We start from the raw sequence: 55,658 nt of genomic DNA on the forward strand, positions 1-55,658 counted from the left end.
CCCGCCTTCCTTTGGCAGGTCGGCGGGCGCCAGATTCAACGTGATGCGCCGCTGTGGAAAGTCGAAGCGTGCGCAGAGCAGGGCGGCACGCACGCGCTCGCGGGATTCGCGCACGCTGGTTTCGGCCAGGCCCACGATCTGCGTGACAGGCAGACCGCCAGAGAGATGCACCTCCACCCGCACCAGCGGGGCATCGACCCCGGCGCGGGCACAGCTGTAGACCAGCGCCGGGCTCATGTGTGGTTTCCTGCGGATGGGGGTTTAAGGGTGTGGCAGGTGCTGTGCGCAGGGATATAGGAATTGTTGGTGACGCAGCTAGGAGGATTCCGGCAGGTGCCTGGAGCGTGCCTTGTTCCTATGCGGCGACCAGTCTCTGCAATGTGAGCGCCGGAACTCGCCCGGTATCAAGTGGATCGGCGTTGATCAGCCAGAACGGGTGCCATCAACCCAACCGCGGCCCCTGCCGGCTCTCTTCCTGCTGGTGTTCCTGCGCTTGCGCCAGCTGCTGCGACTGCTCCCGGTCCTGAGCGCCGAGGCTCCGGTTGGCCGCTGCATACTGCTGCTCCGGTGCGACCGCCAGGGCCTCCTGTGTTGGCATCTGCACCCGGTTGGCGGCGGGGTCCGATGACGCGCCCGGTCCTGAGCGCGTCACGAACAGCGTGGCGCCCGCAGCACGGGTTTCGGTGGCTTCACTCAGTGCCATGTCTACCTGGTCGCCGGGCTTGAACCCGGCTTCTGCTGCAAGCCGGTAGGCGCTGGCGAGCAGGCGGTCGCTGCTCTGGTCCCACGGCTTGTTGTTCTTCTCATCCAGCATGGCTACCGACGAGCGCAGCTGTTCCAGCAGCCCGCTGCCATCTGGGCGAAGGGCCGTGCCGTGGTGCCGGTCTACGTCAGCGTCGTGCTGCGTGGCAGGCCTGGAGGTGTGTGGCGGCGATGCACTCGGTGCGGGCTCAGGTGAAGTTGGCGCGCGCGGCAGGGCATCCGCGGGCTGCTGCTCCGCAGTCGAGCGCTGCACGTGTGCCTGGGCAATCTCCTGTGGCGTGGTGACGCAGACGATCTGCATGCGCTCGTCATCTTTCCCGGCCAGTGTGGCCAGCGAGCCATCCTTTTGCACCTGCAGCATGAACGTACCGAAGTCGGGCACGGCGCGTGCGTGATCCTGGGCAACGGCGGCTACGGCGTCATCAATCTCTTCTGCACTGCGCACAATGCCGGCACTACGGTAGGCGTCCACCACCTGGCTGCGCAGGCCGTATTCGGTTGGCGTGGGGTTGGCCCGGGCGATGTCGGCCATGGACGTCAGCTCCTGTACGCCGGCCTGCTGGCTCTGGCGCGTACGATTGAGCTCCTCGACGATGCTGCCTTCAGCCGGGTTGGTGCCATACAGCCAACCCGGCGTTTGCCACTGCCCGTTGGGGTCCTGCGTGTACTTCTCGCCGTTGGAAGCGCGCAGGGGCTGCGTCTGGGTCAGCGCGTTGGTGATCACCTCCGGTACCGGCTCAATGGTGGCGAACTCGTGCCAGTTGTACTGGTTGAACGCCACCTGGTAACGGGCGGCAAGCGCCTCCGGCGTGTTCAAGGCGTTCTGGGCAATGATGCGCTGCGATTCCCGTTCCAGTTGGCCCGACTTTTCCGGGCTGACAGGCACGCTGTAGTCAGAAGGGACGCGTCCATCAATCATCGAGTGGATGGAGAGGTTCCATTCGCCGTTGTGCGGATTGCGCACGTAGTGGCGGTTGGTTTCAAACGGCTCGCGCGGCGGCGTGCTCTTGCCGCCTGCATCAAGCTTGAAGGGGTTCTGCGGCTTGGGCAGGTTGGCCATGCCCAGTGAATATGAGTCGTTGGCGGCTTTGTAGTTCAGCTCGTCCAGCAGCCGGCCACCGGCGACCATCGTGATCTCGCGGTAGCTTCCGTCGGGCTGCGGTGTGCGCACGCTGCGGCTCCAGGTGGCCTTGGCATCTTCCGGATCGCGGCTCCATTCGTTGCCGCTGCGGTCCACCTGGGTGTAAACCGCTTTCTTGTCCTGGTACTGGGCCCAGTACTCACCGCCGAAGCCACCGGCCACGCCGCCCAGCAGCCCGGTAGCCAGCGCACCTGGCCCGGTCCACGATCCGGTGAACAATCCGTACCCCGCGCCCAGCAGGAAGCCGCCACCGAAGCCGCCTGCAGTGCGCCCCACGAAGTGGGTGGCCGCAGATTTTGCGCCGGCGTTGTTGCCCTCGCTGTGCAACTCGGCCACGCGGTGGCCGGTGATGGCGAAGTCCACGGCCAGTGCGGCAATACCCGCGGCCCCGAGTACGCGCGCGCCGGTAATCTGTCCGCGCGCGGTGGCAGCTTCGGCGGCACCTTCCGCAGCGCCAGCGCGCCCAGCAGAGCCTGCCAGTTCCGGAGCCGTGGTTGCCGGGCCAGGGCGCATGATGGTCAGTGGCATCTCCGGGTTGAACGCCGTACGCACGCGGGCCGCGGTGTGCTCGCTCAGCGGCAGGCGGCCGCCCTGGTTGGCCTCCTGGATTGCGGTGCCCAACGATGCGCGGCCCCCCCAGCGCTCGCTCAGGGTGGAGTTGCCGGATTGGTCGATGGCATCCAGGGCCGCCGTCACGTTGGCTTCGGAGTGGGTGACGCCGCGCCAGCGCAACTCGGTCGGGTTGAGGGTCTTCAGTTCCGCAATCTGCGCGGCGTGGGTGCGCTGGTAGCCGTCCAGATCGGCGAAGAAGGTGCGGATCCGGGCGTTGGCTTCGGCCGGGGTCATGTTCTCCGGCGTGTTGGTGACCAGGTCGCCGTTGAGGATGCCGGCGCGAAGCGTGAACTCCAGGTTCTGGATGCGGGTACCCATACGCTCGGCGGCGGCAGCGCGCACATCCGGCGCAGAATCCTTCGCCAGCAGCGCTCGGCCGTCGTAGGTTTCTGCGAGGTCGTCGAGAACGAACTTAAGTTGATCCGAGTACGCACTCAACGGGCCGCCCGAGTGCGGCGATATACCCAACCGGGTTGCCAGCGCGGGGTTCGCGGGCAGGTTGAGGATGTTGTCGGAACCGTGGAGCGTGAAATGACCACTCCTGGCAAGCGACTTCAGCAGCTGGCTTTGTTCGAACGCATTCTGTTCGATCAGATGGTGTCCCTGGAAAACCGGTGTGTCGGCCATGCGCACCACCTCATTCAAGAATCCGTTTGAAGGAGCTCGTCCTAGAGATCGGCTACATCGCGCAGCCGTACGCCGGAGAAGTTGGCGGCATTCAATGCATCAAACATCGCGCGGTCGCAGATGGGCGGTGCGCCCATGCGATCCTGGCGGAAGATATGGGCATCGCCCACAACGTCCTGTTTGAACACCAGGCTGGCGCCGCCGACAAGGCTGTAAAGCTTCTCGTCCTCGCCGGTCTGATAATTGTGGTCGAGCTTGATTCTCATGCGGGACGAGGCTTCATCCAGAGCGTCGAGCCTGCGCAGCACATTGCCCAGGTAGTACTGAGGCCCGGGGCTGCCGTCGGCAAGGCTGAAGTCGCAGGCAACAAAGGCAAACGCCTGGGGGTCCGTCTGCTCAAACAGCTGCTTCAACGGTTCCGACACAATCCAGATGCCAGCGAGCTCTTCCAGATCGCGTGGCATTGCGCCCTTCTCGGGCACATGAACCAGGTGGGGGCGCTCCGGATACTGGCCTGGCGTTCCATCAGGACGCGAGATGACATTCATCCCCGGATCGATCAGCTTGTCTTCGTTGGCGATCTCTATACCGGGTACCCCGCCGTTGCTCAGCAAGCCTGCGTCGATCAGGAAGAATTCGCCCTTGTGAGATGCGGCTTCGGCTGAAACTTCAGTGGCGGTCGATTCGGTCACGGGGGCTTCCATCATGGATGCGTGGGCAGAACGGGAAAAACCGTTGAGCCGATGCTAGCGGGGCTTCTGCGCAGCCACAAGTTGCGCCGAAACGGTGCCGAGGGCACGTGGTTCACGCGGCTCTTTTGGAATTTCGGAGCAATGCCGAGGATGATGCTGCCATTCCTTTCACTGCCTGCAATGGTCTGCTGGATAGGCGGAATGACGAGGGAGATTCCAGCCGAGGGTGGCCTGGGTCCCTGAACACGCAGCGCTGGTCATCAGGCACCGACCTGTCAAGGCGCCCAAGCCGTGCCTCAACCCACGAAGGCCCCGCACTTTCCACCAGCAACCGCCCCTGGCTCTGGTGCAGATCCAGCCAACGCTCGAAGCTGGTGCGCAGACGCTCGATGTCCGGCGCCCGCCACCGTGCATCGGCAGGCATGCGGATCAGCACGTGCGAGGGCGCGTTCTCCACGTCCATCACCAGCACGCCCTTGCACCGGATCTCGAAGGACGTCGCCCCGGCATGGCGCGCGTGCAGTTCAAAGCCCTCGTGGGCCTTCGCGGTCACGAAGCCAAGTGCATCACTGTGCAGCAGGCGGTAATCGGCCGGCCGCAGCTTCTGGTAGGCCCACACCTGATCGCCCGCAGGCTCGGGCCACCCCATCCACACCGCCGCCATGATCGAGGCGCACACCGCCGCAGCGGCAAGGCTGTGGTTCTTCATTTGTCACCCCAGACACAGGCAGAAACGTACGCGCCACAAGCGCTCAGTCCTTGGGCCGTACCCGTTCGTGGATGAACGCAGTAAGCGCCAGATCGGCCATCACCAGCCCCTCCATCACCCGGTCGCCCACGTACTGCTCAGGCTCACCGTTCTGGCGCGTGCGTTCGGCCGCCAGCAGGATCTCCTGCACGATGCGCTGGCCAGTGAGTGCGCAGTCGGCGTCGGACAACGCCATCTGCCGGCTGCGCAGGTGATGCCGCTCGGGCCAGGGCTGGCCGTCGGCCGCAGCACCCGCGCCGATGGCGTGCAGGATGGCGATGAGGCTGTTGGGATCCAGGGCCGGGGCGGCCGAGGGCGCTTCCTGGATCGGGCGCGGGGGAGGGGAGTGCGGCGTGGTCATGGCGGGCTCCGTGCAAGCAGGCAGAAGCCGCCACCGATAAAGGTGGCGGGCAGAGCGTGGCTCGAAAACCGGTTGCTAGACAAAGCCGGCGGGCACGAGGCCCCCACGCCCCGCCCGCCATAGCCGGCAGACGGATTGCCAGCCGGCACCACGTGCGGTGGTGCCGGCTGGCAAGCGCAAACTTACGTCTAGCAATCCGGGTTTTCGAGTCCCGACCACCGATGCACGGTGGCGCAGTAACGATTACCTGCTGTTGTGCGGAATGCCAACGGGTAGGGGTCAATGCCGCCAAAACCCGAGACGCTTTTGGCATTGTCGCATAGCCCCGGATGCGGCGAGAGCCTTGGCGTGCTTGGCGCAGCGGCACTTCTGGAACGGAGTCGTCAGAACCTTCCGTCAGAGATGTAGGGCGCGGCAAATGCGACAGCATTGGTCTGACGGTCGCTGATGGATGCCGCGTAATTCGCCTCCATGCGTGAGTGACTTTCTGCCTATTGACCCCGTGGGGCGTCACGCAGAATCTGACTACCGCTGTAGTCACCAGGAACTGTCCTGCCCGCAGCAGGAAGGTTCTGCGGCGTTTGAACGGACTCCACCCACCGGCGCAGGCCGCTACAAGGATCACTGGACGTGTTACGCCGCAATCGACTTCTTCTGTCTGCGGGTCTGCTCCCGCTTCCGTGGTTCCTGTTCTGGACCAGCGTCGCTGCCCTGTTCGCGCCGGGTTACAACCCGCTTGCCCAGCACGCCAGCGAGCTGCTGCAGGCGCCAACGCTTGCAAGCATCTGCGCCAGGATCGCCGCCATCGGCTCTGGCGTAGGCTTCGTGGCGTTTGCCATCGGGACATGGCAGGAGTCCGGTCGGCGGATTGCCGTAGGCGCAATCTGCTGGGCGATCTTTGGCATCTCCATGCTGACCAACGGGCTCTGGCCCATGGGCCATCCGATGCACGGCTTCTACACCATCGGTATCGCAAACATCATTGCACCGGCGATGTCGCACATCGAGATGAGCGCGTGGTCTGCCAACCGCAGGGCGTACGCCGTGACTGCTATGGTGAGCATCGTGGGCATCGTCTATCTCTGGTTGAACGTGGTGGGAGCGGATCCGGAGGGGTTCAGGGGGCTGACACAGCGCCTGTTCTCGTCGATCAACTCGCTGTGGCCATTCCTGGTTGCGTTGTACCTGCTGCGAAGGGGTTCAAGCGTGCCGTGGACGCAGGCGACGCATTGATGGAGAGGCATGCTGGCACATGGATGGCGATTGGGCGCGTGGAGTTGAGAAGGGGACGGGGATTCTTCGCCGTCAGCTGATCTATGTTCAAGTGCATCAGGACCATTTCGTTGCCTGCGTGGTCGCTGGTGACAAGTCCATTCGCCGTGAGTGCAACGCACTTGGCAATCGTGCCGGGCCGGTCAGGAACTTCTCGATTCTCCAGGGCCATATCGAGGCGATGATCTGGTGGAGATGTTCAAGTAGGGGCCGGCCAACTGTTCATTCGAACTCAAGCAGATTCGCCGCTCGACCGCATTCTTGCAGCGTGAGCGTCGGGTCCCTGCTGAGAGCAGACACGCTGGTGATCGAAGCGAGATTCATGTCCAGCCTCCGTCCCGTGGGGACCTGAAACCCGAACAGCTGGGCACGCTCATCTCAAGCGTGGCTGCTCTCCTCAGCCACGAGTAGTACCCACTCGATAGGTGCACCTGGGATATCCCGCGTCCGTACAGTTCAGGGCTGGACGGCGCTCGATTCAGTGATGCTTGTGGGGCGCGCCATGGTGTCGAAGGCATTCACCCTCCAACTGCTTTTCACCCCATCCTGAAGTGTCGAACGCTCGCGCAGGGGATTGATCCTGGACAGATACCAGCCCCTGCCTGCTGCTGGCATGATGCTGATTCCAGCATACAACGGGAACTGGCCTGGATCGCCGAACTCGTAGCTGGTGGTCTGCACACTGCCGGGGCGTTCGACGCGCAGGGGATACCCTTCCGAATGATCTGCCTTGTTGCTGAAAACGTGTCGCACCGTTGCGCCAGAGGGCTCCACAACCACGACCTGCTTCTCCATTGGCGAATTCGGTTTGCAGGTCATCGGGTCGTTGGCAGCCAGACCACTTACGTAACAACCATTGTCTGGACCATAGTTGTAGGTCCATTCGTAGGGTGCTGGCAGTCCTGGGCCGCTGACCACTTTCTTGGTGAGGGACCAGGCGTAGTAGCGGGCTGGGAAGGTCTCCATTGTCTCCCGTATCAACGCCGTATTGGGCTGGGCGCTGCAACTGTAGTATCCATACGAGCGCCCATGCAGCGTTGGCGTGATCGTGAAGGTGGCAACCGCTCCACTGGGGTGCTGCATTGAAGCGACTGAGCTGTAAGTTGGAACGCCCGGATTGTTGCAGAATGCACGCAACGCCGGCACGTTTCCTGCTGCCTCGAACGACATGGTCAAGCCAGGTGTGAAGGACCAATAAGAGTTGTCAGGCAGGGTTACCGTCGTCAGTACGCCTGCGGGGTAGTCATAGGTCCAGGTTCTCCCAGCAGCACGGACCTGGGAAATGCGCGTGCCGTTGTAGGAGAACTCGACAGATCTTCCGTCGGTGGAGGAAATACGGCGCAGCTGGCCGCTCGGTGCGTCCCACTCATAATTGAGGGCGTTTCCAAAACGGTCGCGGGCGGTCACCGGGAAAAGGCGATGGTCGGCGCGCTGCAGTACGTAGCGCGTTGGCGTCAAGTTGCTGTTTCCGCCAGGCTGTGGGCCGTACGTCACGATTGGAAGCTCGAACCGCTTCACCATGAAGGCAAACTGGTAGGTGATACCTGCCGGGGTTAGTACCTCGAATCCTTCCTCGGCACCGCCCTTGATCGCGATGCAGCGGATGGCCGCGCCCGACTTTGTGGTCAGCGGGTACGTACCGCCGTTGCCTGGGCGAAGCCGGGCGTTCTCCTGGACTTTCAGGATCTCCTCTTCGCCTACACCTGGCAGGTAAAGGAATGTGCCATGCCAGAAATCCTCGGGCATCACCTGGCGCTCGGGTCTCGGCCGCGATGGTGACTCCCCCTGGACGATCTCAACAGCGGGCCAGGCATACTTGGAGCAACGATTGAGGTTGCGGCCGTCAAGTCCGGAGTTCCATCCGCCCTGCTCGCTGAAAACACCGTGTACGGAGGGAATGGCCAGGTCCCAGTCTGAGAAGAAGCGCGTACCGCCCTGCGATCCCACAGTCAGCTTCCGGCTCACTTCGATGTCCAGGCCGGGGCCTCCCGGCAGTACCAGGTCTGTCTGCAGGAACTCCAGTGAGCCCGTATACAGGCCCAGCTTGTCGCCGAAAGCGTCTTCGGCGGAAAGCGATTGCACCGTTGAACTCGCGCGCAGCCGCGCGGGATAGTCATCGGCCACGGAGAGCTGGTTGCCTGCACTGGCCTCCAATGCGAGCCCCAGCGATAAGATCACCGTCAGCCACCTGGCAGTTTCCCTTGTATGTTCCATCCGTTGCTCTCCTGCCACTGTGTACGGGGGTGATTTCAACACGTGACCTGGCGTCAGCGGCTGATTGAGACCGGTTTCCCGAAAACATCCCGGGCAATGGTCGTAATGGTTCCATCCGCCTTGCGTATTTTTACGGGGGCTTCGTAGTTGGGCTCTGCAAACATCTGGTACCACGTGCGGGTCTGAAGACCTCCTGGTTGTGTCACCAGGGTGAACGCTCCAGAAGAATCGGCCCCATAGGCCGTGGTGGTGATCAGCAGGCCCTGCTCGCTGTCCTGGCTGGACGCCGTCAACCGACCAAGCGCGTCGTACTCGCTCCACACGCCCGTACTCGGGTTGGCAGCAGCTGAAGGGTAGGAGGCAAATACTTTACGGCCCTGGCTGTCATAGGCGAAGCGGGTGTACTTCTGGCTTTCGGCCACACGTGCAGCGTCGTACTGCCAAACGGTAAGCGGTCGCCACAGGGCGTCATAGTAGGTCACAGTGACCGCATTGCCGGTGGTTTCAGTCTGCCGCCAATGGCCTGCTGCAATGCCATGCTCTTCGCCGCTAACGGACTCGAAGATCCGGGTCGTCGGAGTCCAGTTGACCGTATCGCCAGCCGGAGGCGTGACCCGGTTGATCCGGCCCATGCTGTCGTAGCCGTAGGTGGTGATGCTGCCGTTCTCGTCGGTAATCTGGGTGATCCAGCCCTGGTCGCTGACTGCGGCGATCTGGGTGGTACCGTCGGGGCGTTTGATCGACTGCGGTATGCCGCGCTTCCAGCTTCCGTAGCGCGTGGTATTGCCGGCACCGTCGACGCTGCTGGCCAGCGTGCCGTCACCGTTGTAGGAAAGCCTGGTCTTGAGGATGCCAAACTCGCTGCGCGTTGCTGGAAGGGCCGTGCCGGTGTCGTAAGTGGTCGACTCGGTGACGACGCCATTGATGGTGCGCGTGGCAACCTGGCCCAGTACCCATGCACTGGTGCTGTCGTAATAGGTGATCTGCTCGGTGCGCGAGTACTGCTGAGCCACTGCCGGCCCGGTGATGCATGCCAGAAGAAGCACGAGCTTCCGGCGACGTGACGATCGATTATGCATTCCCACTTCCTCGTGAGCCCATCTTCCTGCCTGTACACACCAACCTCCGCGGCGCGCGCTGGGCCGGTTGGCATGCCCCCGTTTCTGCAAAGACTGGAGTGCGTCTCGCGACCTGCGCTGCAGGCTGCTCCTCCGTTGGCCGCAGCAGCCTACAGCAGGCAATGGCTGCGCGGAAGATGGCAACGCAATCGGCAGGGCGATGCTCTGCGCTCGTGCAGCGGGCATGACCGATGTGATATACAGCGCGTTGCGATCTTCCGTGTTCGACGACCGATGCCGCGATGTGGCTGCAGATCCTGCCTGGGGAACAAGGTCAGGGTCGACTCCGGTTCCGTCCACGCCGATACGCGTACAAGGGGGCCAACGGCGCAGCGCGCGGGAGGCAGGTGGAACTGCGATTCAAGGAATGCTTCGCATGTTGAAGTACGTTGTCGTTGCCGTGGTACGGGCTCTTCCTGCGCTCGCCCTGCTTCTTGGTGTTGCTGTAGCTTCCTCTGCCAAGGCCGCCCCCTTCTGCGAAGAGCCCCGCATGCTCAGGTCGGCGGCTGCGGCTACTTCATCATCGTTGCGGGCATTCTGCCCGGAGTTCCCGGAGCTTCCCCCCGAACCCGAGTATCACGCGTCGATCTTTGCCGGTCAGAGCGTTCCCACGACGATGGTGGTGGGCCAGCGTTACAACGTCAGCGTATCCATGCGCAACACCGGTACGCTGGTGTGGACGGCGGCGCAGAACGTCAATCTGGGCTCGCAGAACCCGGGCGACAACTGGACATGGGGCTTGCACCGTGTTCCCACCCCGGGCAGCGTCGGCGAAGGGCAGACCGCCACCTACAATTTCACGGTCACCGCACCGCGGAATGCGGGCCGCTACAACTTCCAGTGGCGCATGGTGCAGGACGGGGTGACCTGGTTTGGCCCAAGCTCCAGCAACGTGCAGGTCAACGTCGTCGGATCGACCATCCGCGGCAATATCGATGGCATCACCAACGGGCAGATCACCGGCTGGGCCTGCTCCAGCGGCATCAATGATCCGATCGACGTCCATGTGTACCTGGGCGGCGCTGCGGGTGCCGACGGTGCGGTCATGGTGGGTGGCTACCGCGCCGGCAGCGTGAGCGAACCTGGCGTCGCCACCGCCTGCGGAGCAGCGGGCGGCGCCTATCGTTTCTATATTCCGATCCAGGGGGACTGGACGGTCAGCCATGCCAACAAGCCCATCTACATCCATGGAATCTCACCGGTGGGCGCGCCCAACCTGACCATTGGTGGTTCGGGCAACTTCCGAATTCCCTACAACACGCCTCCGTCGGTCGCGTTCACCGCGCCTGCGGCCGGTGTCGTGGTGGCGGAGGGCGGGTCCACGCTGATCTCGGCCAATGCGTCCGATCCCGATGACGGCGTATCGCAGGTGACATTCCTGGTCGACGGCAATGCCCGGGCAACCAGTGGTGCACCCTATCAATGGACCTACAGCGATATTCCCGAGGGACCGCACACGCTCCAGGTGCAGGCCCGCGATACCCGCGGCGCGGTGACCACCACGCCAGCCCGGACGATCTATGGTTCACGCGTGATTGGAGACACCGGCGTGGCCAACGGTGCCATCTTTGGTTGGGCATGCGCAACGCACTTCAACGGTTCGATTCCGGTTCACCTCTATCTTGGAGGTCCGTATGGAACGGGTGTGGGCTATGGCATCGCCACCGCAAACCTGGGTAGCGAGCCTGCCATCAACAATCAATGCAAGGGTGGTGGTGGCGCGTACCGTTTCAGCATTCCGATCACCGACGCAATGGTGCGCGATCACGGTGGCAAGAAGATCTATCTGCATGGCATATCGCCGGTCGGCGGCGGCAACAATGTGCTGGCAAACGGCGGTACCTTCAGCGTGCCGGTCAACAGCCCACCGACGATATCGCTGGTATCACCTGGCAACGTGCAGGTGGAAAGTCCGGGAGAGATCCGGCTGGTTGCCAACGCCAGCGATCCCGACGATGCCGTGGCGCAGGTCGCTTTCTATCGCGATGGGAATCAGGTCGCAGTGGTTGGCGCCGCACCCTACGAGTTCACGGTTTCCGGCCTGGGTGCAGGGAGCTACAGATTCCATGCGGTGGCCACTGATCGACGCGGCGCAACCGCGATATCGAACACGCATACGGTGTCGGTCGTCCGCGGGCAGTCGCCCCGTGCGGTTACGCGGACCTATGTCTACGATGGCAACCAGCGGCTGTGCAAGACCATCGAGCCGGAAACTGGCGCTACCGTGGTGGACTACGATGCCGCGGGTAACATTGCGTGGACGGCGTCCGGGCTTGATCTGACCGACACCGGTGCCTGCAACCGCGCCGAGGCCTCGGCTTCGGGGCGCCGTGTGGATCGTGCCTACGACGCACTCAATCGTGTTGTGCGGATACGCTTCCCTGATCGCAACGGCGACCAGGACTTGAGCTATCGCAACAGTGGCGAAGTACAGAGCGTCACCACCTGGAACGACCAGGGCAGGCAGACCATCGTCAACTCCTTCCAGTACAACAAGCGCAACCTGTTGGTGGGCGAAAGCGCGGCCAGCACCGGACGCCCAACCTGGTCGATGGGGTACGGTTACGACGCGCAGGGCGCGCTGGCCAGCGTGGTCTATCCGGGCGGTCTGACAGTCAGCTACGCCAACAATGCCCAGGGGCAGCCGCTAAGTGTCTCCGCGGGCGGTGTCAGCTACGCCTCCGGTGTGCGTTACCACCCGACCGGGTCGGTGCAGTCCTTCAGCTATGGCAACGGTATTGTCCATGCGACGCAGTTGAACGCGCGGCAACTTCCGTATCAGCAGACCGACGCGGGCGCCATGTCCTATCGCTACAGCTACGATGCGATCGGCAACGTCACGGGGATTGCAGATCTGCAGCAAGGTGCCGGCTTCGATCGCACGTTGCAGTACGATGCTGGCCAGCGGTTGGTTGCTGCCGGTTCGGCCAGCTTCGGCGGTGATCACTGGCATCGGTACAGTTACGACGCGCGCGACAACCTGCTGTCCGCCTCACTGGGCGGCGTCAAGGACTACCGCTACTGGTACGACGAGCGCAATCGCCTTGCCAACATCCTCAATGCGGATGGCGCGACGATCATCGGGCTGTCCTATGACGCCCAGGGCAATCTGCGAAGCAAGAATGGTCGGGTCCACGAATTCGATCTCGGCAACCGCTTACGCACCATCCAGGGCCTGGAAAGTTACCAGTACGATGCCGCCGGCCGTCGGACGGTGACCTCCGATGGTAGCGGTGATCGGCTGCGCTCGTTCTATGGACAGGGTGGACAGCTGTTGTATGAGCAGCGACGTGACGGCGGGGCGGCGGAGTTCATCATGCTGGGCAGCCGCCTGTTGGCCAAGCGCCAGGGTGGCGTGGTCACTTATCAGCACGTGGATTCGCTCGGAAGCCCGGTGGCAACCAGCAATGCGGCAGGGCAGGTGACCGAGCGGACACAGTACGAGCCCTACGGCCAGTCCATCGGCAAGGCCATCGATGGCGTGGGATACACCGGCCATGTCTCCGATGCCGCGTCCGGGCTCGTATACATGCAGCAGCGCTACTACGATCCGCAGATCGGGCGGTTCCTGTCGGTTGATCCGGTCACGGTCTATAGCAGCCCCGTGGGTGCGTTCAACCGCTATCGGTATGCCGACAACAGCCCCTACAATTTTATCGATCCCGATGGCCGGCAGGCCTTCGGGCATCAACGAAGTGAGGACATTCCCTGGTGGGATGTCACCGGACGCGTCGGTAATTGGTTCGCAGAAACAAGAGATCTCAGTGCGCAGGTTGGATTCATTGGCGACCCCATTGCCCAGGACGCGCTTGTCGACCAGTACAGGGCGGCCGGCGATGCAATTGTGGCAGTGCAGATGGCGGCATTGCCGGAGTTCTCAGGCGCCGCACGAGCTGAAGCAGTGGTCTCCAGGCATGCGGCAGTTGGGGCTGATAAGATCGCCCAGAAATTCTTTGAGCGGGCAACTACCGCCAGGCGTATTGCCCTTCAAACGGACAAGTTCCATTCCTTCCCGTCTGCGGTGGACGCGTATGCTGCCAGATTTGGGCAAGTAAAAACTGTCCAGGACTCTCGTGGCAAAGCAGTTCAAATGCTGACGGTTCGTGGTGAAATGGAAGGAAGCAAGGGCACTGTCAAGGGTACGTTTGAGTACATCAAGAACTCCAATAATGAGATCTACCACAGATTGTTCAGGCCTGATGGAAAATAACGTGAGCGGCACCACGCATCGTGACCTTCTTGCATTCCAAGAGCGACATGGGATATCGGTTGATGAGAACTTTCCCCCTCTCGCGTTGGCAAGAGGAGATGCGCTTGAGTTCATGAGACTGCTGCGCTCTTTGAACCAGCGTCCAGTCGGGATAGAGCTGTGGAGGCACACCGCGCGAGGTTACGACGTGGATGGTCTTGGCGGGTGGTACAGCGTCATTGACGACGAGAAAGAAAATTTCGATGAGGCAGTTGAATATCTCAGTAGGGGCTCGTTTGGAGACATGGATAGATTCTTCGTGCAGTACGAAGACATGAATGGCTGACTATTCTCCGATAGCACGCTCGCGGTGGATGTTGACTTTTCCGGGATGGTATTTGCATGTGACATGAATTCCGGGGGCTGGAAAAAGCATCATTTCACGGTGCATACCGGCGCGCGCGTGACGGTGCCCGTGTCTATTCCAGGCAATCGGAGAGCTCGGTGGAGATCCTTGCGAAGAGCTCGAAGGATAACCAAGAGCAGGTCATCAGGAGGTTGCAGGATGTCTACGGTAAGTAAGCTGGGCGAAGTTGAGGTGACTCTGCTCGGCGCAGTCGACGACGTTCTCGATGACAATGTTGACGTAGTCATCAGGCTTCCCCAGGGCGAGGTAAGAACATCAACGTTCTTCACCATGAAGAATATTGAGGCGATCGTTGCCAGATACAGGGCGAGTGGTGAGTGCTTGTCGGGAAGATTCTTCTGGTCCAAAGACATGGTCATCGTTGAAGATCTTCGAATGGAGACCATTCGTGAGATCGTCCATGAACTAGTCCGTAGTGGGGAGTATCGTCATGCGTTCGGTATTGCCAAGCTTGAGGATTGAGGCCCGTCCATTGAGTGACTGCTTTCGGGAGCGGGTGAGGGCTGAACATAAGTCGGCTGTTGGGCTGGCCATCAATTGATGATCTCCCCACTCCCCGAAGCAACAAACGCCTTCAACTGCTGGACGAACTCCGCGTCATACAGCTCCCACTCCGTAATCTCCCCAAGAACCCGCAACGGCTGCGCACTCCGATACGACCGCGTCGGGTTCCCGGGAAACTTCTTGTTGGTCACATTGGGATCGTCTTCAAACGGCCCGGTCGGCTCCACTACATACACGCGCGGCCGCCCCTCACCCTTGGCCATCTCCGCAGCCAGCCCGGCGCCCTTGGCAATCGTGGTGAAGTAGATGTGGTTCATCACCACACTGTCGCGATAGTTGGAGCGGAAGCCCGCGCTCAGCAGCTCGCCCACCGCCAGATCAGCGCGTGTGCCGTGATAGAACGGCCCGGCGACCTGGTCGCAGGTGCCATGCGAAACGGGTGTCCAATCGGTGTCCTGCGCCATCGCTGCTGCCCCCGCGTGTCCTGCCGGATCGACAGGCCGGCGAGTCTAGGGCGCCCGGTGGGCCTTGCTGCAAGGCCCCATCCGGGAAATAATCTGTAAACGGGAGGCGCGGTGCGCCTCCTTTTTTCATTCTGCGGCGCCGCGCCCTTCCAGCTCGCGCACGGCGGTTTCCAGCGCATCCAGCTTCTGGCGGGTCTTCAGTAGCACGGCGCGCTGCACTTCGAACTCCTCGCGGGTGACCAGGTCCAGCTTGGCCAGGCCGGCCTGCAGCGCGCTCTTGAAGGTGGCCTGCAGTTCCTCGCGCGATTCGCGCAGGCCCGGCGGCACCAGGTCGCTGAGGCGACGGGCGAGGTCATCGATTTGATTCAGGTCGATCATGGGGTGCTCCGTGGGGGTGGGCCCGTGCATCCGGCGCGGGCAGGCCATTCAGGCACAAGGATACTGCTGGCACCCACTGCCCGGACAGGCCGCAGCGGCTTCGCACGGGCCGCGTTCAGGCGCTATCCTCCACGCCGGAAGACAGGAGATAGACGATGAAGATGGTCATGGCGGTGATCAAGCCGTTCAAGCTCGACGACGTGCGCGAAGCGCTGGCCGAGCGTGGGGTCACTGGGATCACGGTGACGGAAGTGAAGGGCTTTGGTCGCCAGAAGGGCCACACCGAGCTGTACCGCGGCGCGGAGTATGTGGTCGACTTCCTGCCGAAGGTGAAGCTGGAAGTGGCGGTGACCGATGACCAGGTGGAGGCCGTGGTTGAGGCCATCGTGAAGGCCGCCGGCACCGGCAAGATTGGTGACGGCAAGGTGTTTGTGTACGACCTGGGCAGTGTGGTGCGTATTCGTACCGGTGAGTTGGACGCGGACGCGTTGTAAGTGCGCCGCGGGCTGCCGGCACACGACAGGGATGCCGGAATGGGACGAGGTAGAGTCGACTGTTAGTCGACTTGCGCGCGCAGCGCGGGGTTTTTCGGCTTCGGAACGAAGAGCAGTCGACTAACAGTCGACTCTACCTGATAGGGCGCACGCAGCCGCCGAGATGTCGTCCCCATCGGCGCACGCACCCCCCGAGGCATCGTCCCCGTCGGGGCACGCAGCCCCCCGGCGCTGTCCCATCTCATCTCGCGATCCATCGCCGCCCGAAAGACGCGGCGCTTACCGCCGCTTGGCCCACTTGTAGAACCGCTTCCAGCCCTGCCGCACGGCAGCGACCCAGCCCGGGTCGGCCACCAGTGCGGCCTGCGCGGCACTTGGCGCCTGGCCGGTCACGCGCTGGCGGATCTTCAGCAGGTTCTTCATGTCGCTGCGGCTCAGTTGCCGGCTCAGCGGGTTGCGGCGCAGCCAGCGCGGGGCGCGCCAGGCCGAGGTGAAGTCCAGCAGCACCGGCACGCCGCCGCTGATCACCACGTTGGTGCCATGCAGGTCGTTGTGGGTGATGCCGGCGGCGTGCAAGCGGCTGAGCGCGTGCTGCAGCTGCTCGAACACCTCATTGCCGACGGCCTGTGCGGTGCTCAGGGTCTGGCCGGGGATGAACTCCATGCCCAGCGCCAGGCCACCGAGGGTGCCGAGCAGCGCGGGGGCGTGCTTCCAGCCGCCGAGGCGCTGCAGCATGCGGGCCTCGCGGCGCACCATCAGTCGCGCGATCAGCGAAACGGGAGTGCCGCGATAGCGGGAATAGTCCTTGATGACTGCCTCGCGCCCGTCCAGGCAGGTGCGATAGACGTCGGGGGCCAGGAAGCGTTCGCCGCGCTTGAGCAGCAGCGGGGTGGCGGCCTCATCGCCGCAGGAGGAGGGGGGCAGAGCAGGAAGATACATGTCGGGGTCTCGGACGACCCGGTGGGTGGCGCAGAGCGTCAAGCGAACCGGTGTTACAGGGAGTTACTAAGTTTTCGTTAATTTTAGTACTCGCCAGTTCGCTATTCCACGATTTGTCGGAGAAATGTCAGGGGCGTGGCTGGAACAGTTCGTCGCGCTCAATCGGACAATTATGTCTCACTTGGTCGGCGGTTCTTTCCGAATCAATAGGTTGGGCGTCGCATCGGTTCGTTCATCCGCGGCCCGCTGAACGTCGCGCACGTCCGGCTTGACCCCGACGCACGGCCTGCCGACCATAAGCTGTTAATTCGCGACATCGGCGGCCGCACCCTTCGGCACGTCCCCGTTCCCTGCCGCGTTCCTTACCGATGCTGGCCACCAGGCCGTGCATCGCCCCGATTCCCGTTCCGGCCGCGGCTGGAGGAAAGTGCTTTGATCATCAAAATCGTCATTGCAGCGCTGTTCGTGGCCTGCGTGCTGTACATCCACTTCCGTGGCAAGGTCCGCGCGCGCTGGTCGCGCCAGCTGCTGGACCATTCCAGTTTCATGGCCCCGATCAACGTGGTCATGTACATGTTCTCGAAGGTGCCGACCACGCCGTTCCTGGATCCGGCCAAGGAGTTCCCGCAGCTGGAGCCGCTGCGCCAGAACTGGCAGATGATCCGCGATGAGGCGCTGGCGCTGCGCGATGCGCAGAAGATCGCCGCGTCCAGCACGTTCAATGATGCCGGTTTCAATTCGTTCTTCCGCCGTGGCTGGAAGCGCTTCTACCTGAAGTGGTACGGCCCGTCGCACCCGTCGGCGAAGGCGATGTGCCCCAAGACCACGGCGTTGCTGGAGTCCCTACCGGACGTGCGTGCGGCGATGTTCGCGCAGCTGCCGTCGGGCAGCGAGCTGCGTCCGCACCGCGACCCGTTCGCTGGTTCGCTGCGCCTGCACCTGGGCCTGGCCACGCCGAACAACGACGGCTGCTACATCGAAGTGGACGGCATCAAGAAGAGCTGGCGCGATGGCGAGTGGATGATGTTCGACGAGACCTACATCCACCACGCGCACAACGAGACGCCCGATGACCGCGTGATCCTGTTCTGCGACATCGCCCGCCCGCTGCGCTTCGGCCTGCCGGGGCTGTTCAACCGCGCGGTGGCGGCCACGTTGCTGGCCGGTGGTGCCTCGCCGAACCTGCCGGGTGACCCGACCGGTGGCGTCAACAAGGCGTTCGGCAGCGTCTACAAGGTGCGCCTGAAGGCCAAGGCACTGCGCGAGCGCAGCGTGGTGGCCTACCAGCTGATCAAGTGGGGCCTGGTGGTGGCGGTGATTGCCGGTATCTGGGCGCTCTGATCGTTGCATGAGGTTGCCGGCCAGCGGCCGGCACTACCGGAACATGAAAAAACCCGCGCTGGCGACAGCGCGGGTTTTTCTTTTGCATGGGTGGGTGCCGACCGTTGGTCGGCACGCCTTACTTCAGTGCCGCCTGCACGAACGGCGGGGTCACCAGCACGCCGGTGTGCAGCGCGGCGGTGTAGTACAGGGTGTTGAAGGTCTTGGCAGCCGAGTCGGCCTGGCGGAAATCGAAGCTGCTGTCGCCCTTGCGCGCCATGGTCACGCTCCACCAGCCGGTGGGGTAGCACGGCTGCGGGAATGGCAGGGTCTTGAACGAACCGAAGCCGGCCTTGCCCATCTCGGTGCGCATTTCGTTGATCAGGTCCACCTGCATCAGCGGCGACTCGGACTGCTGCACCAGGATGCCGTCGTCCTTCAGGGCCTTGAAGCAGCTCTCGTAGAAGGCCTTGTTGAACAGGCCTTCACCCGGGCCGACCGGGTCGGTCGAGTCCACGATCACCACGTCCACGCTGCCGGCCGGGCAGTTGGTCATGTAGGCCACGCCGTCATCGAACAGCAGCTCGGCGCGGGCGTCGTCGTTGGAGTCGCACAGTTCCGGGAAGTGCTTGCGCGCCATCACCGTGACCTGCTCGTCGATATCGCACTGGGTCACGCTCTCCACGCCGGTGTGCTTGAGCACTTCGCGCAGGGTGCCGCAGTCGCCGCCACCGATGATCACCACGCGCTTGGGTGCGGCGTGGGTGAACAGCACCGGGTGGCTGATCATCTCGTGGTAGAAGAAGTTGTCCTTGCTGGTCAGCATGATGGCCCCGTCGATGGTCATCAGGTTGCCCCAGTCGGTGGTCTGGAAGATCTCGATCTTCTGGAACGGCGACTGCACCTCGTCCAGCTTGCCGGTGATGCGGTAGCCGATGGCCGAGCCGGTGCGCTCGAAGTGTTCGATGTACCAGTTGTTGCTGTCAGTCATTGGAAAACAGTCCTGTTCGGAGGGGTGGAGCCGGGCTGGCGGGCGGGGCCGCGTGGCACAGATGCCACATCCGGACGGATCGGCCCGTTCAGGTTGGAACCTGTCACGGGCGCGGGCGCGCATGATAACGAACCTGTGGGCATATAGGCGTTATCATGCCCCCCCTTTTACTGCCAACAAGGCCGACTGAAATGACCGATTGGTCCCTCGACCAAGCCCGCAAGACCTACTCGATCCCGCATTGGGCGGACGGTTACTTCGACGTGGATCAGGCCGGGCACATGGTGGTGAGACCGACCGGGGCGGACGGCCCGGTGGTGTCGCTGCCCAAGGTGGTCGATGCGGCGCGCGCGGCCGGTGCCAAGCTGCCGCTGCTGGTGCGCTTCCCGGACATCCTCGGCCAGCGCCTGGGCAAGCTGCAGGCGGCCTTCGCCCAGGCCCAGCAGGACTGGGAGTACAGCGGTGGCTACACCGCCGTGTACCCGATCAAGGTCAACCAGACCCGCGGCGTGGCCGGCACCCTGGCCAGCCACCACGGCGAGGGCTTCGGCCTGGAAGCGGGCAGCAAGCCCGAGCTGATGGCCGTGCTGGCGCTGTCGCGCCCGGGTGGCCTGATTGTCTGCAACGGCTACAAGGACCGCGAGTACATCCGCCTGGCCCTGATCGGCCGCAAGCTGGGCCTGCAGACCTTCATCGTCATCGAGAAGCCGTCCGAGCTGAAGCTGGTGCTGGAAGAGTCCAAGGCGCTGGACGTGAAGCCGGGCCTGGGCGTGCGCATGCGCCTGGCCTCGCTGGGCGCCGGCAAGTGGCAGAACAGCGGTGGTGACAAGGCCAAGTTCGGCCTGTCGCCGCGCCAGCTGCTGGACCTGTGGAAGTCGCTGCGTGACACCGAGTACGCCGACTGCCTGAACCTGCTGCACTTCCACATGGGCTCGCAGATCTCCAACGTGCGCGACATCGCCAACGGCATGCGCGAAGCCACCCGCTACTTCGTGGAGCTGTCGCGCCTGGGCGCGAAGATCACCCACGTCGACGTGGGCGGTGGCTTGGGCGTGGACTATGAAGGCACCCGTTCGCGCAGCTTCTGCTCGATCAACTACGGCCTGCATTCCTATGCCAGCAACATCGTGCAGCCGCTGGCCAATGCGTGCGAAGAATTCGGCCTGACCCCGCCGCGCATCGTGACCGAGTGCGGCCGCGCGATGACCGCGCACCACGCGGTGCTGATCGCCAACGTCTCGGAAGTGGAAGAGGCGCAGGAAGGCCGCGTGCCGGACCAGCACGACGACGAACCGGCGGCGATTCGGCACCTGCGCGAGATCCACGACGAGCTGGACGTGCGCCCGGCGGTGGAGCTGTTCCAGGAAGCGCAGCATTTCCATGCCGAAGGCCTGGCCAGCTACGCGCTGGGTCAGATCGACCTGCCGCAGCGTGCGCGTATCGACGACCTGTTCTACGCCATCGCCCACGGCGTGCGTGCGCGCCTGAGCTATGACGAGAAGAGCCACCGCCCGGTGCTGGACGAACTGAACGAGCGCCTGGTCGACAAGTACTTCGTCAACTTCAGCGTGTTCGAATCGATCCCCGACGTGTGGGCAATCGACCAGGTGTTCCCGATCGTACCGATCGAGCGCCTGGACGAGACCCCGGACCGTCGCGGCATCATCGCCGACATGACCTGCGACTCGGACGGCATGGTGGAAACCTATGTCGAGAACGAGAGCCTGGACAGCTCGCTGCCGCTGCACAGGATGAAGCCGGGCGAAAGCTACCGCATCGGTTTCTTCATGGTCGGCGCCTACCAGGAGATCCTGGGCGACATTCACAACCTGTTCGGTGATACCGACGCGGTGGAAGTGCTGGCCGATGCCGATGGCTATGCCATTACCCAGCAGCGCCGTGGCGACACCACCGACGTGATGCTGGACTACGTGGGTTACCGCCTGGACGAACTGCGCGCGACCTATGCCCAGCGCGTGGCCGAGGCCCAGTTGTCGCCGGAACGCGCGCAGGAGTTGTCGGAGGCGCTGGAAGCCGGCCTGACCGGTTACACCTACCTGTCCGACGAACCGCTGGTCTGATGGACGGCGCCGGGCCTGCCCGGCGCCACCGTTGCAGATGAGCGTCCGCGCGATCTTCCACCTGTTCCTGCATGCCGCCGTGCCAGCCCTGCTGGCATGGCTGTTCTGGCGCAAGCGCTTTGCTTCGGCGTGGCTGCTGATGCTGCTGGGATGGATCATCGACCTGGACCATCTGCTGGCCGACCCGATCTATGCACCGAACCGCTGCAGCATCGGGTTCCATCCCTTGCACACCGCACCGGCGATTGCCGTGTATGCAGGCCTGTGCGTGCCGAAGAAAACGCGGTTGTTCGGCATCGGTTTGATCATCCACATCGTGCTGGACGCGATTGATTGCTGGTGGATGCATCACCGTTGATGTTTGATGTGTGTCGACCAAGGTCGACACCTACCGGGTGTACGGCGACCGGTCGGATTGGCGCTTGGTAGAGCCGGCCGCTGGCCGGCTTCCCCAAGGCGTTCCCGGCGACCACGTGGTTGCCGGCCAGCGGCCGGCACTACCCACCGTTAGGTTGGCCGCTTCACCCCACCGGCAACCACAACGTTGCGCGCAGGCCGGGCTGCGCATTTTCCAGCGCCAGGCGCCCGCCATAACTGGCGGCGATATCGCCCACGATCGCCAACCCCAATCCACTGCTGCCCTCGCGCTCATCCAGGCGTACACCACGCTGTGTGACCTGGGACAGCGCATCCGCCGCCAGGCCAGGGCCGTCATCACGCACTTCGATGCGCAACTGCCCGTCGTGGGCTTCCGCTTCGACAGTGACCTGCTGTCGCGCCCACCGCCCGGCGTTGTCCAACAGATTACCCAGCATCTCTTCCAGATCCGCACTGGCACCGGCGAACTGCAGCGCCGGATCAATGCCTTCCGCTGTGAACGCAATGCCGCGTTCGCCATGCACGCGTGCCATCAGCCGGCACAGCGCCTGCGCGACAGTCGCCACGTCGGTGCGTTGGCGATGGTTGGCGGCCAACCCAGCGGCCAGGTAGCGGTCGACACTGGCCTGCATGCGGGCGCTCTGCTCACGAACGGTCGCCCGCCAGTCCCTGCCGTCGCCGTCGGCCTCGGTGGCCAATACGCTCAACGGGGTTTTCAGCGCATGCGCCAGATCCTGTGCACTGGTGCGCGCGCGCGCGACCATGCGTTGCTGGTGGTCCAGCAGCGCGTTGAGTTCCTCACCCAGTGGTGCGACTTCCGCTCCCAGTTCCTGCGTGTCGATGCGCTGCGCATCGCCGCGCCGTACCCGTTCCAGCTGCGCACCGAGGCGATGCAGCGGGCGCAGGCCGAAGTGGACCTGGCTGGCGAGCACCGCCAGCCACGCCGTGACCAGCACGCCCAGCGCGATGGCGGTGCGCTTGCGGAACGCGGCTACATCCGCATCCAGCGCGCTGCGGTCGGTGGCAACCACGGCGACGAACGGTGCGCTGGCGCGCGGCAGGCGCACCTGCTGCACGCGTGCACGCAGGGATTGCTGTAGTGGCCCAGCCAGATTGCGGGTGGCCGCACCTGTGGCCATGGCCGGCAGGGTTTCATCCCACAGCGAGCGCGACTGCAGCAGCACACGGCCATCGGCACCGGCAATCTGCCAATAGGCACCGGAGAACACGCGCTGGAAGCGCGCGTCATTCGGTTCCTGGCGCAGGCGCAGCTGTCCTTCGGGGTCCACTTCGGCCTGCGCCAGCAGGGTCAGCATGTCCTGCTGCAGTTCGTGGTCGAGGCGGTCACGCGCGCTGCGCTTGAACAGTTCGCCCAGCAGCGCGCTGGCCAGCAGCGAAACCAGCAGCAGGCCGGCGCCGCCAGCCAGCAGCAGGCGCCGTCGCAGGGAGGGTTGCCGGCTCACGGCGCGGCCAGCCGCCAGCCCTGGCCGCGCACGGTCTGGATCAGGTCGATGCCGAGCTTGCGGCGCACGCGTCCGAGCAGCACGTCCAGCGCATTGGAGTCCGGGTCGTGGCCACCGTCGAACACCTGTTCGCCCAGGCGGTCGCGGCCGATCACCTGGCCGCTGTGGTGGATGAAGTAACTGAGCAGGCGGAACTCCTGCGGGCTGAGCGACAGCGGTTGGCTGTCCAGCTCGAAACGGCCAGCGTTGACGTCCAGCTGCAGTGGTCCGCAGTGCAGGCGCGGGCTGGCGTGGCCATGGCTGCGGCGGATCAGGGCGCGCAGGCGCAGCACCAGTTCGTCGGCCTGGAACGGTTTGGTGAGGTAATCGTCGGCGCCTGCGTCGAAGCCGGCCAGCTTGTCGTGCCAGCGCCCGCGTGCGGTCAGCACCAGCACCGGGAAGCTGCGGCCGTTGCCGCGCCAGCGCTCGATCACGCTCAATCCGTCCAGCCCGGGCAGGCCCAGGTCGACGATGGCCGCCTGCAGGTCTTCGATCTGGCCGATCTCCTCGGCCTGGCGGCCGTCGGCGACCACGTGCACCACGTAGCCGGCCTGTTCCAGCAGGGGCACCAGGCGCTGTGCCAGTGCGGCATCGTCTTCGGCCAACAGGATGCGCATCAGTCGTCCAGCTCCGTCTTCAGCAGCTTTCCGCTGCGCGCATCATAGTCCAGCTCCACCACCACGCCGTCGCTGCGCAGGATCTCCACTTCGTAGACGCCGTCGTCCAGCTCCACTTCCAGCAGTTGGCCCGGAAAGCGCTTGAGCGCATCGCGCACCGCGCTTTCCAATGGCACGTAGCGGCCCTGCTGCACGGCGCGGCGCGCGACCTGCTGCGCCGGGTCCTGTGCGGGCGCGGCGGCGGTCGGGGCGCTGGCCAGGGCCAGCAGCAGGGGCAGGGTGGAGAGCATCGGGGCGCGGGGAGGACTGTAGGACCAGGCGTGAGTGTGGCGGAGGTGACTAACAGCTGGTTAACAGTGCCGGCTAAGGCGCTGTTAACCACGGGCTGCATTGTGGCGTTGCCGGGATGGTCCGGCCACGAACACGAACACGAACACGAACACGAACACGAACACGAACACGAACACGAACACGAACACGAACACGAACACGAACACGAACACGAACACGAACAGGAGAACCCCCATGTTGAAGTCACTCACCCTCGCCACTGTTGCCCTGCTGGCCGTCGCGCCGGCCGTACAGGCTGCGCCGCTGGGCATGGCCCAGGTTGAACAGACCCTGCGCAAGGCCGGCTACACCCAGATCCACGAGATCGAACGCGATGATGGCCTGTGGGAGGCTGACGTGAGCCGCGCCGATGGCCGCTTCAGCGAGGTCTACGTGGACCCGAAGACCGGCGAGATCTTCGATGAGCACAGCAGCCGCGCGCTGTTGACCACCGAGCAGGTGCTGGCACGGGCACAGGCGCATGGCCTGCGCGAGATCCATTCGCTGGAACGCGATGGTGCGACCTGGTCGCTGGAAGCCCGCAATGCCCGCAACCAGAAGGTGGAGGTGCGCCTGAGCGGTTATGACGGCCGCATCCTGCACAGCGAGCGCGATGGCTGGCTGGATTGATTCGCGTGCGGGTAGGTGCCGGCCGCTGGCCGGCACGGAATGCAGAGCGTGTCGACCAAGGTCGACACCCACCGGCACATGCAAGGTCGACACCTACCAAGCGTACGCAGCGATAGTGGCCGACCTTGGTCGGCCCAGGCCCGACGCGGGGCGTTACCAGCCAAACGGCGGCGGGTAATCCCAATAGCCCGGGCCGCGGCCGTAGTAGCCGCCGTACGGGCCGAAGAAGCCCGGGCCCTTGCCTTCGCTCACGTGGATGTTGACGTTGACCCCGTGGGTCTTGCCCTCATCGGTGGTGTAGTTCTTGCTCAGGTTCAGCGTGGCGGCGTTGTAGTGGCTGTTGCCACCGTTCTTGGAATAGCCGATGCCGGTGGTGAAGCTGCCGGATACCTTGACCTTGTCGTCGGTGACGTCGGCGATCTTCGCGTCGTCGTGTACGCGCGGGCCGCTCTTGTCACCGTAGTACGTGCCCGGCGGATCCTGCTGCAGGGCCGGGTCGTTGAGGTAGCGCATCGGCGCCTGCGGCAGCGTCAGGTCCAGGCCGGCAGCCTGCGGCGCGGTGGCGCCGGCGGCGGACTGGGCCAGCACGGTTCCCGGCAGGGCCAGGCACAGCAGCAGGGTCAGGGGGCGGATCATGACGGTGCTCCAGCGGACAGATGGCCGCGCAACACGCGGCGGTACAGGCCGACGCTAGCAGGGGCTGCTTGAATGATGCCTGTCGGCGCCCGCTCGCGGTAGAGCCAGGCCATGCCTGGCTGCAGGCTACAAGCGCCCGAACCCGAACAGCCCCGCCAGCGGATGCGCCCGCCGCTCGATCCCGGCCCGCAGCAGCTGCGCGCCGATCATCGAATAGGTGATGCCGTTGCCGCCGTAGGCCATGGCGAAGTGCACCCGCGGCCCCCACTGATCGTGCGGGCCGAAGAACGGCAGGCCGTCCGCCGTTTCGGCGAAGGTGCCGGCCCAGGAAAACGCCGGCACCGGGTCCAGCCGTGGGAACCAATGCAGCAGCTGCTTCATCAGCTTGTCGGCCTTGCTCTGAACGCGCCGGTCGCGGCGGGCGGGGATGTCGATGGCGTCGTCCAGCCCGCCCACCAGCAGGCGACGGTCGCCTGTGGCGCGCAGGTACAGGTAGGGGCGGGCGCTCTCCCACACCATGGTGGTGCGCAGCCGGCCAAGCACGTCCGCATCGATGGGATCGGTGATGAAGGCGTAGCTGCTGCGGTCGCGTGCAACCCGTTGCTTGAGCCAGCGCTGGTTGGCATAGCCCATGGCCAGCACCACGTGGCGGGCGCGGATGGTGGCACCGTCTTCGGTACGGGCGGTCACCCCGCGCGCAGTGGCATCGAGGCTGTGCAGCACCGTGCGGTCATGCACGTGGCCGCCGCGCCGACGCAGGCGCTGCAGCAGCGCATAGGTCAGCCGATACGGATCGACCCGCGCCGCCTGGCGCGTGAGCAGGGCACCACCGGCGTCCACGTCGAAGCGTTCCTGCAGTGCCTCCGGGCCCAGCCAACGGGCATCCAGGCCGATGCTGCGCCGCGCCTCACCTTCGGCCATCAGGCGCGGAACGTCGCGATGGCGGCTGGCCAGGTACAGGCTGTCCATGCGCTGGAAATCCACGTCCTTCAACCCGCGTGCCACGTCGCCCAGCGCTGGGATTGCTTCCGCACACGCCCGGTAGGCAAGCGCCGCGGCGTCTTGGCCATAGCGCTGGGCCAGTTCCAGCAGGTGGGTGTCGATCTCGTACTGCAGCAGCGCGGTGCTGGCAGCGGTGCTGCCCCAGCCGATGTCACGCTGCTCGATCACCGCCACGTCGTGGCCATGCCCGGACAACTCGTCGGCAATCAGCGAACCGGTGATGCCGCCGCCGACCACCAGCACGTCGCAGCGCAGATCCCGCGCCAGCGGTGGGAAGGCGTGGATCAGGCCGTTGCGCACCGCCCACCACGGGTAGCCACTCTTCAGGTCCATGAGTGGGCGGCTCAGGCTGTGGGGCGACCGGTGTGCGGGGTGTGGATCAGTTCGGACAGATCGAAGCCCTGCAGGCGGGCGGTGGCCAGATAATGATCCTGCACGGTGGCGTCCAGCTGCGGTTCGCGGGCCAGCAGCCACAGGTACTTGCGGTCCGGGCTGCCGACCAGCGCCACGCTGTAGTCCGGAGCGACCTGGATCACCCAGTAGTCGCCCTTGGCGAACGGCAACCAGCGCAGACCCTTGGGCAGGAAGCTCACCTCCAGCCGCGCGCTGTCGTTGTCGATGGCACAGGCCTCGCCGGTGGCTTCCTCGACGTCGCCGTCCATGCGGCAGCGGTTGGTGACGCCGACGTTGCCGTTGTCGAGCAGGGTGTAGTGCGCCGACACGTCGGTGCAGCCTTCCGGCTCGTGGCGCATCGGCAGGCGTGCGATTTCGTACCAGGTGCCCAGGTAGCGGGGCAGCTTGAGGTCGGCGACGGTCTTCAGCGGCGGGTGGTCGGTCATCGGCGGTTGTGGCAGGGGTGGGCCTCCACGATGCCGATGGCCTTGCCATGGGCGGGTGAAGCCGGGGCGATGGCCGTGTCCAGAACGTTCCGTCGCCGCTGCGGCGTGCCCGTTGTCACCGGCGTGGCGGTATGCTGCCGCCAGCGCCGTGTTTTCCTGATCCAACCGAGGTGGAGGTGCCGATGTACCAGGTAATCCTGTTGAAGAGTGAATCCGCGTTCGCACGCGAGCAGTGGCCGCAGGTTGATGACCTGGTCGACTACGAGGGCGTCAGCTACAGCCTGCGTGCCGGCCCGCGCCAGCCGCTGCCCACCGACCACGACTGGCACCCGGTGGCGGTGTATGCGCCCGATGAGATCACCGAGGAAGAGTTCCAGGACTGGTACGCGCTGCAGCAGCCGGTCGTGGAAGAGCTGCGCCTGAAGTACTGACGCCAGGCCGTTATCGCCCCGTCGTGACCACCCCGCGCCATCACCCCGTCGAAGCTCCCATCGCGGTGGGTGTGGTCCTCTGCCCCACCATCCGGCCTTTACCGCCTGTGCCGTATAGTCGCGCGCAGGCGCGGTGGTCCGCGCGAAACGGTGTGGCTGGCGTGTCTTCTTTCCTGCGATCGATCCGTGCACGGGGGCCTTGGCTGGCCCTGCTGCTGTGCACTGCCTTCCTGCTGTCCGCACCGGTGCTGGCCCAGGATGAGGACCCCACGCCGAAGCAGCAACTGGCGGACATCGATTCCAGGCTGAAGGAGGTCGAGCGCAAGCGGGGCGATGCAGAGGCCATCGAGACACTGGCGATGCTGTCCGAGAATGCCTCGCAGGCCCGGCGCGATGCCGAAGCGCTGGAGAAGGCGTTGCAGCCGCAGCTGGATCGGATCAGCGAACAGCTGGCGCAGCTGGGCACGCCTGCGGAAGGCACCACCGAACCGCCGGAACTGGCCGCGCAACGACGCACCATCACCAAACAGCGCGACGGCCTGGCCGCGTCGGTAGCGCAGGCCAAGGCCAGTGCCGTGCGTGCCCAGCAGCTGGCAGCCGACATCGACCAGCAGCGCACTGCGCAACGCGCCGAAGACATGGGGAAGAAGGTCGCCTCGCCGTTGTCTCCGGCGCTGTGGAGCAAGGTGGCCGAGCGCCTGCCGATCGATATCGCACGCGTTGCGCCGTTGGCCGAGCAGGGGCGCGATACGTTTGTTGCTGGTGTCCGGGCCAATGGCTGGGGCACGCCGTTGCTGGGCCTGCTGGCCGCGCTGGTGATGATGTTCCCGCTGCGGCTGTGGCTGCGCAGGCTGGGGCGGCGCTTTGCGGCGTCCGAGCGTGCGCCGGACGGTCGCCTGCGGCGATCCGGCCTGGCCATGTGGCTGCTGCTGGTCGGTACGCTGCTGCCCGGCTATGCCGTGGTGGTGCTGATGGCAGCGCTCGATGCGATCGATGCAATCGCGCCGCGCCTGCAGGTGGTGGCCGACGGCCTGGAGACGGCCACCTTCCGCGCCGCCTTCATTGCGGCGCTCAGCGCGTGCATGCTGGTACCCAAGCGTCCGTCGTGGCGTTTGCTGAATCTGGATGACACCGCCGCACTCAAGCTGCGCAAGTACGCGTGGGGCGCGGCGGCGCTGGCCTGGCTGAGCACGGTGCTGGTCGCCCTCGATCAGGCCACGCGTACCAGCGACGTCACCACGGTGGCGCTGGACGGCCTGATTGCGCTGACCTACCTCGGCCTGATCATGGCCATGCTGGTGACCCTGGCACGCCTGCATCGCCGGCAGACCGCCGAGGCCGAGGCCAAGCTGGAGGCACAGGCCGATGGCGTGGGCGCGGCCACGCCGGTGCGTCGCAGCAGCTGGCTGGTACTGGCCCGGGTAGCGGGCAACATTGCGGTGGTGGCGGCCATCATCGCCACATTGCTGGGCTACCTGAACTTCGCCAAGTTCGTGAACCAACAGCTGATCGGCGGCAGCATCGTAGTGCTCGCCGCGACCCTGCTGTTCAAGTTCGTCGATGACCTGAGCACCTGGATGCTCAACGCCGACAGCAAGGTTGGCCAGACCATCCTGCTCAGCACCGGCCTGAGCGTATCGCGGCTGGAGCAGGCCGGCGTGCTGCTGTCGGCGGCGTTGCGTACCATCGTCGTACTGATCGCGCTGCTGGCCCTGGTGGCACCGTTCGGCAACATCGGCGCGGTGGTGGAGCGCTTCACTTCACTGTTCACGACCGGATTCGATATCGGTGGCACCAAGCTGGCACCGGCGGGGATCGTGTTGGCGGTACTGGCGCTGCTGGCCGGCCTGGCGATCACCCAGCTGGTGCAGCGCTGGTTGACCGACACCTACCTGCCCAAGACCGAACTGGACCTGGGCGCACGCAACTCGGTCAGTACCGTTGCCCGTTACGTGGGCATCATCATCGCGGTGATCTGGGCGCTGTCGGCCATGGGCCTGCAGTTGAGCAAGCTGGCGTTGCTGGTCAGTGCGCTGTCAGTGGGTATCGGTTTCGGCCTGCAGGTGATCACCCAGAACTTCGTCTCCGGCCTGATCCTGCTGGCCGAGCGCCCGGTGAAGATCGGCGACTGGGTGAAGCTGGGCGACCAGGAGGGCGACATCCGCCGCATCAGCCTGCGTTCGACCGAGATCCAGGTGGGCGACAAGTCGACGCTGATCGTGCCCAACTCCGAGCTGGTCACCAAGACCGTGCGCAACATGACGATGGGCAACAACCAGGGCCGCATCCAGATCCAGTTCGCGGTGCCGCCCAGCACCGATGTCGGCAACCTGCGGCAGGCGCTGCTGGATGCGTACACCGCGCATACCAACGTGCTGAAGCAGCCGGCGCCGACGGTCTACATCGACAGCATTGCCGGCGGCCAGATCACCATCAACAGCTTCGCGTACGTGGCCAGCCCGCGGCAGGTCTACGCCACCCGCAGCGATCTGTACTTCAGCCTGCTGCAGATACTGGCGGAGCGGAACATTCCGCTGTCGACCCCGACCGATATCCACATCACCCGCGATCCGCAGGAGTAGGGGTTTTTGCAGGGCTGCGCCCTGCACCCGCTACAAGCCGGAGCTACGGCAACGGCAACGACAAAAGCTGGTTTCCTGTGGGATGGCGGGGTGGGTCCGGTTGCGGGGGCCGCTGCAAGTACCCCTCCGGGGCCCGGCCCAGCCGCTGGCGGCTGCGCGTTCGGGCGGTTGCGAAGCAGTGCTTCGCAAGCGAAGCGCCCTCACCCATGTAAGCTCGGTCGCCGCATCCATGCGGCTCACGCCCCCGCAACCGGACCCACCCCGCCTTCGACAGTTTTCCGCGATCTTTTGGAATTGCTTTTGGGGTCAGATCCGTTTTCCTCCGGAAAACGGATCTGACCCCAGATTGATTTCGATATCTGACAGAAGTGTCGACCAAGGTCGACACCTACCGACAGCCGCAGGACTCTGTCAGAGGTGGGGCGGTGTCGGAGTGCGGGGTGTCAGCCGCATGGATGCGGCTGCCAAGCCTCCAGGGACGGATTTACGGCGTCCCCGCACTCCGACACCGCCCCGCCCAACCACGGAATGCACGCTGTCGCTGTTGCCGTTGCTCCGGTTTGTAGCGGGTGCAGGGCGCAGCCCTGCAAAGAACCCTACCCCCGCGGTCGGCCGCGCGAGGGCACCAGTGCGAACGTATCCACCGCCAGCTTCTCGGCATGATTCAACCACGCGCGGATCTCCAGATCATCCACTTCATGGTCCAGCCCGAACGACACGTTGATCTTGCCGTTGGCATCGGGCTGCACCCACTGCTGGGCCAGCACCACCTTGCGCTGCGAGGACACCGCCTCGATCCAGAAGCCGCGATCCGGGCGCGTGCTCGCCACCAGCTGCAGCATGTACTGGCCGGCGCGGGTGCGGCGACCCTTCTGGGTGATCATGTGCGCCTGGCGCACGCTCGGGCGCGGGCCCTGGAATGCGTCCAGCGGTGCGTCCACGGCAATGCCGCCACGCAGGTCGTTGTCGCGGTACAGCTTGATGCCGTTGTCACGGTTGACCAGCAGGGCGCACCAGTCGCCGTCGGCCGAGCCGTCCTCGAACGCGGTGCAGCGGTCGACATAGGCCAGGGTGTTGTCCGGGTCGGCATCATCGAACTGGCGCGAGGTGTTCTCCAGATACACGGACTTCAGGCCCCAGTCCTTGTCGTACTCCAGCAGCACCGGCGGCTGCACGTGCTGCAGGCCCACCACCACCTGGTCATCGCCGTCGATCTTCAGCTCGCGGGTCGGCTCACCCAGCCACAGCGAGCGGGCGAAGGCGAGGTACTGCCGGTAATCTCGGCCGCCATCACGCTGGGTGGCCACGCTGGCGCTGGGCGCGCGCTGGGTATCGATCAGTGAACGGCCAAAGCCCATCGTCTTCAGGTTCGGGTCCAACAGGCTGAGCAGGGTCGCACCCGAATCCAGGGTGGTGCCGGCGTCGGCGCTGAGCTGCTGCGGCGCAATGCCATCGCCCAGGAACAGCAGCAGGTTCTCGCGCTTCTGCCGGGTCAGGATGTGGGTCAGATCGTTGGGCATCGCCAGGTGGTCGGAGGCGATCACGATCAGCGTGTCCTTGCCGTACGGGCTGGCCTGGATGCGTTCGACCAGCTGCGAGATCAGCCGGTCACTGCACTTGAGCGCGTTGAGCATGTTGATGTTGCCGTACTGGCTCTGGTAGCGCTCGCCCTTGCACGACACCGGCAGATGGCCCGCCGGGTGGTGGGTGTCCATGGTGAGCGTGGTGAGCATGAACGGCGAGCCGGCGCGCGAGAGCTGTTCGAAGCGCTGGTAGGCGGTATCCAGCAGCACGTCGTCGTGCACGCCCCAGGCGGAGTAGTGGATGCGTCCGATCTTTTTCTGCTGCTTGAACCAGGCGAGGTCATGCACTTCGTCAAAACCGTGGCTGGCCAGGAACTGGCCCTTGCCGGCGAACTGGCCGTTGGCCCCGCCCAGGTAATGGTTGGTATAGCCCTGCTGCTTCAGGTAGTCGCCCAGGCACACCGCCTTGGGCAGGAAGCTGCCCATCCGGTCCATGCTGTTCTCATCGCCCTGCGAAGTGGTCAGCGGCACGCCGCACATCGACGACACCAGGCCGGCAATGGTCCAGCCGCTGCCCTCGGCCGAGGCCAGGTTGCGCACGTCCAGCGACTCGGACGCCAGCCGGTTGAGATTGGGCATCAGGCCCGGGAATACGTTTTCGTCCAGGTAGGTGCGCTCCAGGCTCTCGCCGTAGATCCAGACGATGTTGCGCGGGCGCTGCAGCGGCTGCGTCGGTACCTGGTATTCGGGGGCGATGCGGGCGAAGTCGACCGGGCGCAGCTGCTGGTACAGGCGTTGGCCGTCGCGGGCCAGCGGGCTGATCATGATCGTGGCCACCCACACGGCCGCGAAGCCCGCGAACAGCACGCCACCGTGGCCGGGCCGGCGCCAGCGCTTCACCCGCGTGGCGAACAGCGGCAGCAGCGAGACCAGCGCCAGCACGATGAAGCCGGCGATGTAGCCCTTGAAGTCGGAGACTCCGGCGCCTTCCATGTCGGCGCCGAGGTGGTACAGCGTGGCGGCGTTGAGCCCATCACCGGACAGCTTGTCGATCAGCCACCATGCGCTGAGCGTGAGCAGCAGCAGCGAGAACGCACTGGCCTTCCACCACACCCATTTGCCGGACGCGAGGAACAACCAGCACAGCAGCAACAACGACAGCAGCAGTATCCAGAGCATAGGCAGCTTCGGCAGTGACGGGGTGGTGGTGATGGACGTCGTACCGACGCGTGTCCATCCGACCGGCGCTGCCGCAAGCACATGCATGTGACAGGCCGATGACCCGATAGTGCATGCACGAACCTGACTGAAATGTTTGTTGAAATGACGCGCGCGAAATCGCGCTCAGAAGGTAAAACGAGCGTGAAAGGCTTCGTTGGATTGCATTAAAAACCGCATGAATACGGGTGTTTTCGTAGATTCGCTAGCGATGCCCGCGCTCTTCGCGTGCCCGCGCGCGACGATCGAACAGCAATGCACTGGTCACGATGCCAAGGCCGAGCACTACGCCGATGAACAACAGAATCAGGGCGATGAGCGGGTAGCCGAACAGATGCCAGCCGGTGTCGATCTTCATCATCATCGCGGCGGCCATGATCAATGCCGCGCTGATGATGCCGGCCGCCACGCGGTTGGCGATCTTCTGCAGGTTCTCCATCAGCCGCGATTCTTCCAGGCCCGTCACCTTCATCTGCAGACGGTTCTCGGCCAGCAGCGCCATGATGTCCGACAGCTTGCGCGGCCCATCGCGCAGCAGCTGCTGCAGCTCCATCGCCTCGCTGGCGATGTTGGCTGCCGACAGGGACTTCTTCAGGCGCGCACGCATCACGTGCTGCAGCTGGCGTTCGACGATACGGCGGGTATCCAGGTCCGGTGCCAGCAAGCGGCATACGGTTTCCAGGTTGAGCAGCGCCTTGCCGAGCAGGCTCAGTTCCGGCGGGGTGCGCAGGCCGCAGGCGGTGGCGATGCGCACCATGTCCAGCACCACGCGGCCTTCGGAGAAACTGCCGCTGGCGGCGTAGCGCGCGATCAGCTGGCCGGTCTCGCGCAGGTAGCGCTCTTCGTCGAAGGCCTCCAGCCGCGTGCTGATGCTGATCAGATCGTCGGCTACTTCCTCGCCACGGCCATCGACTGCGGCGAACAGGATCTTCAGCAGCCGCTCGCGCAGGCGCGGCGGCATGTGCGCGACCATGCCCAGGTCGAAGATCGCCAGCCGTCCATCGGGCATCACCCGCAGGTTGCCGGGGTGCGGGTCGGCGTGGATCTCGCCGTGCACGAAGATCTGGTCCAGGTAGCCGCGGATCAGCGCCGCCGCCAGCGGGTCCATCGATTGTTCGGTGCGGCGCACATCGGGAATCGCATCCACGCGCACGCCGGTGGCCAGTTCCATGGTCAGCACGCGCTGGCTGCTGTAGTCCCACAGCGGCTGCGGAATCCACAGGCGGCGGAACGGCTTCAGGTGTCGGCCGAAACGGGCCAGGTTCTCGGCCTCGGCGTGGTAGTCCAGCTCCTGCATCAGGGTCTTTGCGAACTCGTTGAGCCAGTCGCGCAGGCGCACGCGGCGGCCTACCTGGGTCAGGTGGTCGGCGGCCAGCGCGAAGCTGCGCAGCGCCTCCAGGTCCGAGCGAAGTTGTGCAGCCACTTCAGGCTTCTGCACTTTCACTGCCACCTGGCGTCCGTCGTGCAGCACCGCGCGATGCACCTGCGCGATCGAGGCACAGCCCAGCGGTTCGGGATCGAATGAGGCGAACAGCTTGTTCACCGGTGCGCCCAGCTCCTGCTCGACGATCGCATGGATGCGCTCGACCGGAATCTCGGCCACCTTTTCCTGCATGCGCTCCAGGGCTGTGGCGAACTCCACCGGCACCATGTCCGGGCGCGTGGATAGCATCTGGCCCAGCTTGACGAAGGTCGGGCCCAGCGCTTCCAGATCGCTGACGAACTGTTCCGGGTTGCCGTCCGCGGGAACGTCGGCTGGATTGCCTGCGGCATCCAGGTTCATGCCCGAGAACACCCCTGAATGGCGATAGCGCATCAGCAGGCGCAGGATCTGGCTGCGCCGGTTCATGCCTTTGACCAGCGGAGGATTGCCATTGGCGGTGGGCGGATTGCTCAAGCGGAACTCCCATGCGACGAAGACAGGTAGCGCCGGCCACGGGCCGGCGATGTCCGGATTCCGCAGTGTCGCCGGGGGGCGGTGGGCACGCGGTGAATCCGACGTCTTCCGCAGTCCACACCGGATCGGTCAGAATCCGCTCATTCCCTCTCTGGACTTCCCATGGCCGGTGCCAGCCTGTTCGCCCTGCTCGACGATATCGCCACCCTCCTCGACGATGTCTCGGTCCTGACCAAGGTCGCGGCGAAGAAAACCGCCGGCGTGCTGGGCGACGACCTGGCGCTGAACGCGCAGCAGGTCACCGGGGTCAACGCCAACCGCGAACTGCCGGTGGTGTGGGCGGTGGCCAAGGGCTCGCTGGTCAACAAGGTGATCCTGGTGCCCGCAGCATTGGCGATCAGTGCGCTGGAGGCCTGGCTGCACAGTCGCGGCTGGAACGTGCCGCTGATCGTGCCGCTGATGATGATCGGCGGCGCGTTCCTGTGCTTTGAGGGCGTTGAGAAGCTGGCGCACCGGTTCCTGCACTCAGCCGAGGACGACGCCGAGCATCAGGCCGAGCGGCGCAAGGCGCTGGCCGACGCGCAGGTGGACATGGTGGCGTGGGAGAAGGACAAGGTGAAAGGCGCGATCCGCACCGACTTCATCCTCTCGGCCGAGATCATCGTACTGACCCTGGGCGTGGTCGCCACGGCATCGTTCACCAACCAGCTGGTCACGCTGGCCGTGGTTGCACTGGCGATGACGGTCTTCGTCTATGGGCTGGTGGCGGGCATCGTGAAGCTTGATGACGTCGGCCTGTACCTGTCGCGCAAGGGTGGGGCCGTGGCCGCCTTCGGTCGCGGCCTGGTGGCCTCGGCGCCGTGGCTGATGAAGTTCCTGTCGGTGGCCGGCACCATTGCCATGTTCCTGGTGGGCGGAGGCATCCTGGTGCACAACGTACCGGCGCTGCACCACGCAGTACAGGCGATGGGCGGCGAGGGGCAGTGGGGCTGGCTGGTCAGCGCGGTGGGTAACATGGTGGTCGGCATCATCGCCGGCGCCATCGTGCTCGCGGCCGTGACCGGGTTCCAGAAGCTGCGCGGCAAGTAATCACCGGCGGGTCGCAAGGTAGAGGCCGACCTTGGTCGGCGCTTCGTTTCCTGCGTGTGCCAACCAAGGTTGGCACCTACCAAAGCGGTTCGCGACGGGCCGGACGGTCAGCCCGCCTGCACGCGGTTCTTGCCCTGTCGCTTGGCCGCATACAACGCGTCATCCGCACGGCGCAGCAAAGCCTCGGTATCGTCGCCCGGCTGCCATTGCGCCAGCCCGGCGCTGAAGTGCACCGGCACGCGCCGGTCCTGCACGGTCAGCACACGGTGCGCCAGTGAGCGTTGCAGGCGCTGCACGGTGGCCATGCTGTCGGCACCCTGGGTTTCCGGCAGCACCAGCACGAACTCGTCGCCACCCAGCCGTGCGATGCCGTCAGTGGCGCGCAGCAGCAGCCTGCAAACGGCCACCAGGTGCTGCAGCAACGCATCGCCGCCGGCGTGGCCGTACGCCTCGTTGGTCAGGTGGAAATCATCCAGGTCGATCACCGCCACGCCCAGCGGTGAGTTGTTGCGCGCAGCACGCGCCAGTTCACGCTGCAGCAGTTCGTCCAGGCCGCGGCGGTTCAGCGCCTGGGTCAGCGGATCGATGCGCGCCAGGTCACCGGCGGCGCGCAGCTCCTGCTCAAGCTCGGCAATGCGTTGCTCTGCACGTTCCACTTCCTGCCGCGCATTGGCCAGGTGATCGCGGGCCTGTGCAGCCTGCTGCTGGACCTTGCCGGTGTCGCGCATCACGTCCTGCAGCAGCTGGTTGAGGTCGGCGATGCTGCGCGCTTCGCGCAGCTGCAGCGCGTAACTGCCGATGCGGTCGTGGTATTCACCGGTGCTGGTGGCCATGCCATCCATGCGCTCGATGAACTCGCCCATCAGCCCGCGCATCGCGGCCTTCGAATCGTCGATGCCCTGGCGCAGCAGGCCCTGCTTGTAGATCACTTCGCGCAGCTCGGCGCGGGTTCGCTCGACGGCCTCGGCCTCCAGCGGCCCGTCCAGCAGCTGGCGTACCGCGGCGATCTGGCCCTGCAGCCAGCTGCGGTCGTCCAGCAGCTCGCTCACGTTCTCCAGCAGCAGCGCGAACAGTTCCAGCAGCAGTGCCTGCTGCTCCTGCCAGCTCTCGGCGCGCACGCCGACCTGGTGGCCGAGCTCGCGCACGCCCTGTTCGATCGGTTCCAGTGCCGTGCCCGGCTGCCACTGGCGCAGGCGCATGGCCAGCGCCTGTGCCTGCTCGCGCAGGTCCGGGTCGTGCTGCAGCAGGGCTACCACCGCCCCACCCAGCAGCAGCCGCAGCTGCTCGGACAGGCGCAGGCTTTCCGGCTGGCCGTCCGGCGAATGCTGCTCGATGGTGCGGATGTACTTGTCGATCAGCTGCCGCATCGCGCGGCCGTAGCGCGGCCAATCGGCGCTGGCCTGCGCCGATTGCAGGCGGTCACCCATGTCACCCAGTTCGCCGGGCAGCGTGGCCATGCCGTTGGCGAACGCCGCCAACAGCGGTTCCGGCGCGTCTGCGCCTGCGAACAGCTGCTGCAGGGCCACGCCACCGCCGCCCTGCAGCACCACGCGGTCACCCAGCCCATCGTCCACCACCGCACGCACGCGTGCCGGCGGCCCAAGGGCAGTACCGGGGGCAGGGCGGTGGTCGGGCTGGTCCGTCATGGAGCGAATCCTGGGGCTGGCAGGGGCAGGTTCCAGCATATCGGCGCGGCTGCCGATGGCTTGAACGGCTACGATGGGCGACAGGATGCCGCAGTGGAGGTGGTGATGCGCGTGATGTTGCTGGGGGCGACCGGCCTGGTCGGCGGGCTGACCCTGTCCCGGCTGCTGGACGACCCGCGCTGCAGCGCTGTGGTTGCCCCGACCCGCCGCCCGCTGGCGTTGACCCACGGGAAGCTGGAGAACCCGGTGCTGGCCTTCGACGCGTTGCCCACTTCGCCCGAATGGGCGCGCGTGGACGCGATCATCTGCGCGCTCGGCAGCACCATTGCCCAGGCCGGCAGCCGCGAGGCTTTCCACCGCATCGACCATGACTACCCGCTGGCGTTCGGACAGCTCGCACAGGCACAGGGCGCCCGGACCTATGTGCTCAATTCCGCGGCCGGCGCCAACCCGCAGTCGTCGATCTTCTACAGCCGGGTGAAGGGCGAGCTGGAACGCGATCTTCGTGCGCTGGGCTTCAGTTCGTTGACCCTGGTCCGCCCAGGGCTGATCGGGGGCGAGCGCAACGAGGTCCGCCGCGGCGAGCGCTTGGCACTGAAGGTACTCGGCGTGCTGGGGCCGGTGTTGCCACGGGCATGGCGGATCAACCCGGCGAGCGAGATCGCCAAGGCACTGGTCGAGTCCGCGCTGGCCCCGCAGCCGGGTGAGCACGTGGTTGCATCGAGCGCACTGGTCGGCTGATGTCACGTGCGCTGCGCCTGACCCAGTTGCTGCAGCTGCTGCGCCGCCATCGGCGGCCGGTGGCCGGGCAGACGCTGGCCGAAGCGCTGGGCATCAGCCTGCGCACGCTGTACCGCGATATCGAGACCCTGCGTGAGCAGGGCGCTGACCTGCGTGGCGAGGCCGGCGTTGGCTACCAGCTGGCGCCGAGCGACACCCTGCCACCGATGACCCTGCCGCCGGCCGAGATCGATGCGCTGGTGCTCGGCCTGCGCTGGGTCGCCGCGCGCACCGAGCCGGCGCTGGCCGAGGCCGCACGTGATGCCCTGGCGCGCATCGCGCATGTGCTGCCAGCAGCGCGCCGGGAAGCCTTGCGTGACAGTGGCCTGCGCGTTGGCCCTTCGCGCGCTGCGGCCAAGGTGCCGGCTGCGCGTCTGCAGGCCGTGCGCGAAGCAGTGGGTTCACAGCAGCGCCTGAAGTTCGGCTACGAGGATGCGCACGGCCAGCGCAGCGAGCGCATCGTCTGGCCGTTCGCGCTGGGCTACTTCGATGAGGTGCCGATGCTGGCGGCGTGGTGCGAGAGCCGCGAGGATTTCCGCCATTTCCGTCTGGACCGCATCCGCCAGGCGCGTGTGCTGGAGGATCACTACCTCGTGCCACGCGCCACCCTGCTGCGACGCTGGCAGAAGGCGCAGGGCATCGCACCGGACTGGCTGGACCGTTCGTAGCGTCGGGCTTGCTCGACCGTCCTTGCACTTCGCTTTCTGCTGCTGGTGCGATGGGTTGGCGGCTTTTGCTCTCTGCTCCTGGTAGGGGTCGAGCTTGCTCGACCGCCTTTGATCTTCGCGAACAGCAGTCGAGCAAGCTCGACCTCTACCAGGGCAGTGGCAACAGCAGTCAAGCACGCTCGCCGCTACTGACAGAATCTGTCAGCAGGGCCATACCACCATGAGCGCTCCCAACAACGGAGCTTCCCCATGTTCACGCCCAGCACCCTGCTGCAGTACGTGCGCGACGTCGCCGCCAGCGCCACCTTCTACAGCGGCATCCTCGGCAAGCCGCCGGTCGAGCAGTCGCCCGGCTTTGCCCTGTTCCTGCTCGGCGATGGCGCCGCACTGGGCCTGTGGCAGCGCGACGACGTGCAGCCTCCGGTGTCCGCGCAGGCCGGTGCCGCCGAACTGGCGATGGTGGTCGCCAACCAGGAGGCCGTGCAGCAGATGCACGATGCGTGGCGCGCTCTTGGTGTGGAGATCCTGCAGGCGCCGGTGACGCTGGAGTTCGGCCACACCTTTGTCGGGGCAGATCCTGATGGCCACCGCCTGCGGGTCTACAGCCGTGCTGAAGGCCTGGTCGCGCGCGATTGATCGCCCGCATTGTGTAGATCCACGCCATGCGTGGATGGAGCGCGACGGAGCAGGCACAAAAAAACGCCGGGCTGTGCCCGGCGTTTTTCCAGTGCATGTGCCAACCAACGGTTGGCACCCACCGATCAGCTGGCCAGTGCCAGGTCGTCCATCATCGCGCGCAGGAAGCGGGCGGCTTCGCCACCGGTGGCCGCGCGGTGGTCGAAGGTGACCGACAGCGGGATCACCTTGTGCGCTTCCACGCCGCCCATCACCGGGGTCATCTGGTGGCGGGCACGGCCGGCACCGACGATGGCCACGCACGGCGGCACCACGACCGGGGTCGCGTAGCGGCCGGCGAACATGCCGAAGTTGGACAGCGAGATGGTGTAGCCACTCAGTTCCGAAGCGGCGATCGAACGCGATTCCACCTGCTCGCGCAGGCGATTGACGCCTTCGCGGATGCCGCGTGCGTCGAGCATGTCGGCATTGCGCAGGGCCGGCACGAACAGGCCGTCGTCTGTGTCCACGGCGATGCCGATGTCCACCTGTGCGTGCAGGGTGCGGGTCAGCGCTTCACCGTCGAACCAGGCGTTCATCGCCGGCACCTTCTGCGCGGCGACCACGATCGAACGCACCAGGCGCGCGGTGACGTCGTTGCCCGGCAGCCAGGCGTGGATGTCGGCGTCGTCGTTCAGCGTGGTCGGCACCACCTTGCTGTGCGCATCGGCCATCACGCGTGCCATGTTGCGGCGCACGCCCTTCAGCGGTTCCGGCTGGCCCTTGGCGACCACGCCCGGCGGCTGGGTACGCATCGGCTTGCCGGCGGCGGACAGCGGGGTGCGGGCTTCGCTCTGCACCGGGGCAGACACCTGCGCCGGGACCGGCGCGGCATAGGCAGCAGCGGCAACCGGTGCCGGAGCAGCGCCGAGCTTGGCGGTGCCGTTGGCGGCGGCCTGCTTGACGTCGGACATGGTGACCGCGCCATCGGTCCCGGTAGCGGCCACGCGGCTCAGGTCCACGCCCAGCTTGCGCGCCATCGCACGCACGGCCGGCACGGCCTTGACGCCACCGACGGCCAGCGCCTGTTCGGCATGCACGGCGTTGGAGCTCTGCATGGCGCCGACCACGGTACCGGCGTCGTCACGCTCGGCGGCGGCCGGCTTGGCGTCCTCCGCAGCGACCGGCGCAGCCGGCAGCGGCGGCGGGGTCGGTGCGGCAGCCGGCGTGGCCGGTGTGGCATGACCATGGCTGTGGCCGGTGTCCTGGCCGTCGGCACGCTGCGGCAGGTTCGGGTCCAGTTCGAAGCTGGCCAGCACCGAACCGGTCGGGATGATGTCGCCGGCACCGCCGGACAGCTTCAGCACCTTGCCGGAGAACGGCGAGGGCACTTCCACCACGGCCTTGGCGGTCTCCATCGACACCAGCGGCTCGTCCAGCTTGATCACATCGCCTTCCTTGACGAACCACTCGACGATGGTCGCGTCCGGCAGGCCTTCGCCCAGGTCGGGCAGGTTGAAGTTCTTGGTCTGGCTCATTTGCAGTTCTCTTCCAGCAGTTCCAGTTCGCGGGCCGGCAGCCAACCCGTCGCGCCATTGGCGCGCTCGGACCACCACCACCCGCCGTGTTCGTGATGAAGCTTCACCATCTCGCCGCTTTCCACATCCAGCTCGCGGGCGTCGTAGTCGCACAGCGCTTCGGCGCGACCCTCGTCCAGCAGCTGCAACCAGGCGATGGGCGCCCAGCCAGCGCGCCCATCGTTGGTGCGTACCCAGGCAAACGCCGGCCATTCCTCGTCACGGACACCTACTTCGACGATCTGGCCGGTGTGGAACCGGAGCGGGTTGGGATACTGGCTGCGGTAAGCCCCCAGAAGGCGGGCCCGCATGTCAGCCGGCCGCCACCGCGCGCTTGGCCGCAGCCACGATCCGCTCAACGCTCGGCAGGTACTTCATTTCCAGGCGGAACAGCGGAATGTGGGTGTCGTAGCCAGTGACGCGCTCGACCGGGGCCAGCAGGTCGTAGATCGATTCCTCGGCCAGGCGCGCGGCGATCTCGGCGCCGAAGCCCGCGGTTTTCGGGGCCTCCTGCACGATCACGCAGCGGCCGGTCTTGGCCACCGATTCGGCGATGGTGGCGAAGTCCAGCGGACGCAGCGTGGCCACATCGATGACTTCGGCACTGATGCCTTCGCCGGCCAGCTTGTCGGCCGCTTCCAGCGCTTCCTTCACCTGCGCGCCCCAGGTCACCAGGGTCACGTCGGTGCCATCGCGCAGCACAAAGCAGACGTCCAGCGGCAAGGCTTCGCCGTCGTTGACGACCACTTCCTTGTACTGGCGGTAGATGCGCTTGGGCTCCATGTAGATCACCGGATCCGGTTCGCGGATCGCGGCCAACAGCAGGCCATAGGCACGCTGCGGCGACGACGGCAGCACCACGCGCAGGCCCGGCACGTTGGTGAAGATCGCCTCGTTGGCTTCGCTGTGGTGTTCCGGCGCGCGGATGCCACCGCCCCACGGCACGCGCAGCACCATCGGGCAGTGCAGGCGGCCACGCGTGCGGTAACGCAGGCGTGCGGCGTGGCAGACGATATGGTCGACCATCGGGTACATGAAGCCATCGAACTGGGCTTCGGCCACCGGCTTCATGCCCTGCGCGGCAAGACCAATCGTCAGGCCGGCGATGGTGGTTTCATCCAGCGGGGTGTCGAGGATGCGGTCCGAGCCGAAGCGCTGCTGCAGACCGGCAGTGGCGCGGAACACGCCGCCGTTGACGCCCACGTCTTCGCCCAGCACCAGCACCGACGGGTCGTGTTCCAGCTCCCAGGCCAGCGCCTGGGTGATGGCTTCGATGAGGGTGATCGGGGTGGTGGTCATGCTCTCTTCTCCGCGCGCGACCGCAGCGCTGTCGGCGGCGTTGGTGTGCGCGCCGGGCGCGCCGTTCTTGATCTCATCCATGGCGCTTCTCCAGGGCGATCGCCTGGGCACGCTGGGCCAGCAGGTCCGGCGGCGGATCGGCATACAGGAAGTCGAACATCGCCTCGACCGGCTGCACCGGCGTGTTGAGGTACAGGTTCACTTCCTCGTCCACGCGCGTGCCGCACTCGGCGACCCAGGCGGTTTCCTCTTCTTCGCTCCACACACCGGCGTTGATCAGGTACTTGCGCAGGCGCAGCATCGGCTCGCGCTGCCAGGCATCCTTCACTTCGGCGTCGTCGCGGTAGCGGCGCGCGTCATCGGCGGTGGTGTGGTCGGACAGGCGGTAGGTCATCAGTTCCAGCACGGTGCCGCCGTCGCCGGCCAGCGCACGTTCGCGCGCCTGCTCCATGGCCGCCAGCACCGCGATCAGGTCGTTGCCGTCCACCTGCAGGCAGTGCAGGCCACCGGCCAGGCCCTTCTGCGCCAGCGTTTCGGCACCGGTCTGGGCCGAACGCGGAACCGAGATGGCCCAACCGTTGTTGACGATGCACAGGATCAGCGGGAGCTTGTAGGCGCCGGCCGAATTCAGTGCTGCGTAGAAGTCGGTCTTGGAGCTGCCGCCGTCGCCGCACACCGCCACGGCGATCTGCGGTTCCTTGTTGAGCTTGAACTTCAGCGCGGCGCCTGCGGCATGCAGGCACTGGGTGGAGATCGGCACGCAGAACGGGAAGTCCTTGGCCGCGTTGCCGCCGTAATCGTTGCCGCGTTCGTCGCCGCCCCAGTACATCAGCACGTCGTGCGGGCGCACGCCACGCATGAACATCGCGCCATACTCGCGGTACGAAGGCGCGAACACGTCGTCCTTCTGCATCGCCGCGCCGATACCCACGTGTGCGGCTTCGTGGCCCAGGCAGGCGGCATAGGTGCCGAGCTTGCCGGTGCGCTGCAGTGCGATGGATTTGCTGTCGAACGTACGTACGAACAGCATCTGCTTGAACAGCGGTACCAGGACCTTGGGGTCGCGCAGCGACGCGGGCAGGTCATCGCGGACGAGTTTGCCGTCCGTATCCAGGTACTGCAGGTATTCGATCTTGAATTCAGCGGCAACCGTCATTGCGTACTGCACCTTCGACAGAGAAGTTACAAATGATATGAATCGCCATGTTAAGGAACGCGTACGGAATAGCCTTCCTGCGCCGCAACACGGGGATTCCCCGTTTTACCCCTGCCGGCGGGTGGGGGGCCAATAACAACAACGTATTCAGTCGTTGCTGCAAAGCATCAGAATACGCCTCAGGCTGACCGCCAGTACAACGGCCTGGACGGTTCCACGCGCAGGCCTGGGATCGGCCGATGCTCCACGGCCAACCGCACGCCCCGGTATGGACCCGGCGGCTGCCAGCGCGGCGGCAACGCGCTACCCTTGCCGCCCCCGATCTGGTCCCGCCCATGTCCGTCGACAACAACCAACGCGATCTCGAAGCCGGCATCCACACCGACCTGCAGGGACGCCTCACCTACGGCGGCTACCTGCGGCTGGACCAGCTGCTCAGCGCGCAGCAGCCGCTGTCCAGCCCGCCGCACCATGACGAGATGCTCTTCATCATCCAGCACCAGACCTCGGAGCTGTGGCTGAAGCTGCTGGGCCATGAGCTGCGTGCCGCAATCGGCTTCCTGCAGCGCGATGAAGTCTGGCAGTGCCGCAAGGTGCTGGCGCGCAGCAAGCAGGTGCTGCGCCAGCTGACCGAGCAATGGTCGGTGCTGGAAACCCTGACCCCGTCCGAATACATGGGCTTCCGCGACGTGCTGGGCCCGTCGTCGGGCTTCCAGTCGCTGCAGTACCGCTACATCGAGTTCCTGCTGGGCAACAAGAACGCGCAGATGCTGCAGGTGTTCGAGCACGACCCGGCCGGGCAGGCGCAGCTGCGCACCGTGCTGGAGGCGCCCAGCCTGTACGAGGAATTCCTGAAGTACCTGGCCCGCTTCGGCCATGCCGTGCCGGCGGTCTACGAGGCCCACGACTGGACCCAGCCGCACGTAGCCGACGACGCCCTGCAGCCGGTCTTCGAACGCATCTACCAGGACACCGACCGCTACTGGCGCGAGTACGCGCTGTGCGAGGACCTGGTGGACCTGGAGACCGCCTTCCAGCTGTGGCGCTTCCGCCACATGCGCACGGTGATGCGGGTGATCGGCTTCAAGCGCGGCACCGGTGGCTCGTCCGGCGTGGGCTTCCTGGCCAAGGCATTGGAGCTGACCTTCTTCCCCGAGCTGTTCCAGGTGCGCACCAGCCTGCAGGCCGCGCCCCCGGCCGAACAGGACTGATCCGTATTCAGCTTGGATCCCGGCCGGCGGCTGGATCGTTTCAGATGCAAGTTCAGCGAGCAGGCTGGCACCTGCCTCAAACGGCGTGTATTTGACGTGAACGCCAGAAGTCGGTGATCCTCGCGCGTTGCTCCAACTGCACAGCGGACGTGCTCGTCATCCACCGAACCAGGAAATCCGCATGAGCGTAAACGCCACTGCGAACACCCCAGAGCCGGCGCTGCCGGACTTCAAGACCACGCTGGGCCACCCGCGCCCGTTGTGGATGCTGTTCATGACCGAGTTCTGGGAACGCTTTGCGTTCTACGGCATCCGCTGGGCCTTGGTGCTGTACATCGTCGCCCAGTTCTACAACGGCAGCGCTGCCGGTGAAGGCGACGCCAGCCGCATCTACGGCGCCTACCTGGCCCTGGTGTACGCCGCGGCGATCTTCGGTGGCTACGTGGCCGACCGGGTGCTGGGCTACCAGCGCTCGATCCTGACCGGCGCGATCATCATGGCCGCCGGCCTGTTCATGATCTCGCTGCCGCAGGAGCACATCTTCAAGCTCGGCCTGGCCACGATCATCGTCGGCAACGGCCTGTTCAAGCCGAACATCTCGACCATGGTCGGCAAGCTGTACGGGCTGAAGGACGAGCGCCGCGATTCGGGCTTCACCATCTTCTACATGGGCATCAACATCGGCGCGATGATCGCCCCGGTGCTGACCGAGTACCTGGCCCGCAAGGTGTTCGGTACCGACGCGATGCCGTCCTACAAGGTCGTGTTCATCGCCTCGGGCGTGGGCATGCTGATCTCGCTGGTGTGGTTCTACATCGGTCGTGCCGGCCTGAAGGGCATCGGTGCACCGCCGGCCGGCGCTGAAGGTTTCGGCCGCATCATCATGGTGCTGGCCGGTGCCGTGGTCGCCATCCCGGTCGCGTACTTCCTGCTGGCCACCGGCGCCACCGCGCTGGCCTGGATCCTGGGTGCGATGTTCACCGCGCTGGCCGTCCTGCTGCTGGTCGAGGGCATCCGCGAAGGCAAGGTGCAGCGCGACCGCGTGATCGCCATGCTGATCATCTTCGCCTTCAACGTGATGTTCTGGATGTTCTTCGAACAGGCTGGCAGCTCGTTCACCTTCCTGGCCGAGAACATCGTCAACCGCCAGTTCGGTGACTGGACCTTCCCGACCGCGTGGTTCCAGTCGGTCAACTCGGTGGCGATCATCACCCTGGCCCCGGTGATCGCCTGGATCTGGGTGGCCATGGGCCGCGCCAATCCGTCGATCCCGCGCAAGTTCGGCCTGGGCCTGCTGTTCAACGGCGCCGCCTTCGCGCTGCTGATGTTCGCCCTGTCGCAGATGGTCGTGGACGGCAAGATCCCGTTCTGGACCCTGTTCATGGTCTACGTCATCCAGTCGGTGGGTGAGCTGTGCCTGTCGCCGATCGGCCTGTCGATGGTGACCAAGCTGGCCCCGGTGCGCCTGGTCGGCTTCGGCATGGGCGGCTGGTTCCTGTCCACCGGCATCGGCAACAACCTGTCGGGCATCTTCGCTGGCGTGGTCAGTGGTGAAGGCGGCATGACGGTCGAGTCGGCCCTGAAGGGGTATACCTTCGGGTTCTGGGCCCTGATCGGCTCCGGCGTGGTGCTGTTCCTGATCGCCCCGCTGATCAACAAGCTGATGCACGGCGTCAAGTAATGATGAGAGGGTAGAAGGCATGCGTAGCAAGCTCGGTACTGCGGTAGTGGTGGTCTGTGCGGCGCTGATCGGCGCCTGTTCCCAACCGCAACCGCCTGCCACCGCCGAGCCCACGCAGCCCCTGGATACCCGACCCACCGAGCCACCGGTCGCTGACCCCAGCGAACCGGTGGCCTCGGGCAACACCCCGGTGGCGGCAGACATCGCCGCCATCGCCGGGCTCGGTGCGCAGTTCGACCCGGCCCGCAACCCCGCCGATGACCTGGCCACCGCCAAGGTGGAAGCCCAGCGGGGCAAGAAGCGCATCCTGCTGGAGGTCGGCAACGCCGCCTGCGAGCGCTGCCGCGCGCTGGACGATGTGGTGGAAGGCAACGGCGACCTGCGTCGCTTCCGCGATGCCCACTACGTGTGGGTGAAGGTCAACGCCAGCGACGAGCAGCCCAACACCGCCTTCTTCGCCCAGTTCCCGGTGATGGAGCGCGACTACCCATACCTGCTGGTACTCGATGCCGATGGAAGCCTGCTGGTCTCGCAGGCCACCGGCGAACTGCGCAGGGGCGAAGCCTTCCAGCCGGCACGGGTGAGCGCGTTCCTGAAACAATGGGCACCTGACAAACCGGAATAGGGGTAGTGCCGGCCGCTGGCCGGCAGGGGTGGGCCGACCGCTGACCGCCATCCCCGGTGTGTGCCGACCGTTGGTCGGCACAGAAGTGCATCCACGCATGGCGTGGATCTACTGTGGTTGCGGTCACATTCCCGGAATCGGCATCTCAATATCGCAACGCGCTCGCCGTTACCGGCAAGGACCTCAGTCGACATCCCGTCGATGCAACCTTCCGGAACGCCCATGCACAGCGACCACGCCGAACGACTGCCCGAATCCGCCAGTGAGTTGGCCGAGGGTGGAGCAGGCGAGGGCGTAACCTTGCCGCCGCAGGAGGCGCTGCTGGATGACACCGGAACCGGCGAGGCCACCGTCGACCTGGCGCCGCCGCGTCATCGCCTGCCGCAGATCGCGCTGCCCGACAACGTGGTGCTGAAGGGGGCGGTGCAGACGCTGGTCGAGCAGAAGTCCCGGCTTGATGCGCTGGCCGCCGATGGCCAGCTGGCCGGGCTGCTGCCACCGGAGTGGCAGGGGCACGGCGTGCGTGCGATCGAGCTGTCCACCTTCATCCAGGGCGTGCTGCCGTTCCTGCAACCCGGCGAACGTGGCGAAACCGCGCCCGCGCGCCTGCCGGTGCGCCATGTGCTGGGAGACGACAGCCGCTGGGGCCTGGACGATGTCACCGAACCGAAATCGCTGGCCTGGTACCTGGCCAGCGACGAACGCGCCACCGCTGGCAGCAAGGACGTGGCCGAGGCCTATCTGGTGGGTGCGCTGGGACTGGCGTGGATGCAGGAAGGGCGCAGCCGCCCCGGCTTCCTGCGCGCGATGGGGCAGGACAGCCTGGCCGCGCGGGTGACCATGCTCGGCTACCCGCCGGCCAACGAACTGGCGCTGTACAGCGTCACCGCGCATGGGCAGCAACAGATCTGGTGCGTGCATGGCCGCCGTCGCATGCGCCCGCTGGTGGCGCCGTGGCTGAGCGTGCCGGTGCTGACCGCGTATGGCGTGCCGGCGCCGGTCGCGTGGCCGTCCAGTTTCCCGCCGGTGGAGGCCGTGGCCGAGCTGCTGGCGACCGCACGGCAGGGGCGCGCGCTGCCGGAAGTGGACCTGGCCAAGGCGGTGGCGAAGATCGCCGAGGACGCTGCCTCGGAAGCCTGGCAACCGGTCAGCCTGCTGCAGCTCAATACCTGGTCACCGCGTTGGCATTTCTTCCTGGGCACCTTCGTCGGCCTGCCGTCGCTGCTGCTGGTGGCGGCAGCGCTGGCGCTGCCGGGGGCGGTCGAAGCAGCCACGGTTGCGGCTTCCCTCGGCTTCGCCGGTGGTGCCATCGCGGCGCTCGCGGTGCCGTGGATCCATGCACGGCGCAAGCATCTGAGCTGAAGCATGAACGCCATCCGCGCGTGGCGTAGATCTACGGGAGGCCGGGCGCCGCGGTCTGCAGCTGCTGCCGCGCCCGCTCCATGGCAGTCTGCAATCTTTGCTTGAGGACCTCCCGGGAGGGCAGCGTGGTCAGGTACTCCGCAACATGGATGCCTGAGCGATCCAGCTCCAGCAATTCAATCTGGCCCGCTTTCTTCCCTGTGCAGAGGATGATGCCCAACGGCGCCTGCTCGCCGTCCTCACGTTCGTACCGGTCCAGCCAGCGCAGATAGAGTTCCATCTGTCCCTTGTAGGCCGGCTTGAACTCGCCGATCTTCAACTCGATGGCAATTAGTCTGCGCAGGCGCCGGTTGTAGAACAGCAGGTCCAGGTGGAAGTCATCGCCGTCGATCTGGATGCGCTTCTGGCGGGCGACGAAACTGAAGCCCGTGCCAAGTTCAAGCAGGAAGCCCTGCATCTCGCGAAGGATCGCGGTTTCAAGGTCCTGCTCGTCCCAGCTGTCCTTGAGGCCAAGAAAGTCCAGTACGTAGGGATCACGCAGTACCAGCCCTGGAGACAGCTGCTGGTTGCCGCGCAGTGCCGCCAACTCTTCGGCGATGGTCTGCTCTGGCTGACTGGAGAGTGCCGTGCGCTCATACAGCATCGAATCGACGCGCTGGCGCAGCGTACGTACACTCCAGCCCTCGGTGGCGGCCATCTGTGCATAGAAGTCGCGCTTGAGTGGGTCCGCCAGTGGGATCAGCGCGATGAAATGGGTCCAGCTCAATTGTCGTATCAGCGATACGACAATCTGCTCGTCTGCAAATGCGATGGAGAACTGCACCATCCGGCGCAGGCTCTTCTCACCGAAGGATGTGCCGAACTCGGCAGACAGCGCCTTGGCGATCCGGGTGAAGAGAACCTCGCCGTAACGCGCACGCTGCCCCGCCATCTGGTCAACATGGATGCGACGGCCGATTCGCCAGTACAGCAGCGTCAACTCGGCGTTGATGGACCTGTGCATCCTGCTGCGCGCTGCGCAGATCAGCTCTCTGAGATCGGCCAGCAATTCCTGGCCATGCGGCGACGTTGAACGCGAGTCATCCATGAGGGAGCCCGTTCGATGTGGATGGCCGGGCTGATACCCGTTGAACGTTTACCGTCCGGCCGCACACGTGAGCAGTCCAATAGGAGAATTCACTGGATCAGCCCGTTCCGATACACCAGCCTGGCGGAAACGGGCCGTATCGGGCCAATGCGGAAATGCCGCTGGGCGAAGGCGACACTTCAGGACGGGATCTGCGGAAGGTGAATGCGTCCGATGGCATCGTTCGCGGTCGGTCCGCAGTCCGCCAAGAAGCGGGTCCCGTCAGATCAAAGGGGGCGGACGGCAATCGCCCAGCCACTGTTCCGCTACCGGCCGGGGTCGGCACCCGCGACTTGGGGCCCAAAACGACTTAATCCCCTCCGTCCCCTTTTTCTTTTAGACCCCTTCGCCCATCCGCTCCAGGCCTTCGCCGGCCAGGCGCAGGATCAGCTTCTCCAGCACCTGCTCTTCCTCTTCGCTCAGCACCGACATCAGCTTGCGGGTGATTTCGATCACCATCGGCGCGATGGTCTCGTACACCTCAAAGCCGGCTGCCGACAGCGCCAGCACCGAGCGGCGGCGGTCGTCGCCGTGGGTCTCGCGCTTGATGAAGCCGCGCTCCAGCAGGCGGGCCACGGCGCGGCTGACCGCCACCTTGTCCATCGCCGTGCGGTCGGAGACCTCGCTGGCCGAGGAGCCCGGGTACAGCGCCAGGATGGTGATCACCCGCCATTCGGGAATCGCCAGACCGTAACGATCGCCGTATAGCTTGGCGATGTTGCCGCTGACCCGGTTGGACAGCACGCTCAGCCGGTACGGCAGGAACTGTTCCAGGTCGAGCAGGACGTGCGAGGAACGCAGGCGGGTCGAAACGGGATCGGCGGGGCTCATGTTGCGGTGCACCTTGCTGGTGGTTTCAAGTGTAACTATAAGGGGTAGGTCCAGACCCTGCATTCTCGCCGGGTCCCTACCTGCCCGCACCTGGTTTGTACCGATGCGGTACCGATTCGGAGCCACGCCATGAATACCGCAGTCCCGACCGCCTCGCATCCCAACCCCGGCATGCAGGTCACCACCTTCGAGAACCCGATGGGCATCGACGGCTTCGAGTTCGTCGAGTTCGCCGCCCCGGCCGGCCGTGGCCAGGAGCTGCACGAGTACTTCCGGAAGATGGGCTTCAGCGCGGTGCTCAAGCACAAGCAGCGTCCGATTACCGTCTATCGCCAGGGCGACGTCAACTTCCTGGTCAATGAGGACCCCGATTCGTTCGCCGCCGACTTCGCCGAGAAGCACGGTCCGTGCGCCTGCGGCTTCGCCATCCGCTTCAAGAAGCCGGGCCAGGAGGTCTACCAGACCGCGCTGGGCAACGGCGCCGAAGCCATCGCCTTCAAGCCGGACAGCAAGGCGGTCAGCGCGCCGGTCATCAAGGGCATCGGCGACTGCATGCTGTACCTGGTCGATCGCTACGGCAGCGCCGGCAGCATCTACGACGGCGACTACGAGCCGATCGCCGGTGCCGACCTGCACCCGGTGGGCTTCGGCCTGACCTTCATCGACCACCTGACCCACAACCTGTATTTCGGCAACATGCAGCAGTGGTCGGACTACTACGAGCGCCTGTTCAACTTCCGCGAGATCCGCTACTTCGACATCAAGGGCCTGAAGACCGGCCTGGTGTCCAAGGCGATGACCGCGCCGGATGGCATCGTGCGCATCCCGCTGAACGAATCGTCCGACCCGAAGAGCCAGATCAACGAATACCTGGACGCGTACAAGGGCGAGGGCATCCAGCACATCGCCTGCTTCACCGAGAACATCTACGAGACCGTCGAAGCGATGCGCGCGCAGGGCGTGGACTTCCTCGATACGCCGGAGACCTACTTCGACGTGATCGACCAGCGCGTGCCGAACCACGGTGAAGACGTGCCGCGCCTGGCGAAGAACAAGATCCTGATCGATGCCGATCCGGAAACCCACCAGCGCAAGCTGCTGCAGATCTTCACCCAGAACTGCATCGGCCCGATCTTCTTCGAGATCATCCAGCGCAAGGGCAACGAAGGCTTCGGCGAAGGCAACTTCACCGCACTGTTCGAGAGCATCGAGCGCGACCAGATCCGCCGCGGCGTGCTGTAAGGTCTGCAGGCAATGTCGGCGTCCCGCCGGCATTGCCTGTCCGAATGGTCGTGCCGGCCGCTGGCCGGCAATCTCTGGAGTTCCCATGTCCCCCGCCATCACCGCCCGCGGCTACCAGTCCGGCTTCGGCAACGAATTCGCCACCGAGGCCGTTGCCGGCGCGCTGCCGGTCGGGCAGAACTCACCGCAGAAGGTGGCCCACGGCCTGTACGCCGAACAGTTGACCGGCACCGCCTTCACCGCGCCGCGTGGCAGCAACCGCCGCAGCTGGCTGTACCGGATCCGCCCGGCGGTGACCCATGGCGAGTTCACCCCGTTCGCGCAGTCGCAGCTGCAGTGTGATTTCGGCGCACAGCCGGCTTCACCGAACCAGCTGCGCTGGAGCCCGCTGCCGCTGCCGGAGCTGCCGACCGATTTTGTCGAAGGCCTGTACACGATGGGTGGCAACGGCTCGCCCGATGCGCATGCCGGCGTGGGCATCCACCTATACGCTGCCAACCGCGACATGGTCGGCCGCTACTTCTACGACGCCGACGGCGAGCTGCTGATCGTGCCGCAGCTGGGCGCGCTGCGCCTGCTGACCGAGCTGGGCGTGATCGAGATCGAGCCGCAGCAGATCGCGGTGATCCCGCGCGGCGTGCGCTTCCGCGTTGAACTGCCCGATGGCCCCAGCCGCGGCTATATCTGCGAGAACTACGGTGCGCTGCTGAAGCTGCCCGACCTTGGCCCGATCGGATCCAACGGCCTGGCCAATCCGCGCGACTTCGAGACCCCGCATGCGGCGTTCGAGGACGTCGATGGCGATTTCGAACTGATCGCCAAGTTCGAGGGCCGCCTGTGGCGTGCGCCGATCGACCATTCGCCGCTGGACGTGGTGGCCTGGCACGGCAACTACGCGCCGTACCGTTACGATCTGCGCCGCTTCAACACCATCGGTTCGATCAGCTACGACCACCCGGATCCGTCGATCTTCCTGGTGCTGCATTCGCCCAGTGACACCCCGGGCACCAGCAACATGGACTTTGCGATCTTCCCGCCGCGCTGGCTGGTGGCGCAGAACACGTTCCGTCCGCCGTGGTTCCACCGCAACATCGCCAGCGAGTTCATGGGCCTGGTGCATGGCGCCTACGATGCCAAGGCCGAAGGCTTCGTCCCGGGTGGCGCATCGCTGCACAACTGCATGAGTGGTCACGGCCCGGACGCGCCGACCTTCGACAAGGCGTCCAATGCCGATCTGTCCAAGGCCGATGTGATCAAGGACACGATGGCCTTCATGTTCGAGACCCGCGCAGTGATCCGCCCGACCGCACAGGCGCTGGCCGCTGGCCACCGCCAGGGCGATTACCAGCAGTGCTGGAACGGCCTGCGCAACAACTTCCGCTGACCCTAAAAAGGGGACGGAGGGGATTAAGCCGCAATCAGCACACGTGTGCCTGAAACGGCTTAATCCCCTCCGTCCCCTTTTTCTTCAGGCGACCTCGGCGAACGCGTCGCAATGCTCCAATGGCAACGCCTCCAGCAGGCGCTGCCGTACGCGCTGGCAATAGCCATCCGAAGTGAGCGTGGGCAGCAGCTGCATTGCCGACTGCAGTCGCTGCAGCACCTCGTCCTCCGCACGCGCTTGCTGCAGGTCGCGGAACAGCGCCGCCGCCTGTGGATGCCGCTGCATTTCCAGGATGCCCAGCACGTAGATGCGCGCTGCCACCAGTGAGCGCCGGCGTTCGACCGCGGGTGCAGCAGGTGTCGCTGCCGGCGGCGCGGGCACCGGCGCTACCGCGGCTGCGGTCGACGGTGCTGGGGTCGTGGCGCCCGTGCCGGTGCTCAGGTACCCCGCCTGTACCAGCTGGATGACCATCGCCGGTGCTTCCTGGCCGAGCAGACCGGTCAGGTCGGCGACGGTACGCTGGCCGTCGCACAGGATCAGCAGCCGGCGCTGGCGCATGTCCAGCGGCGCGCGGTGGGCCTGCAGCGCGGTTCGGGCGAGATCGGTCTTGCGCGGTTGCATGGAAGGGACGGCCAGGTCGGTGCTCGCCGAGCCTGAACGAAGGCGATGAAACCGCGATGACAATGCAGCGCCTGCACACCGGATGGGCTAGCGTGCAGCCATCCTTGTGCCAGGGAACCGCACCGATGAAGCACCTTCCGCTTGCTGGTCTGTTGCTCCTTTCGCTCACCGCCTGCAGTGCTGGCCCCGACAAGCAGGGGGCGGCCGGCAGCGGCAGCGACACCCCGGCGGAAACCGCCTCGGCGACCGGACCCGCGCAGTCGACGGATCCCGACCTGGCCACCCGTCCAGCCAATGACCGTCGCGAGGACAGTCCCGCGCGCCTGGATGGCTTCGCTGGGGCGAAGCTGGGTGCCGGCATCGCCGAGGTCCGTGCCGGCTTCGGCACGCCGCTGCAGGGTCTGGGCACCGATGAGGCCGGCAAGCCACTGCCGGCTGACGACAGCAACGACGGCTGCTACTTCCTGCGCCCGCAGGATGCCGAAGATCCGCGCCTGATGATCGAGGGCCGCAAGCTGGTGCGCTACGACGTGCGCAGCGCCGCCATCACCGCACCGGGCGGTGGCAAGGTCGGCATGACCCTGGGTGAGCTGCAGGTGCTGTATCCCGAGCGCGCGGACGTCGGCCCCGACAAGTATGACGAGAAGGCCCAGCACCTGCGCGTGCGGCCGGCGCAGGAGGGCGGGGCGGTGATCGACTTCGCACTCGGTGCCGATGGCCGGGTGGGTGCCTGGCGCGTCGGACAGACCCCGCAGGTCGATTATGCGGAAGGCTGTGGCTGATCCTTGATCCACGGCCCAGCCGCGCGTACGGGCCAAGCGTAGAATCGCGCCACGAGACCGCTGGGGGAGTGCTCGATGATCGCCATTGCCATTGTCTGGTTCCTGCTCGGCCTGCTGCTGCTGGCATTGGGCGGGGACTCCATCGTCAAGGCCGTGTCCGGCCTGGCCCAGCGTTTCGGGGCCAGCCCATTCACTGCCGGGCTGTTGCTGCTCGGGGTGACCACCTCGTTGCCGGAACTGGCAGTCAACGCGCGCGCCCTGGCGGTGGGCCAACCGGAGCTGGCACTGGGCAACGCGGTGGGCAGCAGCATCGTCAACCTGGGCGTGACCCTGGCCGTGGCGGCCATGGCTGCGCCCCTGCTGCTGCGCGCGCGCCTGCAGACGGTGCTGTGGTGGTCGCTGCTGGCGGCGGGTGTGCTGCTGATCCTGTTCGGGCTTGATGGCGGCCTGGCACGTTGGGAAGGCGGCATACTGCTGGTCGGCTTCATCGTGGTGCAGGTGCTGCTGCTGCGCCGCGGTCGCAGCGAGAGCGCGGAGGTGCAGGTGGCCATCGCCGAGTCCGCACTGAGCCGCACCAGCCTGCCGTTGAACGTGCTGCGCGTGCTGATTGCCGCGTTGACGCTGTACTGGGGCGCGCGCCTGGTGGTGGGCGCCGCCGCCGACTTCGGCGCCGCCCTGGGTTGGACGCCCCTGCTGGTCGGCCTGCTGCCGGTGGCGATCGGTACCGCACTGCCGGAGGTGGCCACCGCCATCGCCGCCGCGCGTCGCGGGCATGGCGACATGGTGCTGGGCCACGTGCTGGGTTCCAGCGTGGTCAACCTGCTGCTGGTGATCGGTGCGATGGCCGTGCTGCAGCCGCTGGCGCTGCCGGCCTCGTTCGTGCGCCTGGAACTGCCGGCGCTGCTGGCGTTCGCGCTGGTGCTGTACCCGATGCTGCGTGGCGACCTGAAGATCAGCCGCGGCGAAGGTGTGATCCTGCTGGTCGCGTTTGTCGGCTGGTTCGTGCTGGAGCTGCTGCTGGTCGGCGCGGCATGAGGTAGTGCC

At 65.6% G+C, this 55,658-nt stretch carries 50 protein-coding genes and 1 pseudogene; 23 read left to right on the top strand and 28 right to left on the bottom strand.

The annotated features are described in order from the left end of the window. The 5 genes from AC5P9P_RS19315 to AC5P9P_RS19335 all read right to left on the bottom strand — a co-directional run. On the bottom strand, positions 1-237 hold a 237-nt coding region (locus AC5P9P_RS19315), incomplete at its 3' end, for a magnesium chelatase domain-containing protein (protein ID WP_495201950.1). A 205-nt stretch (positions 238-442) separates the two neighbouring features. Next, a complete protein-coding gene (locus AC5P9P_RS19320; RefSeq protein WP_111188353.1) occupies positions 443-3,142 on the bottom strand; it encodes an XVIPCD domain-containing protein in 2,700 nt (899 codons plus the stop codon). Between the two features lie 41 nt (positions 3,143-3,183). Beyond that, complete coding sequence (locus tag AC5P9P_RS19325) at positions 3,184-3,846, bottom strand: imm11 family protein (RefSeq protein ID WP_495233036.1); 663 nt, start codon at positions 3,844-3,846, stop codon at positions 3,184-3,186. A 100-nt stretch (positions 3,847-3,946) separates the two neighbouring features. Then, on the bottom strand, positions 3,947-4,543 hold the full coding sequence (locus AC5P9P_RS19330) for a cold-shock protein (RefSeq protein WP_495227393.1): 597 nt from the start codon (positions 4,541-4,543) through the stop codon (positions 3,947-3,949). Between the two features lie 43 nt (positions 4,544-4,586). Beyond that, positions 4,587-4,943 (bottom strand): hypothetical protein, encoded by a 357-nt coding sequence (locus tag AC5P9P_RS19335; protein WP_024957929.1) that lies wholly within the window; start codon positions 4,941-4,943, stop codon positions 4,587-4,589. Between the two features lie 630 nt (positions 4,944-5,573). On the opposite strand from AC5P9P_RS19335, the gene AC5P9P_RS19340 reads away from it, so the two are divergent. Then, positions 5,574-6,176 carry a DUF998 domain-containing protein gene (locus AC5P9P_RS19340; RefSeq protein ID WP_111108496.1) on the top strand — a complete coding sequence of 201 codons (603 nt, stop codon included), beginning with the start codon at positions 5,574-5,576 and terminating at the stop codon, positions 6,174-6,176. Positions 6,177-6,671: 495 nt separating this feature from the next. Here the strand turns inward: AC5P9P_RS19340 and AC5P9P_RS19345 are convergent, their stop codons facing one another. Together AC5P9P_RS19345 and AC5P9P_RS19350 are read right to left on the bottom strand one after the other, a co-directional pair. Further along, entirely contained in the window at positions 6,672-8,393 is a 1,722-nt protein-coding gene (locus AC5P9P_RS19345; protein WP_146256998.1) for a wall associated protein, read from the bottom strand. Between the two features lie 89 nt (positions 8,394-8,482). Further along, on the bottom strand, positions 8,483-9,508 hold the full coding sequence (locus AC5P9P_RS19350) for an RHS repeat domain-containing protein (RefSeq protein ID WP_164124055.1): 1,026 nt from the start codon (positions 9,506-9,508) through the stop codon (positions 8,483-8,485). 415 nt (positions 9,509-9,923) lie between these two features. Here AC5P9P_RS19350 and AC5P9P_RS19355 point away from each other — a divergent pair, with 415 nt between their 5' ends. The 3 genes from AC5P9P_RS19355 (at position 9,924) to AC5P9P_RS19365 (ending at position 14,625) form a co-directional block, all read left to right on the top strand. Continuing rightward, positions 9,924-13,757 carry an RHS repeat domain-containing protein gene (locus AC5P9P_RS19355; RefSeq protein WP_495227392.1) on the top strand — a complete coding sequence of 1,278 codons (3,834 nt, stop codon included), beginning with the start codon at positions 9,924-9,926 and terminating at the stop codon, positions 13,755-13,757. A 1-nt stretch (position 13,758) separates the two neighbouring features. Beyond that, a complete protein-coding gene (locus AC5P9P_RS19360) occupies positions 13,759-14,082 on the top strand; it encodes a hypothetical protein (protein WP_033834866.1) in 324 nt (107 codons plus the stop codon). A gap of 219 nt (positions 14,083-14,301) precedes the next feature. Next, a complete protein-coding gene (locus AC5P9P_RS19365) occupies positions 14,302-14,625 on the top strand; it encodes a hypothetical protein (protein WP_051188033.1) in 324 nt (107 codons plus the stop codon). A 71-nt stretch (positions 14,626-14,696) separates the two neighbouring features. Here AC5P9P_RS19365 and arr read toward each other — a convergent pair whose 3' ends face one another. Together arr and ubiK are read right to left on the bottom strand one after the other, a co-directional pair. Continuing rightward, on the bottom strand, positions 14,697-15,131 hold the full coding sequence (arr, locus tag AC5P9P_RS19370; RefSeq protein WP_033834865.1) for an NAD(+)--rifampin ADP-ribosyltransferase: 435 nt from the start codon (positions 15,129-15,131) through the stop codon (positions 14,697-14,699). 126 nt (positions 15,132-15,257) lie between these two features. Further along, the gene (gene ubiK, locus AC5P9P_RS19375; protein WP_005419983.1) at positions 15,258-15,509 is read right to left on the bottom strand and encodes a ubiquinone biosynthesis accessory factor UbiK; all 252 of its coding nucleotides are present in this window, start codon (positions 15,507-15,509) and stop codon (positions 15,258-15,260) included. A gap of 155 nt (positions 15,510-15,664) precedes the next feature. On the opposite strand from ubiK, the gene AC5P9P_RS19380 reads away from it, so the two are divergent. Beyond that, positions 15,665-16,003: a P-II family nitrogen regulator gene (locus AC5P9P_RS19380; protein WP_005411374.1), complete on the top strand. Its 339-nt coding sequence runs from the start codon at positions 15,665-15,667 to the stop codon at positions 16,001-16,003. A gap of 279 nt (positions 16,004-16,282) precedes the next feature. Here the strand turns inward: AC5P9P_RS19380 and AC5P9P_RS19385 are convergent, their stop codons facing one another. Then, positions 16,283-16,942, bottom strand: a complete 660-nt coding sequence (locus AC5P9P_RS19385; RefSeq protein WP_049451155.1) for an RIO1 family regulatory kinase/ATPase domain-containing protein — start codon at positions 16,940-16,942, stop codon at positions 16,283-16,285. Positions 16,943-17,377: 435 nt separating this feature from the next. Between AC5P9P_RS19385 and AC5P9P_RS19390 the strand changes: the two genes are divergently transcribed. Then, positions 17,378-18,283 carry an aspartyl/asparaginyl beta-hydroxylase domain-containing protein gene (locus AC5P9P_RS19390; protein ID WP_024957655.1) on the top strand — a complete coding sequence of 302 codons (906 nt, stop codon included), beginning with the start codon at positions 17,378-17,380 and terminating at the stop codon, positions 18,281-18,283. 118 nt (positions 18,284-18,401) lie between these two features. On the opposite strand, the gene speE is transcribed toward AC5P9P_RS19390, so the two are convergent. Further along, a complete protein-coding gene (gene speE, locus AC5P9P_RS19395) occupies positions 18,402-19,253 on the bottom strand; it encodes a polyamine aminopropyltransferase (RefSeq protein WP_495233037.1) in 852 nt (283 codons plus the stop codon). A 191-nt stretch (positions 19,254-19,444) separates the two neighbouring features. On the opposite strand from speE, the gene speA reads away from it, so the two are divergent. Together speA and AC5P9P_RS19405 are read left to right on the top strand one after the other, a co-directional pair. After that, the gene (gene speA, locus AC5P9P_RS19400; protein WP_033834863.1) at positions 19,445-21,334 is read left to right on the top strand and encodes an arginine decarboxylase; all 1,890 of its coding nucleotides are present in this window, start codon (positions 19,445-19,447) and stop codon (positions 21,332-21,334) included. A 37-nt stretch (positions 21,335-21,371) separates the two neighbouring features. Further along, a complete protein-coding gene (locus tag AC5P9P_RS19405; RefSeq protein WP_059035666.1) occupies positions 21,372-21,692 on the top strand; it encodes a DUF6122 family protein in 321 nt (106 codons plus the stop codon). A 163-nt stretch (positions 21,693-21,855) separates the two neighbouring features. Here the strand turns inward: AC5P9P_RS19405 and AC5P9P_RS19410 are convergent, their stop codons facing one another. The 4 genes from AC5P9P_RS19410 to AC5P9P_RS19425 form a co-directional block, all read right to left on the bottom strand. Then, a complete protein-coding gene (locus AC5P9P_RS19410) occupies positions 21,856-23,175 on the bottom strand; it encodes a sensor histidine kinase (protein WP_111188350.1) in 1,320 nt (439 codons plus the stop codon). Beyond that, positions 23,172-23,831, bottom strand: coding sequence for a response regulator transcription factor (locus AC5P9P_RS19415; protein WP_049433288.1), 660 nt, complete (start codon positions 23,829-23,831; stop codon positions 23,172-23,174). The genes AC5P9P_RS19410 and AC5P9P_RS19415 overlap by 4 nt, the downstream gene beginning before the upstream one ends. Continuing rightward, positions 23,831-24,121: a PepSY domain-containing protein gene (locus AC5P9P_RS19420; protein ID WP_111188349.1), complete on the bottom strand. Its 291-nt coding sequence runs from the start codon at positions 24,119-24,121 to the stop codon at positions 23,831-23,833. The genes AC5P9P_RS19415 and AC5P9P_RS19420 overlap by 1 nt, the downstream gene beginning before the upstream one ends. A gap of 84 nt (positions 24,122-24,205) precedes the next feature. Next, positions 24,206-24,358: a hypothetical protein gene (locus AC5P9P_RS19425; protein ID WP_495233038.1), complete on the bottom strand. Its 153-nt coding sequence runs from the start codon at positions 24,356-24,358 to the stop codon at positions 24,206-24,208. On the opposite strand from AC5P9P_RS19425, the gene AC5P9P_RS19430 reads away from it, so the two are divergent. After that, complete coding sequence (locus AC5P9P_RS19430) at positions 24,357-24,791, top strand: PepSY domain-containing protein (protein WP_005411365.1); 435 nt, start codon at positions 24,357-24,359, stop codon at positions 24,789-24,791. The two genes, AC5P9P_RS19425 and AC5P9P_RS19430, sit on opposite strands and share 2 nt — an antisense overlap. 153 nt (positions 24,792-24,944) lie before the next feature. Here AC5P9P_RS19430 and AC5P9P_RS19435 read toward each other — a convergent pair whose 3' ends face one another. The 3 genes from AC5P9P_RS19435 to AC5P9P_RS19445 form a co-directional block, all read right to left on the bottom strand. Then, positions 24,945-25,427, bottom strand: a complete 483-nt coding sequence (locus tag AC5P9P_RS19435; RefSeq protein WP_005411364.1) for a hypothetical protein — start codon at positions 25,425-25,427, stop codon at positions 24,945-24,947. Between the two features lie 126 nt (positions 25,428-25,553). Further along, positions 25,554-26,762, bottom strand: coding sequence for an NAD(P)/FAD-dependent oxidoreductase (locus AC5P9P_RS19440; protein ID WP_033834859.1), 1,209 nt, complete (start codon positions 26,760-26,762; stop codon positions 25,554-25,556). 11 nt (positions 26,763-26,773) lie between these two features. Next, entirely contained in the window at positions 26,774-27,268 is a 495-nt protein-coding gene (locus AC5P9P_RS19445; RefSeq protein WP_012481467.1) for a lipocalin family protein, read from the bottom strand. Between the two features lie 182 nt (positions 27,269-27,450). Here AC5P9P_RS19445 and AC5P9P_RS19450 point away from each other — a divergent pair, with 182 nt between their 5' ends. Together AC5P9P_RS19450 and AC5P9P_RS19455 are read left to right on the top strand one after the other, a co-directional pair. Continuing rightward, a complete protein-coding gene (locus tag AC5P9P_RS19450) occupies positions 27,451-27,699 on the top strand; it encodes a hypothetical protein (protein WP_033834858.1) in 249 nt (82 codons plus the stop codon). Between the two features lie 152 nt (positions 27,700-27,851). Then, positions 27,852-30,281: a DUF3772 domain-containing protein gene (locus tag AC5P9P_RS19455; RefSeq protein ID WP_049397258.1), complete on the top strand. Its 2,430-nt coding sequence runs from the start codon at positions 27,852-27,854 to the stop codon at positions 30,279-30,281. 596 nt (positions 30,282-30,877) lie between these two features. Here AC5P9P_RS19455 and AC5P9P_RS19460 read toward each other — a convergent pair. Together AC5P9P_RS19460 and AC5P9P_RS19465 are read right to left on the bottom strand one after the other, a co-directional pair. Then, a complete protein-coding gene (locus AC5P9P_RS19460; RefSeq protein ID WP_495233039.1) occupies positions 30,878-32,983 on the bottom strand; it encodes a phosphoglycerol transferase I in 2,106 nt (701 codons plus the stop codon). A 244-nt stretch (positions 32,984-33,227) separates the two neighbouring features. After that, positions 33,228-34,874 (bottom strand): annotated as a pseudogene (locus tag AC5P9P_RS19465) (ABC1 kinase family protein); the annotation flags it as partial. A 207-nt stretch (positions 34,875-35,081) separates the two neighbouring features. Between AC5P9P_RS19465 and AC5P9P_RS19470 the strand changes: the two are divergent. After that, positions 35,082-36,008, top strand: coding sequence for a DUF808 domain-containing protein (locus AC5P9P_RS19470; RefSeq protein ID WP_005411357.1), 927 nt, complete (start codon positions 35,082-35,084; stop codon positions 36,006-36,008). Between the two features lie 107 nt (positions 36,009-36,115). Here AC5P9P_RS19470 and AC5P9P_RS19475 read toward each other — a convergent pair whose 3' ends face one another. Further along, entirely contained in the window at positions 36,116-37,654 is a 1,539-nt protein-coding gene (locus tag AC5P9P_RS19475) for a GGDEF domain-containing protein (protein ID WP_111109161.1), read from the bottom strand. Between the two features lie 105 nt (positions 37,655-37,759). On the opposite strand from AC5P9P_RS19475, the gene AC5P9P_RS19480 reads away from it, so the two are divergent. From AC5P9P_RS19480 to AC5P9P_RS19490, 3 genes are all read left to right on the top strand, one after another. After that, a complete protein-coding gene (locus AC5P9P_RS19480; RefSeq protein WP_495233040.1) occupies positions 37,760-38,395 on the top strand; it encodes a Rossmann-fold NAD(P)-binding domain-containing protein in 636 nt (211 codons plus the stop codon). Next, positions 38,395-39,102 carry a helix-turn-helix transcriptional regulator gene (locus AC5P9P_RS19485; RefSeq protein WP_049454149.1) on the top strand — a complete coding sequence of 236 codons (708 nt, stop codon included), beginning with the start codon at positions 38,395-38,397 and terminating at the stop codon, positions 39,100-39,102. Before AC5P9P_RS19480 ends, AC5P9P_RS19485 begins: the two co-directional genes overlap by 1 nt. Positions 39,103-39,351: 249 nt before the next feature. Then, on the top strand, positions 39,352-39,738 hold the full coding sequence (locus AC5P9P_RS19490; RefSeq protein WP_033833887.1) for a VOC family protein: 387 nt from the start codon (positions 39,352-39,354) through the stop codon (positions 39,736-39,738). 125 nt (positions 39,739-39,863) lie between these two features. Here AC5P9P_RS19490 and AC5P9P_RS19495 read toward each other — a convergent pair whose 3' ends face one another. Genes AC5P9P_RS19495 through pdhA form a run of 4 tightly spaced genes read right to left on the bottom strand, consistent with a single transcriptional unit; the run spans position 39,864 to position 43,749 of the window. Next, the gene (locus AC5P9P_RS19495; protein ID WP_495233041.1) at positions 39,864-41,255 is read right to left on the bottom strand and encodes a dihydrolipoamide acetyltransferase family protein; all 1,392 of its coding nucleotides are present in this window, start codon (positions 41,253-41,255) and stop codon (positions 39,864-39,866) included. Next, positions 41,252-41,605 carry an SH3 domain-containing protein gene (locus AC5P9P_RS19500; protein WP_005411349.1) on the bottom strand — a complete coding sequence of 118 codons (354 nt, stop codon included), beginning with the start codon at positions 41,603-41,605 and terminating at the stop codon, positions 41,252-41,254. Before AC5P9P_RS19500 ends, AC5P9P_RS19495 begins: the two co-directional genes overlap by 4 nt. 1 nt (position 41,606) lies before the next feature. Beyond that, positions 41,607-42,674, bottom strand: a complete 1,068-nt coding sequence (locus AC5P9P_RS19505; protein WP_005414714.1) for an alpha-ketoacid dehydrogenase subunit beta — start codon at positions 42,672-42,674, stop codon at positions 41,607-41,609. Beyond that, entirely contained in the window at positions 42,667-43,749 is a 1,083-nt protein-coding gene (pdhA, locus tag AC5P9P_RS19510; protein WP_005411347.1) for a pyruvate dehydrogenase (acetyl-transferring) E1 component subunit alpha, read from the bottom strand. The genes AC5P9P_RS19505 and pdhA overlap by 8 nt, the downstream gene beginning before the upstream one ends. Before the next feature lie 335 nt (positions 43,750-44,084). On the opposite strand from pdhA, the gene AC5P9P_RS19515 reads away from it, so the two are divergent. From AC5P9P_RS19515 to AC5P9P_RS19530, 4 genes are all read left to right on the top strand, one after another. Continuing rightward, positions 44,085-44,960 (top strand): tryptophan 2,3-dioxygenase, encoded by an 876-nt coding sequence (locus AC5P9P_RS19515; RefSeq protein WP_111188328.1) that lies wholly within the window; start codon positions 44,085-44,087, stop codon positions 44,958-44,960. Between the two features lie 181 nt (positions 44,961-45,141). Further along, complete coding sequence (locus tag AC5P9P_RS19520; RefSeq protein ID WP_005411345.1) at positions 45,142-46,641, top strand: peptide MFS transporter; 1,500 nt, start codon at positions 45,142-45,144, stop codon at positions 46,639-46,641. A 19-nt stretch (positions 46,642-46,660) separates the two neighbouring features. After that, complete coding sequence (locus AC5P9P_RS19525) at positions 46,661-47,266, top strand: thioredoxin family protein (RefSeq protein ID WP_033833884.1); 606 nt, start codon at positions 46,661-46,663, stop codon at positions 47,264-47,266. Between the two features lie 222 nt (positions 47,267-47,488). Further along, positions 47,489-48,628 carry a hypothetical protein gene (locus AC5P9P_RS19530; protein WP_049433493.1) on the top strand — a complete coding sequence of 380 codons (1,140 nt, stop codon included), beginning with the start codon at positions 47,489-47,491 and terminating at the stop codon, positions 48,626-48,628. A 31-nt stretch (positions 48,629-48,659) separates the two neighbouring features. On the opposite strand, the gene AC5P9P_RS19535 is transcribed toward AC5P9P_RS19530, so the two are convergent. Continuing rightward, on the bottom strand, positions 48,660-49,715 hold the full coding sequence (locus AC5P9P_RS19535) for a PDDEXK nuclease domain-containing protein (protein ID WP_033833882.1): 1,056 nt from the start codon (positions 49,713-49,715) through the stop codon (positions 48,660-48,662). A gap of 375 nt (positions 49,716-50,090) precedes the next feature. Then, the gene (locus tag AC5P9P_RS19540) at positions 50,091-50,648 is read right to left on the bottom strand and encodes a MarR family winged helix-turn-helix transcriptional regulator (RefSeq protein WP_005411341.1); all 558 of its coding nucleotides are present in this window, start codon (positions 50,646-50,648) and stop codon (positions 50,091-50,093) included. 66 nt (positions 50,649-50,714) lie between these two features. Between AC5P9P_RS19540 and hppD the strand changes: the two genes are divergently transcribed. Together hppD and hmgA are read left to right on the top strand one after the other, a co-directional pair. After that, positions 50,715-51,827, top strand: coding sequence for a 4-hydroxyphenylpyruvate dioxygenase (hppD, locus tag AC5P9P_RS19545; protein ID WP_005411340.1), 1,113 nt, complete (start codon positions 50,715-50,717; stop codon positions 51,825-51,827). Positions 51,828-51,912: 85 nt separating this feature from the next. Continuing rightward, a complete protein-coding gene (hmgA, locus tag AC5P9P_RS19550; protein WP_005411339.1) occupies positions 51,913-53,211 on the top strand; it encodes a homogentisate 1,2-dioxygenase in 1,299 nt (432 codons plus the stop codon). Between the two features lie 84 nt (positions 53,212-53,295). Here the strand turns inward: hmgA and AC5P9P_RS19555 are convergent, their stop codons facing one another. Next, entirely contained in the window at positions 53,296-53,832 is a 537-nt protein-coding gene (locus AC5P9P_RS19555) for a hypothetical protein (protein ID WP_033833880.1), read from the bottom strand. A gap of 125 nt (positions 53,833-53,957) precedes the next feature. Here AC5P9P_RS19555 and AC5P9P_RS19560 point away from each other — a divergent pair, with 125 nt between their 5' ends. Further along, positions 53,958-54,614 carry a hypothetical protein gene (locus tag AC5P9P_RS19560; RefSeq protein WP_495201960.1) on the top strand — a complete coding sequence of 219 codons (657 nt, stop codon included), beginning with the start codon at positions 53,958-53,960 and terminating at the stop codon, positions 54,612-54,614. Between the two features lie 75 nt (positions 54,615-54,689). Then, positions 54,690-55,649 (top strand): sodium:calcium antiporter, encoded by a 960-nt coding sequence (locus tag AC5P9P_RS19565; RefSeq protein ID WP_288418121.1) that lies wholly within the window; start codon positions 54,690-54,692, stop codon positions 55,647-55,649. Positions 55,650-55,658 lie beyond the last annotated feature (9 nt).

The sequence above is a fragment of the Stenotrophomonas sp. YJH_SMC_14-1 genome (assembly GCF_059372275.1).

Excerpts from the sequence above, each read along its gene's own strand:
- AC5P9P_RS19320 (WP_111188353.1), bottom strand. The coding sequence starts at position 3,142 with ATGGCCGACACACCGGTTTTCCAGGGACACCATCTGATCGAACAGAAT.
- AC5P9P_RS19325 (WP_495233036.1), bottom strand. The coding sequence starts at position 3,846 with ATGGAAGCCCCCGTGACCGAATCGACCGCCACTGAAGTTTCAGCCGAA.
- AC5P9P_RS19330 (WP_495227393.1), bottom strand. The coding sequence starts at position 4,543 with ATGAAGAACCACAGCCTTGCCGCTGCGGCGGTGTGCGCCTCGATCATG.
- AC5P9P_RS19335 (WP_024957929.1), bottom strand. The coding sequence starts at position 4,943 with ATGACCACGCCGCACTCCCCTCCCCCGCGCCCGATCCAGGAAGCGCCC.
- AC5P9P_RS19350 (WP_164124055.1), bottom strand. The coding sequence starts at position 9,508 with ATGCATAATCGATCGTCACGTCGCCGGAAGCTCGTGCTTCTTCTGGCA.
- AC5P9P_RS19355 (WP_495227392.1), top strand. The coding sequence starts at position 9,924 with ATGTTGAAGTACGTTGTCGTTGCCGTGGTACGGGCTCTTCCTGCGCTC.
- AC5P9P_RS19365 (WP_051188033.1), top strand. The coding sequence starts at position 14,302 with ATGTCTACGGTAAGTAAGCTGGGCGAAGTTGAGGTGACTCTGCTCGGC.
- arr (WP_033834865.1), bottom strand. The coding sequence starts at position 15,131 with ATGGCGCAGGACACCGATTGGACACCCGTTTCGCATGGCACCTGCGAC.
- ubiK (WP_005419983.1), bottom strand. The coding sequence starts at position 15,509 with ATGATCGACCTGAATCAAATCGATGACCTCGCCCGTCGCCTCAGCGAC.
- AC5P9P_RS19380 (WP_005411374.1), top strand. The coding sequence starts at position 15,665 with ATGAAGATGGTCATGGCGGTGATCAAGCCGTTCAAGCTCGACGACGTG.
- AC5P9P_RS19385 (WP_049451155.1), bottom strand. The coding sequence starts at position 16,942 with ATGTATCTTCCTGCTCTGCCCCCCTCCTCCTGCGGCGATGAGGCCGCC.
- speE (WP_495233037.1), bottom strand. The coding sequence starts at position 19,253 with ATGACTGACAGCAACAACTGGTACATCGAACACTTCGAGCGCACCGGC.
- speA (WP_033834863.1), top strand. The coding sequence starts at position 19,445 with ATGACCGATTGGTCCCTCGACCAAGCCCGCAAGACCTACTCGATCCCG.
- AC5P9P_RS19405 (WP_059035666.1), top strand. The coding sequence starts at position 21,372 with ATGAGCGTCCGCGCGATCTTCCACCTGTTCCTGCATGCCGCCGTGCCA.
- AC5P9P_RS19415 (WP_049433288.1), bottom strand. The coding sequence starts at position 23,831 with ATGCGCATCCTGTTGGCCGAAGACGATGCCGCACTGGCACAGCGCCTG.
- AC5P9P_RS19420 (WP_111188349.1), bottom strand. The coding sequence starts at position 24,121 with ATGCTCTCCACCCTGCCCCTGCTGCTGGCCCTGGCCAGCGCCCCGACC.
- AC5P9P_RS19430 (WP_005411365.1), top strand. The coding sequence starts at position 24,357 with ATGTTGAAGTCACTCACCCTCGCCACTGTTGCCCTGCTGGCCGTCGCG.
- AC5P9P_RS19425 (WP_495233038.1), bottom strand. The coding sequence starts at position 24,358 with ATGGGGGTTCTCCTGTTCGTGTTCGTGTTCGTGTTCGTGTTCGTGTTC.
- AC5P9P_RS19435 (WP_005411364.1), bottom strand. The coding sequence starts at position 25,427 with ATGATCCGCCCCCTGACCCTGCTGCTGTGCCTGGCCCTGCCGGGAACC.
- AC5P9P_RS19440 (WP_033834859.1), bottom strand. The coding sequence starts at position 26,762 with ATGGACCTGAAGAGTGGCTACCCGTGGTGGGCGGTGCGCAACGGCCTG.
- AC5P9P_RS19445 (WP_012481467.1), bottom strand. The coding sequence starts at position 27,268 with ATGACCGACCACCCGCCGCTGAAGACCGTCGCCGACCTCAAGCTGCCC.
- AC5P9P_RS19450 (WP_033834858.1), top strand. The coding sequence starts at position 27,451 with ATGTACCAGGTAATCCTGTTGAAGAGTGAATCCGCGTTCGCACGCGAG.
- AC5P9P_RS19460 (WP_495233039.1), bottom strand. The coding sequence starts at position 32,983 with ATGCTCTGGATACTGCTGCTGTCGTTGTTGCTGCTGTGCTGGTTGTTC.
- AC5P9P_RS19470 (WP_005411357.1), top strand. The coding sequence starts at position 35,082 with ATGGCCGGTGCCAGCCTGTTCGCCCTGCTCGACGATATCGCCACCCTC.
- AC5P9P_RS19475 (WP_111109161.1), bottom strand. The coding sequence starts at position 37,654 with ATGACGGACCAGCCCGACCACCGCCCTGCCCCCGGTACTGCCCTTGGG.
- AC5P9P_RS19480 (WP_495233040.1), top strand. The coding sequence starts at position 37,760 with ATGCGCGTGATGTTGCTGGGGGCGACCGGCCTGGTCGGCGGGCTGACC.
- AC5P9P_RS19485 (WP_049454149.1), top strand. The coding sequence starts at position 38,395 with ATGTCACGTGCGCTGCGCCTGACCCAGTTGCTGCAGCTGCTGCGCCGC.
- AC5P9P_RS19490 (WP_033833887.1), top strand. The coding sequence starts at position 39,352 with ATGTTCACGCCCAGCACCCTGCTGCAGTACGTGCGCGACGTCGCCGCC.
- AC5P9P_RS19495 (WP_495233041.1), bottom strand. The coding sequence starts at position 41,255 with ATGAGCCAGACCAAGAACTTCAACCTGCCCGACCTGGGCGAAGGCCTG.
- AC5P9P_RS19500 (WP_005411349.1), bottom strand. The coding sequence starts at position 41,605 with ATGCGGGCCCGCCTTCTGGGGGCTTACCGCAGCCAGTATCCCAACCCG.
- AC5P9P_RS19505 (WP_005414714.1), bottom strand. The coding sequence starts at position 42,674 with ATGGATGAGATCAAGAACGGCGCGCCCGGCGCGCACACCAACGCCGCC.
- pdhA (WP_005411347.1), bottom strand. The coding sequence starts at position 43,749 with ATGACGGTTGCCGCTGAATTCAAGATCGAATACCTGCAGTACCTGGAT.
- AC5P9P_RS19515 (WP_111188328.1), top strand. The coding sequence starts at position 44,085 with ATGTCCGTCGACAACAACCAACGCGATCTCGAAGCCGGCATCCACACC.
- AC5P9P_RS19520 (WP_005411345.1), top strand. The coding sequence starts at position 45,142 with ATGAGCGTAAACGCCACTGCGAACACCCCAGAGCCGGCGCTGCCGGAC.
- AC5P9P_RS19525 (WP_033833884.1), top strand. The coding sequence starts at position 46,661 with ATGCGTAGCAAGCTCGGTACTGCGGTAGTGGTGGTCTGTGCGGCGCTG.
- AC5P9P_RS19530 (WP_049433493.1), top strand. The coding sequence starts at position 47,489 with ATGCACAGCGACCACGCCGAACGACTGCCCGAATCCGCCAGTGAGTTG.
- AC5P9P_RS19535 (WP_033833882.1), bottom strand. The coding sequence starts at position 49,715 with ATGGATGACTCGCGTTCAACGTCGCCGCATGGCCAGGAATTGCTGGCC.
- AC5P9P_RS19540 (WP_005411341.1), bottom strand. The coding sequence starts at position 50,648 with ATGCAGGGTCTGGACCTACCCCTTATAGTTACACTTGAAACCACCAGC.
- hppD (WP_005411340.1), top strand. The coding sequence starts at position 50,715 with ATGAATACCGCAGTCCCGACCGCCTCGCATCCCAACCCCGGCATGCAG.
- hmgA (WP_005411339.1), top strand. The coding sequence starts at position 51,913 with ATGTCCCCCGCCATCACCGCCCGCGGCTACCAGTCCGGCTTCGGCAAC.
- AC5P9P_RS19555 (WP_033833880.1), bottom strand. The coding sequence starts at position 53,832 with ATGCAACCGCGCAAGACCGATCTCGCCCGAACCGCGCTGCAGGCCCAC.
- AC5P9P_RS19560 (WP_495201960.1), top strand. The coding sequence starts at position 53,958 with ATGAAGCACCTTCCGCTTGCTGGTCTGTTGCTCCTTTCGCTCACCGCC.
- AC5P9P_RS19565 (WP_288418121.1), top strand. The coding sequence starts at position 54,690 with ATGATCGCCATTGCCATTGTCTGGTTCCTGCTCGGCCTGCTGCTGCTG.